Here is a 55,991-nt window from a genome sequence, read left to right as displayed (position 1 = left end):
ACGCGGTGCGGGTCTGGCACGACGAGGCGATCGCCCCGGACTGGCAGCGGATGCGGGCGCTGCTCGACGCCGACGTGGCGTACCGGGCCGCCCAGCTCGCCGAGAGCGGCGCCGGGCAGTTCTTCGAGCAGCTCCACCCGAGCCTGCGCTGGCACAGCGACCGGGTGATCAGCGACGACACGTTCGAGCGGGACTTCGACCTCCGCGGTCGTGGACTGGCGCTGAACCCCACTGTGTTCACCGAGCAGCACGTGCTGTGGAACCTGCTGGAGGATTCGCTGCCGGTCGGCGCGTACCCGGTCCGTGCCGTCGGGACGCTCTGGGAGGCGACCACACCGCCCCCCGGCGACCCACTGGCACGGGTGATCGGGCCGGGCCGGACCGCGCTGCTGCATCTGCTCGAGACTGCGCTGACCACCACCGACCTGGCCCGACTCACCGGGATGTCCGCCGGAAACGTGTCCCAGCACCTGGCCGCGCTGCACGGCGCCGGCCTGGTGTCGCGGTCCCGCGAGGGTCGGCACGTCCGCTACCGCAACACCGATGCGGCGGCGGTCCTCCTCCGGGCCAGCCGGGGCGGGTGACCCCGGCGCTCGATCAGCGCAGCAGCAGCTCGGCGACCGGGCGGCGGTGCCGCAGGCCGGTCTCCCGGGCGTGCAGGTCGGCGGGGAGGGCGAACGGGTCCCCGAGCCGGCCGACGGCGGCGACCACCAACGGGCGGACGCCTCCGGGCAGGTCGAGTTCGGTGGTGAGTCCGGCCCGGTCGAACCGGGTGAGCTGGTGCACGTGCAGGCCGAGCGCTGTGGCCTGCACTGTCAGGTGAGCGATCGCCTGCCCCAGGTCGTACGCGGCCCGCTCGGTGTCGAGGCCGGTGTGGGCGCCGACCACCAGTGTCGCGGCGTGCCGGATCCAGATCTGGTCGTCGACCGGGAGGCTGATCAGGATCCGTTTCCAGGTCTCGTCGTCGCGGTGGCCGAGGGCGAACCGCCAGGGCTGCCCGTTCTCCGCCGACGGGGCCCAGCGCGCGGCCTCGAGCAGCGAGGCGGACTCCTCCGGGGTCAGCTCGGCGCTCGGGTCGAAGGCTCGCGGGCTCCAGCGGTAGGCGAGCAGCGGGGTGAGGTCGGCCATACACCGGATCGTCCTGTATGGGTGATTCGCCCCTCAGGATGGGGTGGCCGAATGTGGGCAAGAGCACCCGTAACGGGACGAAGATCAGGGCGTTCCCGCGCCCGGGCTCTCCGACGGGTCCGGGGTCGGCGGCGCCGCGATGTCGAGCGGCTCCCGGTCGATCACCACCGGACCGGCCAGCTGCACGGTGGCCGGCGCCGGGCCGGGTGCGGCGGCCAGCCGGAGCGTCCCGGCCCCGGTCCGGACGCCGGTCGGCGTGCCGTCCTTGTCGTAGCAGTAGATGCCCACATCCAGCGGGGCGTTGAGCGACGCCGAGGTGGAATCCACCGAGTAGCAGGTGCCGGTGAGGCCCTCGGGCGCGTTGGCCGGAGCGACCGCCAACGGCGCGCGTCGGTCGGTGAGGACGTCCAGCCAGTCGGTGAGCAGGTGCTGGACCCGGGGGTCGGACCGGCGCGGGATCGCGTCGTCGCGATCACCCAGGCGTACGCAACTCGCCGACTCGGTGTGACCGGCCGACGGCAGGGCGCACTGGAACAACCCGTCGGCGGTGCTGGCCATCGAGACATCGGCGGTGCCACCCAGGGCGCCCCCCGGCACGTCCACCCGCCAGCTCCCGTCATTCGCGCTGGTGAACACGATGGTGCGATCCGGTTGGCCCGCCTGGCCGTAGACATATTGGGCCACCAGGTGACGGTCCTGAGCCGCCGCGGCCAGCGCCGCCAGCTCATCCCGTGCGGCGTCCACCTCGACCGGCCCCGGGTCGGCGGGCGGCGGAGTCGGGGGCTGCTCACTGGTGCAGGCGACCAGGAGGGCTGGCAGGGCGAGGACGAGCGGCCCGAGCACACGGCCGGCCGAGCGGATGAGGACGGGCACCGGCCCATTCTGGTGGGTGCGGGCGGTTGGCGGGTGCCGGCGCGTACCGGGCTCGTCCCGGCGTGTCGGGTGGGGTGTCCCGGCGTACCCCGTTCGACCTGGTGGGACCGGTCTCGCCGGTCCCGGCCGGGCCGGATGGTGGGATCACCTGACCCGGCTTCGTTATCCGCCGGATACCCTCATGAGGTCTGACACGCGCCGCCGGCCCCGGTTCCGGCGGCGTCGGCACGCTCAGGGTCGCTGGGAGGGAGTGCACCGTCGTGGCACTCGTGGTGCAGAAGTACGGCGGGTCCTCCGTCGCCAACGCCGAGCGGATCAAGCGGGTGGCCGAGCGCATCGTCGCCGCCCGCAAGGCCGGCGACGACGTGGTGGTGGTGGTCTCCGCGATGGGCGACACCACCGACGAGCTACTCGACCTGGCCAACCAGGTCAGCCCGCTGCCGCCGGGCCGCGAGCTGGACATGCTGCTCACCGCCGGGGAGCGGATCTCCATGGCCCTCCTGGCCATGGCCATCCACAACCTGGGGTACGAAGCCCGCTCGTTCACCGGCTCGCAGGCTGGCGTGATCACCACCTCCGTGCACGGCCGCGCCCGAATCATCGACGTCACCCCCGGGCGGCTCAAGGGCGCGCTCGACGAGGGCTCGGTGGTCATCGTGGCCGGCTTCCAGGGCGTCTCGCAGGACACCAAGGACGTCACCACGCTGGGCCGCGGTGGTTCGGACACCACCGCCGTGGCGCTCGCCGCAGCCCTGCACGCGGACGTCTGCGAGATCTACACCGACGTGGACGGCATCTTCACCGCCGACCCGCGGATCGTGCCCAACGCCCGTCACATCCAGCACATCACCTACGAGGAGATGTTGGAGCTGGCCGCCTGCGGCGCGAAGGTGCTGCACCTGCGTAGCGTGGAGTACGCCCGGCGGGCGGGGTTGCCGATCCACGTCCGTTCGTCATACTCGACCAACACCGGCACGATGGTCACCGGATCGATGGAGGACCTTTCCGTGGAGCAGGCACTGATCACCGGGGTCGCGCACGACCGCAGCGAGGCCAAGATCACGATCGTCGGGGTGCCCGACGAGCCGGGTGCCGCCGCGCGGATCTTCGACACCGTCGCCGGCGCCGAGATCAACATCGACATGATCGTGCAGAACGTCTCCACCGAGGGCACCGGCCGGACGGACATCTCGTTCACCCTGCCCAAGGCCGACGGTCCCACCGCGATGGCGGCGCTCAGCAAGATCCAGGAGCCGGTCAAGTTCAAGGGCCTGCTCTACGACGACCACGTCGGCAAGGTCTCACTGATCGGCGCGGGCATGCGCTCGCACCCCGGGGTGGCTGCCGGCTTCTTCGCCGCGCTCGGCGCCGCCGGGGTCAACATCGAGATGATCTCCACCTCCGAGATCCGGGTCTCCGTGGTCTGCCGGGACACCGACCTCGACGCCGCCGTCCGCGCCATCCACGACGCGTTCGAGCTGGGCGGCGACACCGAAGCCGTGGTCTACGCGGGGACGGGTAGGTAGCGCCGATGACGGCGCTGCCCACCCTCGCCGTGGTAGGAGCGACAGGTGCCGTCGGCACCGTGATGTGTGAGCTGCTCACCGGGCGACGCAACGTCTGGGGTGAGATCCGGCTGCTCGCCTCCGAGCGCTCCGTCGGGCGCCGGGTGCGCTGCCGGGGCGAGGAAGTCGTCGTCCAGGCGCTGACCCCCGAGGCGTTCGACGGGGTCCAGGTGGCCATGTTCGACGTGCCCGACGAGGTCTCCGCCGAGTGGGCGCCGATCGCCGTCGCCCGGGGCGCGATCGCCGTCGACAACTCCGGCGCGTTCCGGATGGACCGCGACGTCCCGCTGGTCGTTCCGGAGATCAACCCCGAGCAGGTGCGCAACCGGCCCCGGGGCATCATCGCCAACGCCAACTGCACCACCCTCGCGATGATCGTCGCCGTCGCGCCGCTGCACCGCGAGTACGGCCTACGAGAGTTGGTGCTCGCCTCCTACCAGGCGGTCTCCGGCGCCGGCCAGGCCGGCGTCGACATCCTGCACGATCAGCTCACCAAGGTCGCCGGCGATCGGGCGCTCGGCTCGCGCACCGGCGACGTACGCCAGGCTGTCGGCGACGACCTGGGGCCGTTCCCGGCACCCATGGCACTCAACGTGGTCCCCTGGGCGGGTTCCCCGGCGGACAGCGGCTGGTCATCGGAAGAGATGAAGATCCGCAACGAGTCGCGGAAGATCCTCGGCCTCCCCGACCTCAAAGTCTCCGCCACCTGCGTCCGGGTGCCGGTGGTCACCGCCCACTCGGTCGCCGTGCACGCGGTCTTCGCCACCGAGGTCGACGCCGAGGGCGCCCGCGAGGCACTGCGCAACGCACCAGGGGTGATCCTGGTCGACGACCCCGCGGCCGGGGAGTTCCCGATGCCGATCGACGCCGTCGGCACCGACCCGTCCTGGGTCGGCCGGATTCGCCGCGCCCTGGACGACCCCCGCGCCCTCGACTTCTTCGTCACCGGCGACAACCTCCGCAAGGGCGCGGCCCTCAACACCGCCCAGATCGCCGAACTCCTAGCCAAAGAACTCCGCACCACCTAACCCCCGCCCCCGGACCCCCCGCCCCCGGCCCCGGCCCCGCCCCCGCCCCCGCCCCCGCCCCCGCCCCCGGCCCCGCCCCCGCCCCCGGCCCCGCCCCCGGGCTGCCGGCGATCTTGCAGTTTCTGTGGCGACATAAGGGACTAGAGCGACAAAACGACAACCGTAAGTGCAAGATCGGCGGGGCGTGGGGCCTGGGGCGCGGGGCGTGTGGCGTGGGGCGTGGGGGCGTGGGGTGCGGGGTGGGGTTACGCGGCGGAGAGCAGGACGCCGTCTCGGCCTTGGCGTTTTACCGCGTACAGGGCCTGGTCAGCTCTCTTGAGGGTGCGGTCGGGGGTTTCGCCGGGGCGCGGTAGCGCCACGCCCACGCTGATCGTGCGGCCGATGCGTCGGGCCGCCTCGGTGAGCCGTTCGGCGATCCGAACCGCCTCCTCCGGGCGGCTCACCTCGATTACGGCGACGAACTCGTCGCCGCCGATCCGGTACAACTCGTCGCCGTGCCGAAGCGCCCCCTCCAGCGCCCGGGCCAACCCGACCAACACCCGGTCGCCGGCCTGGTGGCCGTACGTGTCGTTGACGGTCTTGAAGCCGTCCACGTCGATCGCCAGCAGAGCCGTACGCCCGGGGGTGGCCGCAGCGATCCGCTGCCCGAACGGGCCGGTGTGCCGCAACCCGGTCAGCGGGTCGGAGCTGGCCTGCTCCCGCAGCCGGGCCAGCGTGCGCAGCCGGTCCACGCTCGTCCAGGCCTGCCCGGCGAGCAACTCCATCAGGCTGACAGTGGTCGGGTCGGGGCGCAGCGCGCGTTCGTCGGCGACCAGCAGCACCCCCGCGGCGTCCGTGGGGCCGACGGGCACGGCGACCAGCGTGCGTACCCCAGCCCGGGTCAACGGGCGGTAGTCCTCGGTCGGGGGATGCCCGGCCTCGCCCAGCGTGTACCCGGCGCCGTACCGGTGCGCCCGCTCGACCATCCGGTCCAGGGCGGCCGGACCGGCGGCGGCCAGTTCGGCGCGGATCCGGGTCTCCAAATCGCTCGGTGTCGCAGGGGACGGGCCGAGCTGGCCGCCGATCAGCAGTAGTGCGGTGGAGAGGGTGGAGACCTCCCGGGCGGCGCGGGCGGCTGCCCCCATCACCTCTCCCTCGGTCGGCGCGGAGGAGAGCGCGGCCGCGTGCCGGAGCAGCTTCTCGCTGCGGCTCTCCGCCGGCGGGCCACCGAGGGCGGCGATCCGCGCACCGAGCCCGTCGGCCAGCCGCTGCGCGGTCTCCCGCCACGGCTCCAGGTCGGTCGGCTCACTCCACTGCAGGTCGAGTACGCCGATCGCCCGGCCCGTCGGGTCCAGCACCGGTACGCACAGCTCGGCTGTCACATCCGGGCGCACCGGCAGGTAGTCCGGGTCGACGGTGACGTCCGGGACGACGGCGGGAGCGCCGGTGGCGTACACCCGGCCGACGATGCCGGTCCGCGCCGGCACTGTGGCGAAGACCTGCCAGGCCCCGGTCGCGGCGACGCAGCGCAGGCGGTCGTGGACCGCGAGCAGCACGGAGATGGTCGCCGGGGTGTGGCGGGACAGCGCGGTGACCGTCCACCGACACGCCTCCGGCGTGCTCGACGCCATCGGCAGGCGGACGGTGACGTCACGGATGACTCGCTGATGATCCACTCGCACGTCGTTCCAGGTAGGGGAGGGGCCCGGCCGACGCCGAACCGCTCGATCAAGCGTACTCACGGTGGCTGGGACCGGCCGGGCTTCGTACACACGTGCTATCCACAGGCTGTGGACGCAGCCTGTGGACGGATGTCCCCGGGATGCCGCGACCGGCGATAGCGTGGAGCATCCCCGCGCCGAGGAGGCGAGCCCATGCTCATCGCCCAGCTCAGTGACCCGCACCTGACCACCGGCCTGCTCGCCGCCGAACCGGCCGCCGGGTTGCACCGAGCGCTCGGCCGGGTGCTGGCGTTGCGACCCCGACCCGACTGCGTGGTAATCACCGGCGATCTGGCCGACCACGGCCAGCCCGACGAGTACGCGGCGCTGCGCGAGGTGATCGGCCACTTCCCGCTGCCGGTGCACCTGACCACCGGCAACCACGACGACCGAGAGTCCCTGCTCGACGCGTTCGGCGGCACACCGTGGCTCGGCGGCGGCTTCTCGGCCTACTACCACGTCGACCACGAGGCGGCGTCCGTCGTGGTGCTCGACTCGCTCGTCCCCGGCAGCGACGGCGGCCAACTCGGCGAGGAACAACTCGGCTGGCTCGACGGGGTGCTGGCCGGGCGGCCCGAGGTGCCCGCCGTGATCTTTCTGCACCACCCGCCGGTCGCCGTCGGCATCCCCGTGGCGGACTCCATCCGACTGGCCGACGGCGACGCGCTCGCCGAGGTGATCGGCCGGCACCGGCACGTGGTGCGGGTCGCCGCCGGTCACCTGCACCGCCCGGTCACCACCGCGTACGCGGGCACTGTCCTCACAGTGGCGCCCAGCACGTGGAAGCAGAGCACGCTCACCATGAGCGCCGACGAGCAGATCGGTTGGGTCAACGAGCCCACCGCCTTCCTGCTGCACTCGGTCGAGGCAGGCGGCTGCGTGACCCACACCGTGCAGGTGAGCCACTCCGCCGGGCAGACCTGCGGCTTCTGAGGGGTGGTCATGCTGGCCTGGTACGTCTCGTACGGCTCGAACATGCACGCCGCCCGGCTGGGCTGGTACATCGGTGGTGGCTGCCCACCCGGCGGAAAGCGGACGTACCCGGGCTGCCGTGACCGGCGTCCACCCAGCCGGTCGACGCCCGTGTCGCTGCCCGGCGGCATCTACTTCGCCGGCGAGTCCGGTGCCTGGACCGGCGGCATGGCCTTCTACGACCCGCACCTGCCGGGCGAGGCCGCGGCCCGCGCCTACCTGGTCACCCTGGAGCAGTTCACCGACATCGCGGCCCAGGAGATGTACCGCCCGCCGGGCGACACGACCGAGCTGATCCCGGCGACCGGCGCGGCCATCGACGCCGCCGTCGCCAACGGACGGGCCACGCTCGGCCCCGGGCGGTACGAGACGCTGATCTGCCCGGGCAGCCGCGACGGTGTTCCGATGCTCACCTTCACCGCCCCCGAGGGGGCGTCAGCCGTGCCCTGCCGACCTCCAGCGCCGATCTACCTCGGCATGATCGCCCGAGGGCTGCGCGAGTCGCACGGCTGGCCCGCCGAGCGGATCGCCGCCTACCTGGCGGCCCGGCCCGGCGTGGCGGGCGCCTGGCCACCGGACGCCGTCGCGGACCTGGTCGACAAGGCGCTGACCGACGACTGACCGGCCGGCATGCGCCTCGTCGGCCGCTGGTGCTGTCAACCGAGCAGGAACTCGCGCAGCGCGGGGGCCAGCGTCGCCGGCGGCACGTCGTGGTAACCGCCGTCGAGGCTCACGGACCGGCCGCCCGGAACGGCCTCGGCCGCCGCCCGACTCGCGTCCCGCAACCACTGTGGACTGCCGGTGCTGTCCACCCCGAGGGTGGGCGCGGTGATGGCCGCCAGCCGCTCGGCGGGGAATCGCCCCCCGGCGGTGACGATCGCGTCGTACACCAGGGTGTGCGCGACCGCCGTCAGCCCACCCCACATCGGCTGCGACCGCATCCCGGTGATCTGCTCGGCCGGCAGCCCCACCGACGCGCTGAGGAAGGTCTCCACCGCGCCGTCCCGGTCGTCGGCGGCGATCAGCTCGATGAGCTGCGGGGTGATGTCCTTGCGGACGCCCACGTGCGGGCCGACCTGGAACGGTGGCTCGAACATGACCATCCTGGTCACCGGCAGGCCCTGTGCGGTGGCGAGGGCGGCCAGGACGGCCCCGGAGGAGATGCCGTAGACGGCGGCGGAACCACCCGCCGCCGCGATCAGGGCAGCCAGGTCGTCGATCTCGCGGCCGACCTCGTACGGTGCGGTGTCGCCGCTGTAGCCCCGACCGCGACGGTCATAGCTGAAGGTGGTGAAATCCGGCGCCAGTGCCGCACCCAGGTCGCGGGTCGCGTTGCGATCGCTGAACGCGCCGCCGACGAGGACGACCGCCGGCCCGGCACCGGACCGCTCGAACGCGATGGGCGTGCCGTCGACCGATCGCACCTGCTCCGCCACGGGTGTCGTTCCGCTCACGATGCCGCCCCCATTCCTCGTAGGCTGTCCCGTCCTTTCTAGACCCTGGGTCCGACGTTGTCCGGCAGACCGCGTTAAACGATGATCGATAGCGGCCTCGGCGTACGCGCTGCTCCGACGCGCTGCCCGGGTCGACCGGTGGGCGTTCGGATGAGAGGCTGTCGGGGCGGGGGCCATGCGCAACCACCGTCATCCGCGACCCTTTCGACGGCGTCCGTCGGCGGCCCCGGTCGACCCAGAGGCCGGGCACCGTACGCGCCGATTCTCACGAGGAGATCCATGTTCATACCCGGGATGCGTCGGGCCGCTGTCGGCCTGACCGCGCTCGCGGTGGCCGCTTTCGGCGCGGTCGCCACCAACCCTGAGCAGGCCGACGCCGGGCCGAAGCCGGTCGACGTCACCCTGCTCGCCCTCAACGACTTCCACGGCAACCTCGAACCGCCGAGCGGGTCCAGCGGCACCATCGCCGGGCAGACCGCGGGTGGCGTCGAGTTCCTGGCCACCCACCTTGCCGAGCTGCGCGCCGCAGCCAAGAAGAAGAACACCATCACCGTCGCCGCCGGTGATCTGATCGGTGCGTCCCCGCTGCTCTCGGCCGCGTTCCACGACGAGCCGACAATCGAGGCGCTGAGCATGGCCGGCCTGGACTACGCCAGCGTCGGCAACCACGAGTTCGACGAAGGCGCCGCCGAGCTGCTGCGAATCCAGAACGGCGGCTGCCACCCGGTGGACGGCTGCATCGACGGCACCCCGTACCGGGGGGCCGGCTTCCAGTACCTGTCCGCGAACGCCTTCAAGACCGCCACCGGCAAGCCGCTGATGGCGCCGTACGCGATCCACAAGGTGCAGGGCGTCAAGGTCGGCTTCATCGGCATGACCCTCGAAGGCACCCCGCAGATCGTCAGCCAGCAGGGCGTCGCCGGCCTCACCTTCGCCGACGAGGCGGACACCGCCAACCGGTACGCGCGCGAGCTGCGCCGCAAGGGCGTACAGGCGATCGTCGTGCTGCTGCACGAGGGTGGCACCCAGGCCGCGACCGGCGGGATCAACGACTGCGTCGGCATGACCGGCCCCATCGTGGACATCACCAACCGGATGGACCCGTCGATCGACGTGGTGGTCAGCGGGCACACCCACCAGGCGTACAACTGCGACATCAACGGCAAGCTGGTCACCTCCGCCAGCTCGTTCGGTCGCGTGGTCACCGACATCGACCTGAAGATCGATCGCCGGAGCGGGGACGTCATGTCGGCCGCCGCGAACAACGTCGTCGTCACCCGCGACGTCGCCAAGGACCCGAGGCAGACCGCGCTGATCAACCGGTACAAGACAGTGCTCGGCCCGGTCGCCGGACGCCAGGTCGGCGTGACCAACGAGGCGATCACGCGGAGCCAGGAAACCCTCTTCGGTACGAGTCTGGGCGAATCGCCACTGGGTAACCTGATCGCCGACGCGCAGCTCGCCGCCACCGACGACGAACAGAACGCCGTCGCCGCCTTCATGAACCCCGGCGGGGTCCGGGCCGACCTCGACGCCGGCCCGGTCACCTACGAAGAGGCGTTCACTGTCCAGCCGTTCGCCAACAACCTGGTGACGCTGGACCTGACCGGCGCGCAGCTCTACTGCGTCCTGGAGCAGCAGTTCATCACCAATCGGACCCTGTACCCGTCGGCCACAGTGGGCTACGTGGTCGACCCGAACGGCACCACCGGCACGGTCGCCGACCCGTGCGCCGGCACCCGCGTGGTCCGGGGCAGCCTCACCCTCGGCGGCACCACCGTCGACACCGCCGCCACCTACCGGGTGACTGTGAACAACTTCCTGGCCGGCGGAGGCGACGGCTTCAGTGCCCTCACCGGCGGCACGAACCTGGTCACCGGCCAGATCGACCTGGACGCCTTCGTGGCGTACCTGACCGCCCAGTCGCCGGTCTCCGCGCCGACGCTGGACCGGATCCGCACCACCGCCGAGGTCCCCGCCGCCTGACGGCCGACCTCTGCGACATCGGGCCCCGGAGCGCCAGCTCCGGGGCCCGACCCGTCGCAGACCCCGCCCGCCCGCCTGCCCGTGCCTGTGGCTGCCCGCGCCCGCGCCTGGCCGCCCGTGCCTGCCTGCCCGTGCCGCCCGCGCTCGCGCCACCCGCGCGCCTATCCGGGCAAGATCGCGCTCGAACATGGATGTAGTGGCATTGGTGCGCGGGGATGCCACTACATCCAGGATTGAGCGCGATCTTGGTGCGGGGTGCGGGGTGCGGGGTGCGGGGTGCGGGGTGCGGGGTGCGGGGTGCGGGGTGCGGAGGGGGTGTTCGAGGTCAGGCGGGGGCGGGCGTGGGCGTGGGGGATGCCGGGGTGGTCGTCGTGAGGCCGTCCTGATCCGTGGTGAGCAATCGGCGCAGGGAGAGCGCGACCAGCGACGCGACCAGGCAGCCGCCGACCACCGTCGCCACCCAGACCATGCCGTTGGCGGCGCCGATGAGCGGGCCGGCGGTCACCGGGCCGATCACACCGCTGATTCCGAAGATCATCGAACTCATGGCGTTGTACCGGCCGCGCAGTTCGTCGGTGGCCAGCGCGTTGGTCAGTGCGGGCATCACCGGTGACAGCATCGTCTCGCCGAAACCGAAGATGGCCGAGCAGAGCACCACGCACAGGGCGGCCAGCAGGGCGTTCTCAGCACTGACCAGGCCGGCCGCGCCGAGGACCAGCCAGGCGGCGGCGAATACCGCTCCCACCACTGCCAACGCCCGGGTGCGGCTGCGCCCCTCGATCCGGCGGATCACCAGCAGTTGCGCGAGCACGATCATCACGGTGTTGGCCGCGAGTGCCCAGGCCACGACCCGGGGATTCACCTCGGCCACCCGCACCGCGTACGCGGCGAAGCCCACCTCCACCTGCGCGTAGCCGCAGGTGGTGAGGATCAGCCCGAAGATCACCAGCCGTCGGAACGGGCGGTCGCGGAGCACCGTCAGGTAGCCACCGGCCGACGGCTCGTCGACGCCTCGACGTTTGCCGAGTCGGTGGCCCACCCCCGGCAGGGTGAGCAGGATCAGCGCCGGCATCAGGTAGGTCACCGCGTCCAGCAGGTAGATCGCCTGGAAGGTGCCGGGCCGGGCGGTGTCGACGATCGCGCCGGAGGTCATGCCGCCGATGCCGATGCCGAGGTTGAGCAGGGCGAAGTTCAACCCGAAGACGCGTTGCCGCTCATCGTCGTCGGTCAGCGACGCGAGGATGGTGTTCTGCCCGGACCAGATCGCCGAACTGCCGATGGCGATCACCGTCATCACCAGCAGGGCCGAGCCGGTGGAGTGGACCAGCGCCAACGACCCGGTGCCGATCGCCTCGATCAGCAGACAGGGCACCACCACCCGGCGGGCGCCGATCCGGTCGATCAGAGTCCCGCCCAGCGGCGACAGGGCCAGGGTGACCACGCCGTACCAGCCGATGACGAGCCCGGCACGGGTGTCGGTGAGCCCGCGTACGTCGGTCAGGTAGATGAAGAGGAACGGCAGGGTCAGACCCCGCCCGACCGCCGACAGCAGTGTGCCGAGGAGGATCCGGCGAGCTTCCGAACGGCGGGGCAGGGCACGACGCAGCATGCCGGCATTCTGTTCGGTGGGTCTGACGCCGCGCGAACCGTTTTGACCACGCCTCGCGGTCACCGGGACCGGCGGGTGACCAATCCCACGTTGATCCACTCGCCGTGATCGTGGCCGGTTGGTGTCCGCCGGGTCTGCGATGCTGGCGCGATGACCGGCACCTGGCGACATCTGCCCGCTACCGCCCGCGCCATCGCGTTGACCGCAACGACGGCCGTCGCCGCCGCCCAGGCACGCGACGGTGAGGCGTACGACGAGGCGGTCGGCGGTCTCGCCGCGGACGAGCGTTCCGGCCTGGTGCTCGGCGCGGTGGTCCGATTGCTGCTGGAGGAGAGCCATCCGGACGGGTTGACCGGCGACGACATCCGCCAGGTGTTGACCCGTTGCGTGCAGGAGTCGACGCGGTGGCGAACGGATGTCGACCCGCACGTCGTGCTCGTCCTGCTGGCCGGCGCGTTGGGCGTGTACGACCCCGAGAGCGACGAGTCACCGCCGGACGCGTCGACGCTGGCGCGACACGCTCCGCTGCTGGTGGCAGACCTGTTGGCGGCGACCAGCGTGCCGTTGGACGACTACCTGGCCGCCGCGTTCGCGGAGATCGAGCGCACCGAACGGCAGGACTGAGGTCGCGCGCACGGAGCGGCAGGACTGACCGGTCCGCGCCACCTCGAACGGGGTGGCGCGGACGGGTGTCAGGCCCGGTCGGGGGTCAGCTGCGCCACGACCTCCAGGTACTCCGCCGGGATGCGGACGGTGGCGTCGGTGGCGCGGTTGTGGGTGCGGGCCAGCTCCACCAGATCGGCGTGCAGGCCCGGGCGTCGCTCTTCGGGCAGTGCCTCGAACGCCTTCAACGTCGGCCCGTAGTTGACCCGGAAGAAGTCGGCGAACTCCTCCGGGGTGCCGAAGCGGAAGACGAACTCTCGGCGTACCGCCCGCAGTTCACCCACGGCCGCGCCGAGCAGTTCGCGGACCCGGCCCTCGTCGCCCCACTCGACCGGCGGGCGCAGCCCTGCCGGTGGTGGCACATGCCGCCCCACCGTGCGGAACAGGTCGCCGATGAAGCCCTGCGGCGTCCACGACGCCAGCGCCACAGTGCCGCCGGGCCGGCAGACCCGGACCAGCTCGGCCGCCGCCCGCTCCTGGTCCGGCGCGAACATCACCCCGACGACGGAGAGGACCGCGTCGAAGGACCCGTCGGCGTACGCCAGTCGCTCCGCGTCGCCGGTCACGAACGTGACCGGGAGTCGTTCCGCAGCGGCGCGGGCCTGGCCGCGTTCCAACAGTTCGGGTACGTAGTCGACGCCGGTCACGACGCAGCCGCAGCGGGCGGCGGCGATGGCGGCGTTGCCGGACCCCGTAGCCACGTCGAGTACGCGGGCGCCGGCGGAAAGGTCGGCAGCGGTCACCAGAAGCTCGGAGATCGGGTGGATGAGCGCGGCGACCGCGCCGTAGTCACCGCTGGCCCACGTCACCTGCTGGCGTGCCTTCACGGCGGTGAGATCGGGTGCGATGGTCATCGGTGGTCCCCCTCGGACGGTGTGGTGTGCCACTGACGTTAGGGGCGGTAGCCCCTCGGGGGATCGGTAGAAACACCTATACCCGCAGCTGAAGGCCGTCGGTGCGGTGTCCGATAGGCGTCACCGTGCAGGTGGCCGTCTCACTCCTGGTTCCAGGTGTCGGTCTGGATTGTCCGCTGGGAGCCCTGCTTGGACACCTGACCGCTGGCAATCGTCGCGCCGGACGCGTCCAGCGCCTCCACGACAAGGCCCGCGGTGGGGCGGGGCACCCGCATGGCCGCCCCGGAGCCGCTGACGGCGCTCCGCGCCACCTCCTGCCCGTCGCGCAGGACACGCACCGCGGTGGCGGCTGCCGGCGTCACCACGAGCAGGAGCTGCTGACCCTCGCTACCGCCGGTTTCAACGCCGATGGGCACGGCCAGCACGCCGGCGGGATCGGTGGGGTCGGCCGTCGTGGTGAAGGAGGTGCCGGTGCCAAGCACGCCGTCGGACCGTGGCTGATCGGGGGCGATCGACACCTCACCGATCCAGTCGCCGCCCACAGTGGGAGCAGCCAGGACGGTCACCTGGCCGTCCTCCACGAAGCCCGCGCCAAACTGCGGGAGCAGATCCGCGACTACGAAGACGGGCTAGCCATCACCGAGCACCACTACACCGTCACCGAAGCCGTCACTGACTGGCTGACCTATGGACTCAACGGCCGATCAGACCGCACCAAGACTAAGTGCGAGATCCTGTGTCGTACCCACATCATCCCGGCGTTGGGCGCTCGGAAGCTGCGCGAGCTTCGCGCCCAGGGCGTCGACCGCTGGCCATGGACCGGATCATCCCCGGATCCGACAGAACGTAGGAAAGGTGTCCTGCCCTGCCCCACAGGGCAGGACACCTTGCACCCGTGTCCTACCGCAGGAGCTTGTGGAGGGTTTTCGCTACGGCCAAGCTGGCCATGGTCATAGTTACTAGACCACTGGCGATGCCTAGCAAGACGCATGGTCCCGTGCCCAGTGACGCCTGTGCCTGCACAGCGACGCTAACCCCGGCGGCCACACCGGCCAGGAGTCCGACCACGAAGGCGATCACGAGGATCAACAAGTGGCGTTCGGTCAAGAGGTAGCGGTGCTGGTCGAGCGCTAGTCGGTGTTCACCACCGATCGGATCCTGTGAACTCCGTGGCTGAGGCACCACGGCCGAGCGCTCCTGGCTGGCATTGAGGTCGCGGTTACTTCTGGCGGTGCTGTTGGACACGTGTGTCTCCTTGAGAGTGTGTGATGGCTGACGACTTACTTCGGGCGTGGCGTCCCATGTGCTACCTCGGACATGTCGCCCCACGTCGCGTTTGAGCGTCTGCCGGTTACCGCCAGCGAGACGCGCGACGTGGGGCGCTCTTCTCGGGGAAACGATCGACAGTGGGGCGGCGTCACGGTGTTTGAGAGGTTGTCACGTCGATTGAGTAGGCAAGGGCGTAGCGCCGGATATCGGCCTCATGCGCGGTTCCACGGGTCCCGTCGATGGGACTCATTGCCTAGCGGCAGGAAGGGGGCCTGAGCTGCATAAATGCCGATAATCTATCGACCTACGTGGATCGCTACTTTACTCAATCCATGGTTACTTCCGAGTAACTTGCTTTGCGCTACTCACGAGAGTAGGTCCAGTCTCGTTGACGGGAGCGAGATGTGAGCCATGAGAGTGAGGCGCGCACCTCGGACAGAACGGCCCTCTGTTACCGCAGGGGGCCGTTCGCTGTCGGTGCAAACCGTCGAATGGTCCTAGTCACTCAATTGGTCACCCAGGAAGCACTAGAGGGCACATCCATGAATCGGATGTGCCCTCTTACCTCTGGTCGGGGTGGCCGGATTCGAACCGACGACCTCTTCGTCCCGAACGAAGCGCGCTACCAAGCTGCGCCACACCCCGAGGCGTGCCGACAAATAGTAGCCCACCCGCCCCGATGGTCAAACTCGGTACCCCCGTCGCCCCGGCCAGCGGACGGCGCAGTGGTCAGCGGGGGATGAGGGTCAGGATGCTGGCTTCCGGGGGGCAGGCGAAGCGGATCGGGGCGGTCGGGTGGGTGCCGAGGCCGGCGGAGACGTGCAGCCAGGAGTCCGAGCCCGGCCACCGGTGCAGACCGCGCGCCATTGAGCGGGGCAGGCCGCAGTTGGTCACCAGCGCCCCGAAGCCCGGTACGCAGACCTGACCACCGTGGGTGTGCCCGGCCAGCAGCAGCCCGAAGCCGTCCGCCGCCATCTGGTCGAGCACCCGTGGCTCGGGTGAGTGTGTCAGCGCGATGGACAGGTCCGCCGAGGACGACACCGCGCCGGCCACGGAGGGGTAGTCGTCCCGGTCGATGTGCGGGTCGTCGACGCCGACGAGGTCGAGCTGTCGACCGCCAGCCTTCAGCATCGTCCGGGCGTTGTTGAGGTCCGCCCAGCCGGAGCCGATGAAGACCTGACGCAACTCCTCGTAGGGCAGTTCGACGCCCTCGGTGTACTCCCGGTCGGGCAGGAAGTAGGTGAACGGGTTCTTCAACACCGGCCCGGTGTAGTCGTTGGACCCGAACACGAACGCGCCGGGGTAGTCCAGCAGCGGTTGCAGGGCCCGCAGCACCCCGGGCACCGCGCCCGGGTGCGCCATGTTGTCGCCGGTGACCACCACCAGGTCGGGGTCGAGGGCGGCCAGCGACGCCACCCAGCGCTGCTTGCGCGCCTGGTCGGGCATCATGTGCAGGTCCGACAGGTGCAGCACGCGCAGCGGCTCCGCGTCGGCCGGGAGCACCGGCACGTCGTACCGCCGCAGGGTGAACATGTTGCGCTCGACGAGCGACGCGTACGCGAGGGTGGCCGCGCCGATCGTGGCGGTTCCGGCGGCGAGCCGGAATAGTGTGCGCTTTCGCATGGCGTTCAGGGTAGTTTGACCGTCCATGAGCACGCTGAAGGACCGCCTCACTGCCGACATGCGTTCCGCGCTCAAGGCGCGCGACGAGCTGACCACCTCCACCCTGCGGATGGCCCTGGCCGCCGTCGGCACCGCCGAGGTCGCCGGCAAGGCCAAGCGCGAGCTCACCGATGACGAGGTGCTCGCGGTGCTGACCAAGGAAGCCAAGAAGCGTCGGGAGGCGGCCACCGCCTTCGCCGACGCCGGGCGCGCCGAGCAGGCAGCGAAGGAGAGCGCCGAGGGTGAGGTGTTGGACCGCTACTTGCCCAGGCAGCTCTCGGACGCCGACCTGACCGAGCTGGTGTCGGGGGCGCTCGCCGCGGGCGGCTTCACCGGCAAGGCCCAGATGGGCCCGGCGATGAAGGCGGCCCAGGCCGCAGTGGCGGGCCAGGCCGAGGGTGGCCGGGTGGCCGCTGAGGTACGCCGACAGCTCGGTCTCTGACCCGGCAGGTCAGCGGGGTGGCACGACGGTTGTCGTAGCCGCCCGCCGGTCCGGACAGACGAAACGGGCGGGCACCCAAGGAGGGTGCCCGCCCGTTGTGTCCTACTCGTCGGCTCAGCCGCCGGGGCGACCTCCGGGTCGGCCCCCGGGCTGACCGCCCGGAGTCCCGTTGGTGTTGCCCGGCGTGCCGCCGCCGCTGCTGACCTCGATGGTGACCACGCCACCCTTGATCGTGCGTCCGTCCGGGCTGGTGCCGGCCGCGTCGCCCGCCTTGCAGGAGGACGGCACCTTCGTGCTGGAGACGACCGGCTCGAAGCCGGCACCCTTGAGCCGGGACTTCGCGGTGTCCACCGAGACACACTTCACGTCGGGGATGCTGCGCTGGTCACCAAGGGAGATCTTCTGACCCGGCGCCTCAAAGTCGATCTTCGGCTTGCCCTTCATGGCGTCCCGCAGCGTCTCCCAGACCGGCGGGTTGATGCCGTCCTGCTCCTTGTGCTTCATCTTCACGTTGGTCTGCGGCCAGTCCGGGTCGGCCATGATGCCGGCGACGGAGTACTGCTTGGTCATCGCGACCAGTGCGGCGGTCTTCTCCGAGTCGGTGGTGCCGGACTTGCCGGCCACCGGGTAACCGACGTCGCCACGGACGTTTCCGGCGGTCGCCCCCGTGCACCGGGAGGACGACGACTTGTCACCGACCGGGCACCGGGCCGCGTCCACAGCGGCGCGGGCCACCTCGGTGCTGAACCGCTTCTCGCAGCGCGGGTTGGCGATGTCCAGCTTGTTGCCCTCCGGGTCGCGGATCTCCTGCACCGGGATCGGTTCGCAGTACTTGCCGTCCGCGGCGAGGGTGGCGTAGGCGTTGGCCAGATCCAGCGGAGTGGTCTGCGAGACGCCCAGGGTGAAGGCGCCCCACTGGTGCGCGCCCTTCTCCAGATCCAGGTCTTCCTGGGCCCGGAAGTTGATGCCCAGCCGCTTGGCGGCCTTGACCACGTTCTCGGCGCCGACCTGCTGTTGGAGCGGCACGAAGTAGGTGTTCACCGAGCGGCCGAACGCGCTCCACATGTTGTGTACGCCGGCCATGCTCTCGGTCGAGTTGGTGGGGCAGTAGAGGTTGGTCCCCGGGCAGGCGGCTGGGCCGGGCTGGATGATGTATTCCGACCGGAACTGCTTGGGCGCGTTGATGGTGTGGCCGAGCGGGATGCCCTTTTCCAGCGCCGCGACGATGGTGAACATCTTGAACGTCGACCCGGCCTGGTAGCCGGTGATGCCGTCACCGCCGGTGAGCAGCGGGTTGACCGTCGCCGGGTAGTTGCCCCGAATCTTCTTCTTGCTCTTCGCGGGATCGCTGGAGATCTTGTTCTTCGGGTTCTTCGGGTCGTCGAGCTTGAACTGCCTGTTGACCGCGAGCGCCCGGACCCGGCCGGTGCCCGGCTCGATCACGGCGACCATTGCCGCTTCCTTGCTGTTCACGCTCTTGGCCTTACGGACCGCCTTGTCCGCGGCGCGTTGCGCCTTGATGTCGATAGAGGTGACGACGTTGTAGCCGCCGCTCTTCAGCCGGCGCTCCCGGTCGTACCTGGTCGAGCCGAACGTCTCCTGATCCATCCACCAGCGGTAGAAGTAGTCGCAGAAGAAGCCCCACTCGTTGACGTTGGCGGCGACGCAGCCGTTCGGGGTGCGCTTGTCCTTGACGACCAGCTTGATCGCCTTGGCGGCGTCGGCCTCCTGCTGGGTGATGGCCTTGATGTCGGCCATGTTCTGGATGACGTAGTCGCGACGGTCCTTGGCGAGCGGGTAACCCGCCTCGGTGGTCGGGTCGTTCGTCGTCGGCGCCTTGACCATGCCTGCCAGCAGCGCCGCCTCCTCGATCTTGAGCTTGCTCGGCGGCTTACCGAAGTAGACCTGGCTGGCGGCGTAGATGCCGTACGCGCCGTTGCCGAACGAGGCGAGGTTGAGGTAGCGGGTGAGGATCTCGTCCTTGGAGAATTCCTTGTCGACCTGGAGGGCCAGCCGCATCTCGCGAAGCTTGCGGGCGCTGGTGTCCTCGGTGGCCGCGACGACGTCGGCCGGGTGGGTGGCCGAGTAGGCGATGGCCAGCCGGACGTACTGCATGGTCAGCGTCGACGCGCCCTGGCGGCCGGAGCCCTCGCTCTGGTTGTTGACGAACGCGCGGGCGACACCGTTGATGTCGACGCCGTTGTGCTTGTAGAAGTCGTGGTCCTCGGCCGCGATGATGGCCTTCTGCATGAACGGCGAGATGTCGGCGAGCTTCACGTCTCGTCGGTTCTCGTCGTACATGGTCGCGAGCGGTGTCTTGCCGTCCGACGCCAACAGATAGCTGATCTGTGGCGCGCGGGCCACCGTCAGTTCCGTGGGCAGGGCGCCGAACGTCTCGGCGCCGGCCTTCGCGGCCAGGCCGGACATCGCCACCGCGGGGAAGGCCGCCGCAGCGACCACCACGCCGGCCAGCAGGCCGCACACGAGCAGCGATGCGGCATTGGTCAGCACATTGTGGTCACGTTTCCGCATCCAGGTCACCTCGGCATGGTACGCGAGTAGGGAACGAGGGGCGCCTGGGCGTTGTTGCCCCATTTCCTGCGCGCGCTGCCCTCGTTGTGCTAAACGCACGACCCCCGGTGCTTGGTTGCGTGTGACCCGGCGTGAGTCTCCTCCGATTCGGTGAGGCGGCGCAGCGTTATCGCCGACCTCGGCGGGGTAACCGGCGGTCGAAGGCCCGGGAAGCCGGGAGTGTCCGGAATGATGGATTTCGTCGACAACGTTGCGTAATCAGTCGACTACAGAGCATGATGGGGGCGGCGACAGCGCCACATGTCGTCCGTGCCGCCTTGGGGAAGGCGAGCGGGCGATCGGGGGGAATTGCCGGCTGGCGTGTATCGACGAGGTCGGTAGGTACTGCAAGGGGGGACGTGTACACATGGGCATGATCACTGACTGGCCGTCGCTGGCGGCGTGTCAGAACGGGGACCCGGACGCGTTGTTCGTACAGGGCGCCGAACAGAACGTGGCGAAGCGGATCTGCCGGAGCTGCCCAGTTCGGTACGAGTGCCTGGCCGACGCGCTGGACAACCGGATCGAGTTCGGTGTGTGGGGCGGCATGACCGAACGCGAACGACGGGCGCTCCTGCGTCGACACCCGCAGGTGACGAGCTGGCGCAAGATGTTCGAGGCCGCGATGAAGAAGAACAGCAAGGACAAGGCCGGCAAGGACAAGATTCTCGTCAGCGCGGCCAACTGACGCCGGTCACGGCCGGCTGATCGCCGCGCCGATCGTCCGTAGCCCGTCGACGTCGTGCACGTCGGCGGGCTGCGCCGTGACCGAAACCGCCGGCACGGCAGGGAACGCCTCGGTGAAGCGCGCGGCGACCTGCTGCTCGCGTACCGCCTGGCGAGCCAACGCCGCGTGCGCCCGCAGCACGTCGGCGGTGGCCTCATGCCCACCCAGCTCGGTCAGCCGCTCGGCGGCGACCCGGCTCCGCTCGGCATCCAGCTCCGGAACCGCCGGGCGGTGCACCCGGTTGAGCACCAGGCCGGCCAGCGGCATCCGCTCGTCCCGCAGCCGACCCGCGAAGTAGGCGGCCTCCCGGACCGCGTCCGGCTCCGGCGTCGCGACCAGCAGGAAGGCCGTCTCCCGTGCCTGCAGGATGCGGTACGTCTGCTCGGCGCGCTGCCGGAAACCACCGAACATCGAATCGAGTGCCGCCACGAAGCCGGACAGGTCGGTGAGCAGTTGCGCGCCGAGCACCTTCTGCACCACCTTCGAGAACATCCCGAACGAGGCCGTGACCAGGCTGAACATGCTCCGACCGCCGCTGCGCGCCGGGGCCAGCAGCAGTCGCAGCATCCGGCCGTCGAGGAAGCGGGAGAGCCGAGCCGGCGCATCCAGGAAGTCCAGTGCCGAGCGGGACGGCGGAGTGTCCACCACGATCAGGTCCCACTCGCCCCGGGCGTGCAACTGGCCCAGCTTCTCCATCGCCATGTATTCCTGGGTGCCGGCGAAGGTCGAGCTCATCGCCTGATAGAACGGGTTCGCGAAGATCTCCGCGGCCTTCGTCGGGTCGGTGTGTTGCAACACCACGTCGTCGAAGGTGCGCTTCATGTCGAGCATCATGGCGTGCAACTCGCCGCCGCTGCTCTCGACGTCGATCCCCTTGACCTGGCGAGGGGTGTTGTCCAGCTCGGTCAGGCCCAGCGACTGGGCCAACCGGCGGGCCGGGTCGATGGTGAGCACCACGGTGCGCCGGCCGTGGTGCTCGGCGGCCCGCAGCGCCAGCGCCGCGGCCGTGGTCGTCTTTCCCACTCCGCCGGCACCGCAGCACACGACGATCCGCACGCCGGGGTCGGCGAGGATCTGGTCGACGTCCAGCTGCGGCGCCGCGTCTTCGGAAGGCACCAATCGAGCGTATCGGGCCGGTGGGGCCGCGCGCCCGTGCTGCGCTCAGGTGTGAGTCATTCGGCGCGGACGAGGGCCTGGGCCAGCGTCGCGAGCCCTGCCCGATCAACCCCGTCGGGCAGCAACGGCAGCTCGATCATCGGCAGCCCCAACTCCACCAGGTCGGCGCGGAGCGAATCTTCCAGTTCGCGCCGGATGAGCTGGTCGCGCGCCTCATCGTGCAACCCGGCCACGATGTCCTGATCGGCCGGCAGCCCGGCGGCGACCAGCCCGCGTTTCAACTCGGCGGCGGTGACCGCCGCTCCGGCGGGCAGCGGCGGTCGGACCCCGTTGACGAGCACCTTCCCGACACCGAAGCCGAGAGTGGTCAGGTCGGCGATCGCGTCGACAGTCTCCTGGATCGGCATCTCCTCCAGCAGCGTGACCACGTGCACAGCGGTCATCGGGGACCGCAGCAACGCCGCGACCCCCTCGCTCTGGGTCTTGATCGGGCCCACCTTGGCCAGCCGGGCGGTCTCCGCCGTCACGTTGAGGAACCGGCCGATCCGCCCGGTCGGCGGGGCGTCCAGCACCACCGCGTCGTACGCGCGCCGCTGCCCCGTGGTGCGGGTGGTGGCCTCCTTCACCTTGCCGGTGAGGAGGACGTCCCGCAGGCCGGGCGCGATGGTGGTGGCGAAGTCGATGGCGCCGAGCTTGCGCAGTGCCCGGCCTGCCGCGCCCAATTTGTAGAACATGTCCAGGTACTCGAGCAGCGCCTCCTCGGCGTCCACAGCGAGCGCACGCACCTCACCGCCGTCCGGCGCGTCGGCGAGGTGCCGCTCCTCGTAAGGCAGCGGCTCGATGCCGAACAGTTGGGCGATGCCCTGCCGCCCCTCGACCTCGACCAGCAGGGTGCGCCGGCCGCCGGCGGCGAGCGCGAGGGCCAGCGCCGCCGCCACGCTGGTCTTACCGGTGCCGCCCTTGCCGGTCACCACGTGGAGACGGGCGGGCCATCCGGTACCGGCCGGGTCGATCGGACGCTCAGCTGCACACACCCGTCGAGCCTATCCAGGCTGTGCGGTCAGGCGACCTCGCAGACCCACCAACCCGTCTTCTGCACCACAGTGAAGCGCAATTCCTGGTCGGCCACCTTCTCGTCGGCTGTGGTCATGGTGAGCCGGGTGGAGACGGTGGCCCGTTCCCCGGTCTGGTTGTCCACCTTTGGGGTGGTCCACCGGAAGCGCGGGTTCTGGTAGGTGGAGGCGTACTTCTCCACCTCGGCAACCTTCGCGGCGATCTTGTCGTCGTCACGGGAAGCGGCGCAGACGTGATCCGCCGCCTTCGTCGCGTCGCGATCCTTGTAGACAGCGGTGAGGAACTCGTCGACGGCGACCGCCGGCTCCTTGGCGCCCTCGCCGGTCTCGGCGTCGCGCAGGGTCAGGAAGGCCACCACGCCACCTCCCACGCAGAGCACCATGATCACGACCAGGGCGATCGCCGCGATCAGCAGACCGCGCTTCTTCTTCGGCGCGGCCGTACCCGGGTAGGGCGGATAGGCCGGCGGGGCCGGCGGAATCGACGAGGAGTTCGGGGCACCCGGCTGCGTCGACGCGGCGGCCGAGGTGGGGCCGCCAGGCGCTTCCGGTTGCCCAGCGCCGGCAGGCTGCCCCGGGAAGGCCGGTTGCCCAGCGCCGGCAGGCTGCCCCGGGAAGGCCGGTTGCCCAGCGCCGGCAGGCTGCCCCGGGAAGGCCGGCTGACTGATGCCGCTGGGCTGCCCGGGAAAGGCCGGTGAGGTGGGGGCGGCGGGAAGTGCCGGCTGGGCGGGGGAGGCGGGGAGGGCGAGCTGCCCGGGCGGCGGAGCGGGGGCCGGCTGGCTGGGGATGGTCGGCGCGCCGGGCTGGCCGGCGGGATCCGGGTGGGCCGGCGGGTGAGCGGGTGTGCCGGCCTGGTCGCCGCTGGGCGGGTGGGTCATGTCGTTCCCCCAGGGGTGCGGCGCCCGCCGCCACCCCTGGCGCCGAGCGTGATCGAGCGGGCGGCCGGGCGCTGCGCGACCGTCCGACCGGAAGGGTAGCGGTCGATGACCGGATCGGTGTCGCCCCTGCCCGCCGAGCGGCCCAGCGATCCGGTGAGCGGTACCCGCCTCGGTTTCGGTGTCGGGCCCCCGACCTGCGGTGTGTCGCATATGTGACTGTTGGTGACCTCTTGTGCGCGTCCTGTTGGCGGGACCGCAGCCACAGACCTACCTTCGTCCCGGTGCGGGGGCCGGAACGGACGAATGGGTCCGGGCCGGAAGCATGGTCCGAGAGGTACGACCGGAGGCAGTGCATGCGCGACGCGGACAACATCCCTCGCACCCAGTTCCCGACGAACGACCGGCCCCGCCGGCTCGGGTCCGTGGTCGAGGCCGGCGGGCAGGTCACCAACCAGCCGATCAACGAACGGTCGTACCGCCGGATGCCGGAGCAGGCGGAGCCGGCCCAGGTGCCCAGCCAGCTCGCCGAGCGGACCCGCGAGGACGACGAGCCGGGCTTCGTCATCCACCTGCCGATCCGGGTGCCGAATCTGGCCGCGGCGACCGTGCTGGCCGGCCGGGTCGCTGTGTCCCTGGGCTTCCTGCCCGAGCTGGACGCCGGCGAGACCACAGTCTCCAACGCCGACGATCAGAACAACCGGCACCGGGTCTTCTGCGACCTGCTGCTGCCCGACCGGTCCCGCTGCCCCCAGGGGTACGAGCACGAAGGGCGCTGCGGGGAGCTGCCGGCCGCGCCGGAGCAGCGTCCCGTACCTCGTCCGGCCAGCGGACCGTAGGCTGTCCCTCGAACAATTCCGCACCGAGAGGGAGCCCTTCAGCGATGCAGAAGTGGGAATACTCCACGGTCCCGCTGCTGGTCCACGCGACCAAGCAGATCCTCGACAACTGGGGCGAGGACGGGTGGGAGCTCGTCGCCGTGGTCCCCGGCCCGAATCCGGACCAGCTGGTCGCCTACCTGAAGCGGCCCAAGGCGTGAGCAACGGTCCGCACGCGAAGCTCGCCGAGCTGGGTCTCGACCTGCCCGAGGTCGTGCCGCCGGTGGCCAGTTACGTCCCGGCCGTGCAGTCCGGGCAGCACGTGTACGTTTCCGGCCAGTTGCCGATGGCCGAGGGCAAGTTGCTGGCGACCGGCAAGGTCGGCGCCGGGATCTCCGCCGAGCAGGCGAAGGATCTGGCCCAGCGGTGCGCGCTCAACGCGCTGGCCGCTGTCGACTCGCTGGTCGGCCTGGAGAACGTGGTGAAGGTGGTCAAGGTGACCGGGTTCGTGGCCTCCGCGCCCGGCTTCACCGGTCAGCCCGCCGTGATCAACGGTGCCTCGGATCTCTTCGGCACCGTCTTCGGGGAGGCCGGCCGCCACGCGCGCAGTGCCGTAGGTGTGGCCGAGTTGCCGCTGGACGCCCCGGTGGAGATCGAGCTGATCGTCGAGGTCGCCTGACCCGTCACCATTGCCCCGCGATCTTGCACTTTCTGCTTGGACGAAAGCCCCCAATCGGGATGAACCAGGGGCCGCGAGTGCAAGATCGTGGGGTGTGGCGGGCGGGGTCGTACGATCGCAGCCATGAGCGGGCACGTGACGGGGGCGGTAGCGGCGCTTGCCGACGAGTTGCCCCGCTGGGTTTCACTGCTGCGTGCGCCGAACCCGGGGCCGATGACCCTCGACGGCACCAACACCTGGGTGCTGCGCGCCCCGGCGGCCGAGTCCGGCATCGTGGTCGACCCGGGGCCGGCGGACGAGGGGCACCTGACAGGGATCGCCGAGCACGGCCCGGTCGGGCTGATCCTGATCACCCACGGCCACCCCGACCACACGGAGGGCGCGGCCCGGCTGAGTGAGCTGCTCGGCGGCGTGCACGTGCTCGCCGCCGACCCGGCGCACACCATCGGTGGTGAGCCGCTGACCGAGCCGGGCGAGCACTTCGGCGGCTTCGGTCTGCGCATCAGTCTTCTGCAGACGCCAGGGCACACCGCCGACTCGGTCTGCTTCCTGGTCGAGCACGGCGACGAGCGGGTGGTGCTCACCGGTGACACCATCCTCGGCCGGGGCACCACCGTGGTCGCCCATCCCGACGGTCACCTCGGTGACTACCTGAGCAGCCTGGAGCTGCTGTCCACGTACCGGGGGATCCCGGCGCTGCCTGGACACGGCCCGGCACTGGCCGACTGCGCCGCCGCCGCCGACTTCTACCTCGCCCATCGCCGGGCCCGGCTCGACCAGGTCCGGGCGGCGGTCGCCGCCGGCGCCCACACCCCCGCCGACGTGGTGGCGACGGTCTACGCGGACGTGGACCGCTCACTCTGGTGGGCGGCCGAATGGTCGGTCCGGGCCCAACTGGAGTATCTGGGCGTCGACACCGGGGAATCCGCGCCCGGGGTCAGTGGGTTGGAGCACATGTGACCTGCCCCGTGTGTGGAACCGTTGCCGTTCCCGGCGCGCGGTTCTGCCACAACTGTGGCGCCGCGCTGCCGGCCGCCGCCACGTTGCCGGCGGCCGAGCGCCGGGTGGTCACCGTGCTCTTCGGTGACCTCTCCGAGTTCACCTCCTGGTCGGAGGATCTCGACCCGGAACGCGTCGGCGCGGTCACCGACCGGGTGCTCGCCGCCCTCGCCGGCGCGGTGAAGACGTTCGGCGGGCACGTCGACAAGCTGACCGGTGACGGCATCATGGCGGTCTTCGGCGCCCCGGTGGCGCACGAGGACGACGCCGAACGCGCCGTCCGAGCCGCACTGTCCATGCAACGGGCCGTCCGCCGGGTGCTCGACGACGAGCGGGGAGGCGGCGCGCCGCTCGGGCTGCGGGTCGGGCTGAACACCGGCGACGTCATCGCGGGCATCCAGGCCGCCATCGAATACACGGTCATCGGCGACACTGTGAACACCGCGGCCCGGCTCGCCGACGCCGCCGCCGTCGGAGCCGTCTACGCCGGTGGTCGTACCGCCGCCGCGACCAGGCACGTCTCCTCCTGGCGGGCGCTGCGCCCGCTGCGGCTCAAGGGCAAGCGTGAGCCGGTCGAGGCGTACGAGCTGCTGGGTCTGCTGGACGCGCCGGGCACCCGCTCGGGGCTCGGCGACGAGGCGCCGTACGTCGGCCGGGAGACGGAGATCGGTCGGGTCGCCGGCCGACTCGCCGAGGTGATCGACCAGGGCGATCCTCGGGTGCTGCTGATGACCGCCGAGGCGGGCATCGGGAAGTCCCGTTTCGCCGCCGAGGTGGAGCGCCTCGCCGCCGGGTACGACGTCGGTGCTGGCCGCTACGCGGCGCACACCGGTGCCCGGGTGCTCTCGGTGCGCTGTGCCGCGTTCGGGGAGCGGCGACGCCTTGCGCCCCTGGCCGATCTGGTGCGGGCCGCCGTCGGTCTGCCCAGCGACGCGTCCACAGCGCTGACCCGCCCGGCGGTCGAGGAGCGGCTGCGCCGACTCGGGCAGCGGCTCGCCCGCTCCGGTGCGGAGACACCGCCGATCGCCACGGAGCAACTGCTGGCCCTGCTCGGCTACGCCGAACTTCCGGCACACGGTGGCAACGACAGCGGCGAGTGGGGTGGGTCGGGCACTCCGGCGGCGGACGCCGAGGTGGTGCCGAACGCTGTCGCCGACCTGCTCAGTGGGCTCGCCTCGGAGGCGCCGCTGGTGATCGTGGTGGACGACCTGCACGACGCCACCGCCGAGACGATCAGTGCCCTCGGATTGACCCTGTCCAGGCTCACCGGCCCGGTGCTGGTGCTGCTGCTCGGCCGCCCCGAGCTGGTGCGCACCGCCGGCGCGCTGACCCGGGTCGCGGACGCCGAGGTGCACTCGCTGCCGCCGCTGCGCGGTGCCGACGCGGCCCGGCTGCTCACCACTTACCTTGGCGGCGGCAAGCTGCCGCAGGCCGACACCGACCGTCTGCTCGCCACCGCGCAGGGCAATCCGTTCTACCTGGCTGAGCTTGTCACCCTGCTTATCGAACGAGGGGCGCTCACCACCGAATCAGTGCGCGGCACCGCCTCGACGCGGGGTGCCGCGGTGGATCGGGTCGGCTCCGGCGAGCGGGAGCAGGGCGGGTCGACCGGCTGGCGGCTGGTACCGGGCTCGCTGGGCAGCCGGCTGCTCTCCCGGGACCTCGCCGCCGTGCTCGCGGCCCGGATCGACGCGTTGCCGCCGGACGCCCGTTCGGTGCTGCGCGACGCGGCGGTCACCGGTGACACGGTGCCGACCGGCGCGCTGGAGGCGATGCGGGAGCAGCGCGGCGGTCGAGACGGTCGGCCGTCGGCAGTGGTCGCGGTCGAGCTCGACCGGGCGGTCGAGGAGTTGCTGCAACGCCGCATGCTGCACCGCTCGCGTGCCGGCTACTCGTTCGCCACACCGCTCATGCGGGAGGCCGCGTACGCAGGCGTGAGCAAGGCCGAGCTGGCCGAGCGGCACGCGGCGCTGGCCCGCTGGGCGGCGCCAGCGGACGAGACCACTGCCAGCAGTGTGGGCGGGTTCACCGACGAGGCCCGGGACGACTTCGTGGCGACGCACGTCGAGCGGGCCGCCACGCTCGCCGACGCGGTGAAGCTCCGCCCGGACGCGCCGGCCCGAGCTGTGGTCCCGCTCGGCGTCGCCGCGCTGGGCCGGGCCGCCCGCCGGTCGCTCTCCGCCGGTGAGCCGGCAATGGCCGTCGAGTACGCCGAGCGCGCCACCGAGCTGGCCCGCGACGGGGTGCCGGCAGCCGATCGGGTGGTGCACGCCCGAGCGTTGCTCCAGGTCGGCCGGGTTACCGACGCGTTGGCGTACGCCGAGAAGATCGCCGCGAACGCGGGGGACGAGGTCACCCGGGTCAGCGCCCTGCTGTTGGCGGGGCAGGCGCAGGAGACCCTCGGCGATCAGGGTCGGGCGGTGACCGCCTGGCAGGAGGCGTTGCAGGTGGCCACCGAGGGTCGGCTGCCCACGCAGCGTGCCACGGCGATGCGCCGGCTCGGCATGGCCGACTTCGTGGCGGGGCGGCTGAGTCAGGCGAGTAGCCGGTTGGCGGCCGCGTACCAGGTCAGCCTCGGTGCGCAGGACCGACGCGGGCAGGCGTGGTCCCTACAGAACCTGGCCTGGGTGACCACCACCCGGGGTGACTTCGCCGGGACCGACGCGGTGCTCGGCCGGGCCGCCCGGCTCTTCGCCGAGCTGAAGGACCCGTACGGGCGGGCCTGGCTGCGCGGCACCACTGCGTTCGCCCGGCTGCTCGCCGGTCGACTGCGCGAGGCGTGTCGGATGGCGCAGGTGTTCCTGCCGTTCGGCGAGCGGGTCGGCGAGGCGTGGGCGGTGGGCACGTTGCGGGCGGTGGCGGCGTTCGCCACTGCCGAACTGGGTGACCTGGCTGAGGCCGACCGGGAGGCCCGGCGGGCGTACCGGGAGTTCGCCGCCGCGTCCGACGACTGGGGGCGGGGGTTCGCCCTGGTGGTCCGGGCGGTGGTGGCGCGCGGGTTGGGCGAGCCGGAGCACGCGGCGGACCTGCTCACCGACGCCCTGGCGTACGCGGAGCGCACCTCGCATCCGCTGCTCACCGGGATGGCCGGCACACTGCGCGGCTTCGTCGCGTTGGACATGGGCGACTGCGAGACGGCCGAGCGGGTGGCCCGCTCGGTGCTGACCGCAGTGGAGCCGCACAACCCGCAGGCGCCGGCGCAGGTGGCGCCCCGGGTGCTGCTGGCGACTGCCCGTCTCGCGGCCGGCGACTCGGCGACAGCGGTCGGGCTGCTCGCCCCGGTGGCCACGGCCGCCGCGAACGCACCGTCGCTGCTCTTCTCCCGCCGTCAGACGATGGCCCAGTACGCTGCGGCGTTGCTCGCTCACGGTCAGCGGGAGCAGGCGTTGGACTGGGCCCGCCGAGCGGTCACCGCACCGGCCGAGGACGTGCGCAGCCAGGTGATCGCGGCGAGTGTGCTGGCCGAGGCGCTGGCCGCCTGTGGTCGTCCGGCGGAGGCGCTGTCCTGTGCGCAGGAGGCGGTCCGCCTGGCGTACGCCACCGAGCAGCGCAGCGAACGAGCCGCAGCCGACGCCCTCCACACCCGCCTGGCCGCCCTGGTCTAACCCCACCCCCTCCACCTCGCCGTTGATCATGAAGTTATTGCGCCGACACGCCGGTGCGCAGGGCAATAACTTCATGATCAACGCGACCCGGAGGGTGGGTGCAGGGTTTTGCCGGTTCTGGGGATGTGGTGGTCGGGGGGAGCGGCTAGCGTGTCACCACCGCGTACGGGTCCACAGTGGTGACCGTCGCCGTGCCTGGGGAGGCCGTTCATGAAGCTGCCGCGATCCATCGCGGGCTGGACCATCGCGGTCTTCGGCGTGTTGGCGCTGGTGATGGGCGCGGTCGGGCTGCTCTGGCCGGAGGCGCAGCTGCGCATGCTCGGGTTCGAGGTGCCGGCGACGCGGGCCGTCGGTGATCACACCGGGACGTTCCTGCTGGCGTCCTCGATGGCGGCCTTCAACATGGGCGTCTACTACCTGCTCGCCACGGTGACCGAGTGGCGGGCGTTCTACCGGTTCACAGTGGTCTTCCGGCTGGTCACGTTCACCGTGTTCACGATCGCGGTGCTGGCCGACATCGCTCCCGACCGGTTTTTCGGGGTGGCGGCGTGGGAGGGGCTGGGTGCCGTGGCCACCGCCATCGGTCTGCGCCTGGACGCCCGGCGGGGCATCCCGGCTGGCGGGATCGGATCGTCCGAGGGTGCCGGGACGACTGCGGTCGCCGAGGAGGGTACCGGTCCCGCCGGTGCGGCTCCGGCGGACGCGGTGCGCTGAGCCATCGGTCGGGTTGGGTATTTTCGAGCGGTGACCGACACCCCGACCGGCGGCCTGCCAGTGCCGATCGTGCCCGGCCTGACTGATTTGCGGGTCTTTGCCCGGGGCGGGTACGCGACCGTCTACCAGGCCACCCAGATCTCAGTGGGTCGCGAGGTCGCCGTCAAAGTGGAGAACCGAACGCTGGACAGCGAGCGCGATCAGGCCCGCTTCCTGCGTGAGGCGCGGGCGGCCGGCCGGATGTCGTCCCACCCGCACGTGGTGGACCTCTTCGACGTGGGGGTCACAGTCGATCAGCACCCCTACCTGATCATGGAGCTCTGCGACGGCTCGTACGCCGAACGGATGCGCACCTCGCCACTCGCGCCGGTGGAGGCCCGCGACCTCGGCATCAAGATCGCGGACGCGCTGGCCCACTCGCACGCCGCCGGGGTGCTGCACCGGGACGTGAAGCCGGCGAACATCCTCTACTCGCACTTCAACTCGGCGGTGCTCGCCGACTTCGGGCTTGCCGTTCTCGCCGAGCACCGGGACGCCTCGGTCACCCTGGAGGTGCTCACCCCGGCGTACGCGCCGCCGGAGATGTTCAGCCACAGCCCGCCGTCGCCGGCCGTCGACGTGTACGCGCTCTGCGCCACCCTCTACGCGGTGATGCACGGCAGGCCGCCGCGCTGGCAGTCCGAGCGCAACCCGAGCCTTGTCACAGTGCTGGAGATGTTCAACCAGCCGCTCCCCGCCCTGCCCGGGGTGCCGGACGAGCTGATCGACGTGCTGCGCGTCGGCATGGCCAACGATCCGGGCGAGCGTCCCTCCGCCCTGGAGTTGCACGACCTGCTCAGCAACCTGCCACTCGGCTCACCGGCGGCACCGGTCAGCGGCGCTCCGGTCAGCGGTGCCGCGACGCTCTCCGGCCCGTACGCGGCCAGCCAGCCGGTGCCCCGATCGCCCATCGAGGACACTCAGCGAGCCGACCCCGCCGGTCGACGATGGCGGCGCTGGATCTTCGGCGGCGCCGGTGTGCTCGCGCTCGCCGCCTCCGCGACCGCCGGGGCCTGGGTCGCCGACCGGGCGCCACCACCCGTCCCGTACCCGTCGGCCACCCAGATCGCCGCACCGGCGACCGGCCCGTTGCCCGGCTGCGCGACCGGCACCGGTGCGCCCACCGCCCTGCCCGAGGGTGCCCGGTGCCTGCCCGAGTTGGAGTGCTTCGGCCCGATGCGGATACGCGGCAGCCGCGCCGAGGCGGCTCGGCTGTCCTGCGCCGGCCGACACACCTGGGAGACGTACGCCGAGGGCATCCTGCCGGTGTCGCTGGTCGGCGCCGACTACGACGAGGTGGCCGCCGCTGAGCCGGTGCGGCAGGTGTGCAGCGCAACGACGTTCCGGTTGACCACCGGGATCGCCGAGGCGACCGGCTGGCACCTGGAGGTGCTACCGCCGGTCGACGGCAGCATCGACCGGACCTACCGGTGTCTGGCGGGGCGCGGCGTGGACGGGCTCTCCGCGCCCACGCTCACCGGCCGCTGAGCCCGTTCGACCCGCGCCGACGGTCACGCACCGCACGCAATGCGTCACGGGGGTCCAGGGCGTCGAGGGTGTCCGCGTCGATCCCGTACGGCATCAGTTCGGGCGGCCCGACGACTGCCGACCGGTCCGCCGGCTCCGGATCGTCGACCTGACGGGCGGCGGAGACCGCGACCCCGGTGACCATGGTCATCAGCACGCAGAGCAGCGCGAGAACCACGCCGAGGAGGTCCTGTCGGCGCCATACGACCAGCATGACCAGCGGCGCTAGGGCTCCCAGCGCCGCGAGCACCGCCACCGTGCGCGCATCGGGTCTGGACAATCGGCTCACCCGTCCAGCATGTCGCGACTAGGCCGGCTGTCAACCGCAGAGCCGACCGCCGCGCCGATCGGCATCGATCCGAGGCGCCGACTCGACAGGGTCCACGGCACCCACACGGATTGGACAAGAACGGCTACTCTCGGTATTCCGCAGGCCCTTCCGGTAGCGAGGTCGCCCATGAACTCAGGCAGTTCGCAGTCCCGGCTCCGCTCGATCGCGTCGACGCTGGCGGTCGCTCTCACCCTCGTGCTCGCCGCCGCGGCCGGTTGCGACAGTCGGAAGGAACCGGAGCTGCCCTCGGTGCAGGAGAAGATGCGCGAGACGCACATCTTCGGTCAGTCGAAGCTGCGGATCGGTGTCGCCACCAACGAGCCGCTGATGGGTGAGTTGCGAAACGGCCAGCACGTCGGGTTCGACGTCGAGATCGCCCGGTACGTCGCGGCCTCCCTCGGCTACGAGGGGGAACAGCGGCTGGAGTTCGTGTCGGTCGCCACCGAGGATCGCATCCCGTCGCTGCAGGGCGGCACCGTCGACCTGGTGGTCTCCAGCTTCTCCATGACGGAAGACCGTAAGCAGCTGGTCAGCTTCGCCGGGCCGTACTTCGTCACCACGCAGGAGGTGATGGTGCCGGTTCGACTCAAGGACGAGATCCGCACCATTGAGGATCTGCGCGACCCGGCGTACAAGGTCTGCACCAGCGGCGGCTCCACCACCGAGGCCGAGTTGGAGAAGCACCAGGTCAAGACGTTCGTGGTCAAGGACGTCGGCGACTGCGTCGATGGCATCCGGAAGGGCCGGTACGACGCGGTCAGCTCCGACGAGTCGATCCTCGCCGGCTTCCTGGCCAGCTTTCCCAAGGAGTTCGAGATCGTGGACATGCCGTTCGGCACCAGCGAGTTGCTGGGCATCGGCGTGCCGATCGGTGATCCCGCGTTGCGCGATCTGGTCGCGTTCTTCCTGCAGAAGAGCTACGTGCAGGGCCGCGACGGAGATGCCAGCCCCTGGCAGACCGCGTACAACCGGACCCTGGGCCCCTGGCTGAAGGCCGAGAAGCGCCAGCCGCAGCCCTTGGAGGTGCCGAAGCTCGTCGACTTCGACGACAAGGCGCCCGCGAAGTGAGCGCGGCGCCGACCGCCACCAGCGGCGACGGGCCGGTCCCGCCGCCCCGCACGTCAGTGCCCCACGGCGTCGCCGCGCCGGCAATCGACGGTACGGCCGCAGTACCGGCGGCGGTCGATCGTCCAGCGGCTGGCGCAGGAGGTGACGTTGCCTGGCCGGCCGGAGTGCCGGTCGCCGAACCGGCCGAGCCGATCGTCGCCGACGTTGAGCCGGGACGGGTCCGCTGGGATCCGGCGGAGCGGCGCGCCCGCGCCAGCCAGTCTTTCTGGACGGCAGTGGTGGGCGTACCGGCGATCTTCTCGGTGCTCCGCCTCGGCGTGGAGGCCGGCGGGGAGCTCCAGACCACGCTGCTGCTGGTGGCCAACGTCGGGCCGGTCAACCTGCTCGCCGGGTTTCTGACCACGGCGGCCCGGCTGCTCTCCACCGGGCTGGTGGCCGTCTTCGCGCTCGGCGCCGTGCTGGCCGTCAGCGCGGATCGACTTCCGCCGGGCACCCGTCGCCGCCCGCTCTTCGCCCGCTGGGCCGACATCACCCCGGCCTGGGTGGTGCTGGCCAGCTTCCTGCTCGCCGTGATCACCTGGCCGTTGCTCTATCTGCCGTTGCTGTTGCCGGCGTTCGTGGCCGCGTTCCAACTCCGCCCGGGGCGGCTGCACGAGCGGGTGGTGCCTCGGCTGCTGCTGATCGGCGCGCTGCTCGCCGGGTACGGCTGGCTGATGCTGCCCACGATGCGCGACGCGATGCGGCAGGGCGACGAGTGGCTGGTGCTGGCGCTCATCGTGGTGCCCCCGCTGCTGGCGCTCTTCGTCGCGGGGCCGCTGCCGGGCATGGTGATCCGGCCGCTGGCGTCGGTGACCGAGGTGGCGGTGCTCGCCACCCTGATCTGGGCAGCCGTGCCGGTGATCACCACGCCGGTATTGCCGCTGACCGTCACCACTGTGGGCCCGGAGAGTGGGCCCACCGAGGACGTCCGCGGGCACGTGGTCACCACCGACGACGTCAACATGGTGATCCTTCAGGAACGGGGTGGCGTCCGGTACGTCCCGGTCGGCCTGGTCCGCGCCCAGGTGCTGTGCCCGAGCGAGGAAGAACTGCCCCGCCACCAACTGCGCATTCACGACTTCCACGTCGAGGATTCGCTGTTGGAGGGCATGGGCCGTCGGGTCCGCCCGGTCCACCGCATCGACGCCGCCTGCCGTACCCCGGCCTGACGCCCAACTGACAAGAGCAGCGCCTACCGTGCCCGACGGTTGGCCCGCACGAGTGCGACGGTGGCCAGTGGCACGCTGACCGCGCCGAAGGCCGCGACGCCGGCGAGCAGATAGGCGATGCGGTGGTTGTGGGGGGCGCGGCGGTCGGCCACCTCCGCCTCCGGGTCCTGCGGGTCGTAGACGATCCGGATCTCGTCGCCCACCGCCGGAGCGGCACCGGGTGGCTCGTCGCCCTGACCGACAAGCGTCTGCGCCCGCCGCCCGTCCGCGGTCTCGAACTCGACGTGGATGCGGCCTTTGTTGACCTTGACGACCTGGGCGGTGGCCTCCACCCCGCGCTCCTGCAGCGCCTGGTCGTTGCTCCACACCGTCCAGGCGACGATGGCGAAGCCGACGACGACAACGAGGCCGAGCCCGGCGAACAGTGGCGCCGGCGGGCGACGGGTCCGCAGCAGATCCATGCCGCTCTCCATCTCCGGCGGGGCGGGCCGGTAAACACGACGCGAATCGCGGCGGCATCTGCTGCCGTATATACAGTCGGACGGTATATGCTGCGGCGATGGCGAAGGCTTCCATGCGCGAGTCCACCTACCTGATCCTCACCGCGCTCGTCGAGGCCCCACGGCACGGGTACGCGCTCCTCGACGAGGTCCGCCGAATCTCCGACGGGCGCGTCGACCTGCGCGCCGGCACCCTCTACGCAGCCCTGGACCGGCTGCGGACCGACGGTCTCGTCGACATCGAGCGTGAGGAGCAGGTGCAGTCCAGGTTGCGCAGGTACTACCGACTCACCGCGCCGGGGGCGCGTCGCCTGGCTGAGGAATCCGCGCGTCTGCGCAGCAACGCCGACGCGGCGAGCGTGCGACTGCGCCGTGCCGGTCTCATCTTCGACGGCGGTGCGGCATGACGTTGGACCGCACTTACCGACTGCTGATGGCCTGTTATCCCCGCGCCTACCGCCGGCAGTACGAGGACGAGATGATCGGCGTGCTGCTGGACGACGCGTCACCGGGCCAGCGCAGGCCGGCGGCGCGGGACGTGCTCGCCCTGCTCGGCGGGGCGTTGCACGCGCATGTCCGCCAGGCTGGTGCGCGATTCTCGGGCGATGCGTGGCGGGAGGCGGCGCAGGCGCTCGGCCTGATCGCCGCGTTGATGTTGTTCGTGCGGGATGCGCGCGTTCCGGTGCTGCACCTCGCCATGTTCGCGGACGGCTATCCCGAGGGGTTGGGAGAACCGTTCGTCCTCTGGCCGGTCGGTTTCGTGGCGCTGCTGTGGCTCACCGTGGCGGTGTCGGCCGTGTTCGGGTGGGGCCGGGCAGCAGCCGCGATCGCCGTCTGTTGCGCGGCGTTCGAGGTGGTGCGGGTCGCCGAGGATTACGGGCAATATTCCACGGTGCGCAATCTCTGGCCCGCCGTGCTCGCCGCGATGGTTCCGCTGGTGCTCGCCGTCCGTGCTCCCCGTTCCGCCACGGCTTCCCTCGCGCGCTGGCGACTCGGCACGCTGGCGGCGGCGACGCTAATCAGCGTCGCTGCTCCGAGCATCGCCCAGGTGACTGGTGCTGATGACGCGACGGCTCCCATCTACGGCACGTGGATCTTCACCGTCGGTGTCGGCCGGATCGAGGCAATTCTGCTGACTGCGGGATACCTGCTCTTCGCCCTTGTCATCCTGTCGACGCTGGCGGTGTTGCGGCGACGCCTGCTCGCGCTTGTGGTTCCGGTGGGCGTCACGTTGGTGCTCACCCGCGTGGGGCTCGGCACCACGGGGACGTTCCTGGAGCGTTCCACCCACGACGGTGTCCTCGATGCGCTCACCCTGGCGCAGTGGCTGACCCTGGTGCTGGCGCCCGCGCTGCTCTTCGCGGTGGCCGTGGCGATCCTGCACCAGCGGGAGCGCTCGGGCACACAGGGCGCGTGAGGAGGCCGCGCGTCACGCGGCCGAGCGGCTGATCGACTCGGCTTCCTGAAAATCGGGGTGTCACTGGCTCTCGGACACCCCGGAATCCAGGAAGCCGAGTCGATCAACGGACGGGCGGGGTGGCTCGGCCCGCCCGTCGGCGGGCGTCAGTACGACTTGTCCTGGCCGAGGACGTGTTGGGCAACGAAGTTGAGGATCATCTCGCGGCTGACCGGGGCGATCCGGCCGGCCCGGACGGCGCCGAGCAGGGTCGCCACCCCGTACTCGGTGGTCATGCCGGCCCCGCCGAGCACCTGCACAGCGGTGTCCACGGCGAGCGCGGCGGCCTCCCCGGCCGCGTACTTGGCCATGTTGCCGGCGACCCCGGCCTCCAGGTCGCGGCCGGCGTCGTACAGGGTGGCAGCCTTCTGAATCATGAGGCGGGCCAGCTCCACCTGCACCGCCGCGTGTGCCAGCGGATGAGACACCCCCTGGTGGGAGCCGATGCTCCGACCACCCCAGACCTTGCGGGTGGCGGTGTACTCACTGGCCCGCTCGATGGCGTACCGGCCGGTGCCGGCACCCATCGCGGCCACCGTGATCCGCTCCGGGTTGAGCCCGGCGAAGAGCGCCGGCAGCCCGGCGTCCAGCGACTCACCGAGCAGCGCGTCGGCGGGCACCCGCACGTCGTCCAGGTAGAGCAGGAACTGGTTCTCCGGGGACACGATCTCCATGTCCAGCTTGGACCGGGTCAGCCCGGCCGCGTCGGTAGGCACCAGGAACAGCGCCGGCTTGAGCTTCTGCGGAGACGCATCCGCTGAACCGGCTGGGCCGTCATCGACGGCGACACGGGCCACCACCAGCACGTGACCGGCCTCGTCGACGCCGGAGATGTAGCACTTGCGGCCGTTGAGCAGCCAGCCGTCGCCGTCGCGGCGAGCCACAGTGCCGAGCCGGTGGAAGTTGGAACCGGCCTCCGGCTCGGTGATCGCGAAAACGATCTTCTGGGAGCCATCGGCGAGGCCCGGCAGGTGCCGCTTACGCTGCTCCTCGTTGCCGTGCCGACTGAGCACCGTAGCCGCGATGGCGGGGGAGACCACCAGCAGCAGCAGTGGGCAACCCGCCGCCGCCAACTCCTCGCAGACGATGGCCAGCTCGGTGATGCCGCCGCCTCCGCCGCCGTACTCGGTGGGGATGTTGACCCCCAGGTAGCCGAGCCGTCCGGCCTCCGCCCACAGTTCCGTGGTGTGTTCGCCGGCCCTCGCCTTCTCGACGAAGTAGGAGTGACCGTAGCGGCGGCCCAACGCCCGAACGGCGTCGCGCAACTGGTCCTGCTCGGGGGTGAGGTCGAAGGTCATCGGGGGTCCTTTTCGTCGACAACGGCCAACACGGCGCCCGTCTGCACCTGACCGCCGGTCGGCACCGGCAGTTCGGCGACCACGCCGTCGATCGGGGCGAGCACGGGATGTTCCAGCTTCATCGCTTCCAGCGTGAGCAGCGGATCGCCGGCCGCGACCCGCTGGCCGACCTGAACGTGTACCCGGGTCACCACGCCGGGCAGCGGCGCGAGCAGCGACCCGGCCGCCACCGCCGCTGTGGGCAGCGGGAGACGCGGCAACTCGGCCAGGCTCGCCGCCCCGTCCGGGCCGTCCACGAAGACAGCGGACCCCACCCGGTGTACGCGGTACGCGCGCCGAACCCCGTCGACGTCGAGCACCACCCGATCCGGGGTGGCCTCGACCAGCACCACTGTGGGTGCCGTCGACCGCTCGGCGGACTCCTCGGCCGCCGACGTGCTGGACCAGTCGGCGAGCCGGCCGGCCCGGTCCAACCGGTAGCGGATCTCGATCTCGTCGCCGTCCGGCCCGACGAAGGCTGTGGTCTGGGGAACGGCGGGCACGTTGCGCCAGCCGGAGGGAAGCCCGGGAAGCACCGGTGCGGTCGCCCGCCGGTGCGCGGCGCCCGCCAGCGCGGCGGCGAGGGCGGTGATCGGCAGCCGGTCGGCGGCGAGGATCGGGGCGAAGACCTCCGGGTGCCGGTCCAGGAAACCTGTGTCGATCTCCACGGCGGCGAACGCGGGGCTGCGCAGCACCCGGACCAGCAGATCCCGGTTGGTGGTCACCCCGTGCACCTCGGCCCGGGCCAGCGCGCCGGCCAACAGCCGGGTCGCCTCCGCGCGGGTACGACCCCAGGCGATCAGCTTCGCGAGCATCGAGTCGTAGTGCACCCCGACCACCGAGCCCGCCACCACACCCGAGTCGAGCCGCAGACCCGGCCCGGCCAGCCCACCGAACTCGGCCGCCACCGTGCCGACGCCGAATCGGTGCAGGGTCCCGATGGCCGGCCGCCAACCCGCAGCCACGTCCTCGGCGCAGAGGCGTACCTCGACCGCGTGCCCGGTGCTCGCCGGCAGAACCGCCGGCAGCGGCTCACCCTCGGCGACGAGCAGTTGCAACCCCACCAGGTCCAGCCCGGTGCACAACTCGGTGACCGGATGCTCCACCTGGAGTCGGGTGTTCATCTCCAGGAAGAAGAACTCACCACCCGGGGCGAGCAGAAACTCCACAGTGCCCGCGCCCAGGTAGTCGACAGCACGTCCGGCGGCCACCGCGGCCTCGTGCAACGCCGCCCGCACCCGGTCCGGAACGACCGCCGGCGCCTCCTCGACGATCTTCTGGTGCCGGCGCTGGATCGAGCACTCCCGGTCACCCAGGGCCACCACTCGACCATGGGCGTCACCGAAGATCTGCACCTCGACGTGCCGGCCGCGTTCGACGTACCGCTCGATGAAGACAGTGCCGTCGCCGAACGCGGCAGCCGCCTCGCGGCGCGCGGAGGCGACGGCCTCGGCCAGTTCGTCGACGGTCCGGACGATCCGCATGCCCCGGCCACCACCGCCGGCGGACGCCTTCACCAGCACCGGGAAACCCACGATCTCGTCGGTGTCGGTCCAACTCGGCAGCATCGGCACGCCCGCCTCGGCGAGCAACGCCTTCGCCGCCAACTTGTCGCCCATGGCGGCGATCACCTTGGCCGGTGGCCCGACCCAGGTCAGACCGGCGTCGGTCACCGCCGCCGCGAACTCGGCGTTCTCGGCGAGGAACCCGTAGCCGGGATGGACGGCATCCGCGCCGCTGCGGCGGGCCGCGTCCAGGATCAGGTCGACCCGCAGGTACGTCTCGGCCGGCGAACTCCCCGGCAGGCGTACGGCCTGGTCGGCCTCGGCCACGAACGGCGCGTCGGCGTCCGCGTCCGAGTGCACGGCGACCGTCTCCACGCCCATCGCCCGGCAGGTGGCGAAGACCCGACGGGCGATCTCGCCCCGGTTCGCCACGAGCAGTCTGTTGATCATGGTTCCCTGAGCCTGCCTTTCGTTCGCGACTGCGGGACTCCGCTTCGCTGCGTTCCTCGCGCTCACGGTGCCTGCCTTTTGTTCGCGACTGCGGGACTCCGCTTCGCTGCGTTCCTCGCGCTCACGGTGCCTGCCTTTTGTTCGCGACTGCGGGACTCCGCTTCGCTGCGTTCCTCGCGCTCACGGTCTACATCCGGAAGACGCCGAAACCGTCGGCGCCCTTCACCGGTCCGCTGTGGATCGCCGAGAGGCAGAGCCCGAGGACGGTCCGAGTGTCCCGGGGGTCGATCACCCCGTCGTCGTAGAGCCGCCCGGAGAGGAAGAGCGCGCCGGACTGCGACTCGATCTGCTGCTCGACCATCAAACGCATCGCCGCGTCGGAATCCTCGTCGTAGTCGCGCCCCCGTGCGGCAGCCGCCTGCCGGGCCACGATCGACAGCACCCCGGCGAGCTGCGCCGGGCCCATCACCGCCGACTTCGCGTTCGGCCAGGTGAACAGGAACCTCGGCTCGTACGCCCGGCCGCACATGCCGTAGTTGCCCGCCCCGTAGGAGGCGCCCAGGTTCACCGTCAGGTGCGGCACCGTCGAGTTCGACACCGCGTTGATCATCAGGGCGCCGTGCTTGATGATGCCGCGCTGCTCGTACTCGGTGCCCACCATGTAGCCGGTGGTGTTCTGCAAGAAGATCAACGGGGTGTTCGAGGCGTTGGCGAGCTGGATGAACTGGGCCGCCTTCTGCGCCTCAGCGCTGAACAGCACCCCTCGGGCGTTCGCCAGCACCCCCACCGGGTAACCGTGCAGCTCACCCCAACCGGTGACCAGCGCGTCCCCGTACGCCGGCTTGAACTCGTCGAAGTCGCTGCCGTCCAGGATCCGGGCCAGCACCTCCCGCGGGTCGAACGGCACCTTCAGGTCGGCGCTGGTGATGCCGAGCAACTCCTCCGGGTCGTACTTCGGTGGCTGCGGCGCCGCCGTCCGCGGCGACGGGCCCTGCTTGCGCCAGTTCAGTCGGCGGACGCACTGCCGGGCCAGCCGGATGCCGTCCCGCTCGTCGGCGGCCAGGTAGTCGGCGAGCCCGGACGTGCCGGCGTGCATCGCCGCGCCACCCAGCGACTCGTCGTCGGTGACCTCGCCGGTCGCCATCTTCACCAGCGGCGGACCGGCCAGGTAGACCTGTGACCGGTCCCGAATCATGATCACGTGGTCGGACATCCCCGGCACGTACGCGCCACCGGCCGTGGCGTTGCCGAAGACCACGCTGACAGTGGGGATGCCGGCCGCCGAGAGCCGGGTGAGGTCACGGAACACCCGACCACCGGGGATGAAGATCTCCGCCTGGGTGGGCAGGTCCGCCCCGGCCGACTCCACCAGATTGACCATGGGCAGCCGGTTGGCCAGGGCGATCTCGCCAGCCCGCCGGGTCTTGGCGAGGGACCACGGGTTGACAGCGCCGCCGCGTACCGTCGGGTCGTTGGCGACGATCAGGCACTCCACGCCCTCGACCACCCCGATGCCGGTGACCACGCTGGCCCCGACCGGGAAGTCCGAGCCGTACGCGGCGACCGGCGACAACTCCAGGAAGGGGCTGTCGGCGTCCACCAGCAGCTCGATCCGCTCCCGGGGGAGCAGCTTGCCGCGCGCGTGGTGTCGGGTCACGTACTTGTCGCCACCACCCGCCCGCGCCTGGTCCAGCGCGGCGTCCAACTCGGTCAACCGCTCCAGCAACGCCGCTCGGTTCGCCAGGTACGAGGGCGCGGACGGGTCGACTGCGCTGTCCAGTGTGGTCACCGTGCCTCCTTCGTTCGCGACTGCGGGGCTCGCAGACCCGGCTCACTCCTCGCGCTCACAGGCCCATGCCTTTCGCGATGATCTCGTTCATGATCTCGGTGGTGCCGCCACCGATGCCGAGGATCCGCGCGTCGCGGTAGTGCCGCTCCACCTCGGCGTCGCGCAGGTAGCCGAACCCGCCGTGCAACTGCAACGCCTGGTCGACGACGTGGTCGCAGGCGGCCACCGCCACGTTCTTCGCCATCGCCACCTCGGTCACCACCGGCTCGCCAGCCGCCACCCGACCCGCGACCCCGTGCACGTACGACCGGGCCGCCTCGGCCCGGGTGTGCATCTCGGCCAACCGGTGCCGGATGAGCTGCCGGCTGGCCAGCGGACGCCCGAACGTCTCCCGGTCCCGGCACCAGCGCACCGCCAACTCGACGCAGCGCTGCGCTGTCGCGTACGCCTGGGTAGCCAGCGACAGCCGTTCCGCCGCGAAGTGCTGCATGATCGCCAGGAAGCCGGTGTTCTCCGCGCCGATCCGGTTGGCGACCGGCACCCGCACGTCCGCGAAGGACAGCTCGGCGGTGTCCGAGCAGTGCCAGCCCAGCTTCTCCAACCGGCGTCCCACCGTGAACCCGGGCGACCCCTTGTCGATGACCAGCAGGGTGAGTTCACCGCTGCCGGGGAAGTCGGTGCACACCGCGGTGGTCACGAAGTCGGCCCGGTGCCCGCTGGTGATGTACGTCTTCGACCCGTTCACCACGTAGTGGTCGCCGTCACGGCGGGCGGTCGTGCGGATGCCGGCCACGTCCGAACCGCCGTCCGGCTCGGTGATGGCCAGCGCGCCGATCATCGTGCCGGCCAGCGTGGGCCGCACGTACCGCTCGATCAGGCTGTCGTCGGCCGGGGACGAGACGCCACCGAGCCGGCCGCCCAGCGAGCCACCGGTGCGGGCACCGGCCGCCGCGACCATGTGCGGCAACGCGATCCCGTGCGTGAACAGGGCCGCCACCAGCCCGGACGAGCCACCGGAGCGGATCAGCTCCTCGGTCACGATGATCGAGTCGAGCAGGTCACCGCCGCTGCCACCGACGGACTCCGGGAAGCCGATGCCGAGCAGACCGAGCTTCGCGGCGGTCGCGTGCAGCGCCCGAGGCACTTCGCCGGCCCGCTCCCAGTCGTTCAGGTGCGGCAACACCTCCCGGGTCACGAACGCCCGGGTCAGCTCGCGTAGTTGCCGGCGCTCCGGAGTGTCCACGATGCTCATCGGGATACCCCCGTCGCAAGGTCGGCCGGCAGGTCGACGATCCGGGCGCGCAGCAGCTCGCCGAGTGCCTTGGCCTGCGGGTCGAACCGGGTGGACGCGGCCACCCCGGCGCCGAGTAGGCCCTCGATCACGAAGTTGACGGCGCGCAGGTTGGACAACTCGTAGCGCCGCACCGACAGCGGAGCGGTCTCGGGCACCAGCTCGGCCAGCCGTTCGACTGTCAACCAGGTCCGCAGCCACGCGTACCCGGCGTCGGAACGCGCCCAGACACCGAGGTTGGCGTCCCCGCCCTTGTCCCCGGATCGTGCGCCGACCACCTCGCCGAGCGCCCCGCGCCGGGTAGGGCCGTCGACCGCCGGGTCACCACTTGGGGCCGACTCGTCCGGCGAGGTGGGGGCGGTGCGGATCGGCGGGGCGATCGGCACCCGCTCGCCACCGGGTAGCACCGCCACGTGCGCCACCGCGCCCTGCGGCACCGCGTCGGCGGTGAAGACGCCGTACGGTGTCGCGTCACCGGGCACTGTGGTCAGCGTGCAGCCCGGGTACGAGGCCAGGGCCAACTCCACAGCGGCGGCCGAGAACGCCCGCCCGGCCCGCGCCTTGTCGCCGTCGCGCAGGTGTACGTGCAGCAGGGCGCTGGCCGCCTCGGTGTCGGCGGCGTCCGGGTGGTCCGTCCGGGCCAGCGTGAACTCCAGCCCGTCCTTGCCCACCGCCTCCTCGACCTGCCCCCGGACCAGTGCCGCCTTCGCCTCGATGTCCAGCCCGCAGAGAACGAACGTCATCGAGTTGCGGAAGCCACCGAGGTTGTTGACGCCCACCTTGAGCGTGGGCGGTGGCGGTGTGCCCCGTACGCCTGCGACCCGGACCCGGTCCGCCCCGTCGGGGTGCAGCGTCACAGTGTCCAGTCGGGTGACCACGTCCGGCCCGAGGTACGCGGGCCCGCCGATCTCGTAGAGCAGTTGGGCGGTGACAGTCTCCACCGTGACCGCGCCGCCGGTGCCCGGATGCTTGGTGACCACCGAGGAGCCGTCGGGGTGCACCTCGACGATCGGGAACCCGGGCCGATGACCGCCGTCGGGCAGCTCGGTGAAGAAGCTGAAGTTGCCGCCGGTGACCTGCGCGCCGCACTCGACGAGGTGCCCCGCGACGGTGGCCCCGGCCAGCTCGTCGAGGTCATCGCGGCCCCACCCGTACCGGGAGATGGCCGGGCCGACCACCAGCGACGCGTCGGTGACCCGGCCGGTGACCACCACGTCCGCGCCGGCGTCGAGGCAGGCGGCGATCCCGAACGCGCCGAGGTAGGCGTTGGCGCTCAACGCGTCCGGTCGCTGGATCGTGTCGCCCTCGACGTACCCGACCTGGGTCGGCAGGCCGAGCCGGTTGGCGAGCTTCTCGATCGAGGCGGCCAGGCCGGCCGGGTTGAGCCCGCCGGCGTTCGTCACGATCCGCACCCCTCGGTCGAGGGCGGTGCCGAGGCAGGTCTCCAGTTGCCGCAGGAACGTCTTCGCGTAGCCCAGGTCGGGGTCGCGCAGGCGATCCCGTGCGAGGATCAGCATGGTCAACTCGGCGAGGTAGTCGCCGGTCAGTACGTCCAGCTCACCGCCGTCGAGCATCTCCCGCCAGGCGGTGAACCGGTCGCCGTAGAAGCCGGAGGCGTTGCCGATGCGGATCATGCCCGTACCCCGATCCCGCCGGCCGGCTGCCGGCCGTCACCCGGCGGCCCGGCGAAGGCCTGCGCCACGTCGAGCCACTCGTCGGCTACCGGTCCGGTGGCGACCAGAGCGAGGTCCGCGCGGTGTCGGCGCTGGGTGACCAGCAGGCAGAAGTCCCGAGCCGGGCCACTGACCCGGTCGGCGGCGTCCGCCGGACCCCAGCTCCAGGCCTCCCCGTCGGGCCCGACCAGCTCGACCCGCACCGGCGCCGTCGGTGCCTCCCGGCCGTGCGCGGCGAAGCCGTGCCCGAGGGTACGCACGCCCAGGTGCGCCACGTGCTGGAGTCGGTCGCTGTCGGGGCGGACCACGTCGAGGGCGTCGGCCACGTCCGCGCCGTGCGCCCAGGTCTCCATGATCCGGGCGGTGGCCATCGAGGTGGCCGACATCCGGGTGCCGTACCACGGCAGTTTGCCACCGGCCGGAACGGCGGCCAGTGCGTCGACGAGCGCGGTGCGCCCGGCCCGCCAACGGGCAAGCAGCTCGGCCGGCGGGGCGAGGAACTCCTCGGCGCCGACGTCGACGAGCCGGGTCACGTCTGGCGCGGCGGTGACAGTCGCGTAGAACGCCTCGGGGTCGGTCGCGGCCAACAGCGCTACGTGGTCGGTCCAGGCGAGGTGGGCGATCTGATGCCCGACGCTCCAGCCCGGCGCGGGGGTCGGCCTCGCCCAGTCGGCCACCGGCAGGGGCGCTACCAGGGCGTCCAATTGGGCGGACTCGTCGGCCAGGTCCGTGAGCAGGTCGCTGAGGTCGACCATGGTGCCTCCGGTCGGTGGTGGCCGGTGCGGCCGGCGGTCAGGGCGTGAGCAGGGTGGCGAGCTGGCGCTTCCAGGTGGTCAACAGGGCGGCCCGGCGGGCGGAGTCGTCGCTGAGCAGGTTGGCCACCCCGAGCCCACGGAGCAGATCGAGCGTGGCCTGCACCGCTTCGCGGACACCGGGTCGACGCTCGTCGACACCGAGCAGGGCGACGGTGAGCCGGTGCATCTCCCGCCCGACAGTCGCCTCCAGCGGCACCAGGGCGTCCCGCAGCTCCCGATCGGTGCGGGCGGCGACCCAGAGCTCCAGCGCTGCCACGAACAGCGGCCCGGTGAACGCCACGGCGAGCAGGTCGACGACCCGGTCCAACCGCTGCGGGCCGGCCGGCAACGCCTCGGCCTCGGTGCGCAACTCGTCGGCCCGGCGCTCGGCCAGATGGGCCACGGCGGCCGTCACCAGCGCTGCCTTCGTCGGGTAGTGATGCAGCTGTGCCCCGCGCGAAACACCGGCCCGCGCCGCGACGACTGTGGTCGTGGTGCCGGACCAACCGTGCTCGATCAGGCAGTCGACTGTCGCCTCCAGCAGCCGGGCCTGGGTGGCGCGGCTGCGTTCCTGCTGAGGGACACGCGTCGATGAGGTGGGCACGGAGACAGCCTGCTGCCTACGAAACAAACAGTCAAGACTGACTTTTTCCGAGCTGGTGACGCTCCGGTGGGCTCGCGGTGGGGCGGGGCGGGAGGTCGGCATGGGTGGCTGGTCGCGCTATGGAGCTGATGTCACAAACGAATCGCCCGTCGATCGTGCCCGTCGACCTCGTTCGAGCATCGGCCTGCCGATCACCTACGGCTGATGCCGCAAACGATTCAGCTCCAAAGGCTCTCAGAGTGGCATTCCGCCGCCCGTCCGTCGCCCGTCCGTCGGCCGCCCGCCCGTCCGTCCGCCGCCCGGCTCAGTGCCTGCTCAGCGGCCGTCGCGGGGGCCGAACGCGGTCAGCGCGTCGACGTCGCTGTGCTGGGAGCGCAGGTACTCGTCGGCCCAGGCGGCGGCGTCGGGGAAGGTCGACTCGGCCGCCACCCGGGCGCAGGCCGCGTCCACGTCGAAGGCGGTGCGGCGCAGTTGGACGCCTGGCCCGAGCAGCGCCCACCACGCGCCCGCGCCCCCGTACGGCATGCCGATGCTGCCCGGGTTGACCACCAGACGCCGGTCGACCAGCCGGGTGAACGGCATGTGCGTGTGGCCGCAGACCACCGTGGAGACCTCGGCGGGGAGACCGTCGAACACCTCCACCCAGCGCGCCGTCCGGGAGTCGACGAGCACCACCTCCTCGTCGTCGCGGGGCGTGGCGTGACAGAACAGCGTCGGCCCGAGGCCGTCGATCTCCAGCGTCGCCGTCGCCGGCAGCCCGGCGAGCCGGGCCACCTGGTCGTCGCGCAACTGCCCGGCGGCCCAGTTCGACACCTCGATCGACGCAGGGCGGCCGGACCGGGCCTCGACCAGCTCGCGGTCGGCATTGCCGCCGACCCAGCACACCCGGTCGCCCAGGCCGGCGAGCACGTCCAGCACCTCGACCGGTTGCGGGCCCGCGGCGATGTCACCGGTGAGCACGATCAGATCGGCGGTGGCGACGTCCGGCTCGGCCAGTACGGCCTCCAGCGCCGGCAGGACACCATGGATGTCGGAGAGCACCGCTACTCGGTTCACCATGCGCCCCACCCTCACCGGGGGCCCCGCCTCCAGGCCAGCGATTCTGCGTCAGGCAGACGGCAAACGTCCCCGCCCACCGTCGGTGACGGCGGGCGGGGACGTCGGGTGCTGCTCAGACGCGGGCGCGACGGGCCAGGCGCTCCGGGTCCAGAATGATGATGCTCTTGCCGTCCAACCGCAGCCAGCCACGCGAGGCGAAGTCGGCCAGCGCCTTGTTGACGGTCTCCCGAGACGCGCCGACGAGCTGGGCGATCTCCTCCTGGGTGAGGTCGTGGGTCACCCGCAGTACGCCGCCGTCGCGGGTGCCGAAGCGGCCCGCCATCTGGAGCAGGTTCTTGGCGACCCGGCCCGGCACGTCCGTGAAGATCAGGTCGGCGAGCGAGTCGTTGGTCCGACGCAGCCGCCGAGCGAGCACCCGGAGCAACTGCTCGGCGATCTCCGGGCGGTTGTTGAGCCACGGCCGCAGCGCCTGCTTGCGCAGCCGCACCAGCCGGGTGTCGGTCACCGCGGTGGCGGTCGCCGTACGCGGACCCGGGTCGAAGAGCGACAGCTCACCGACCATGTCCGACGGCCCCATCACCGCGATCAGGTTCTGTCGGCCGTCCGCTGCGCGGCGACCAACCTTGATCTTCCCGGACAGCAGGATGTAGAGGCTGTCACCGGGCTCGCCCTCATTGAAAACGATCTCGCCCTTGCGGACCTCGATCGTCTCCATCTCCTTGGCAAGCGCCTCGGCAGCTTCCGGGTCAACACCCTGGAAGATCCCGCTGCGGGCCAGTACCTCGTCCATTGCGCACCTCCGGTTGCGCGTGCCGTCCGTCGGCCGGGGCCGCCGTCCGCTGATCCCCTCGCGCGCCGCCAAGTCTAGGCGCACGTGAGCATGAATCAGAGGTCGCCCCTGGAATCTTGATCGGTGGGCGTAACCTGCCCGACGTGCTGAGCGAGCCGACTCTGACCAGCCGCGCCGAGGACGGGCTACACGTCCCGCTGCTCGTCTGGCGCGCGGACGTGCCTCTGCGGGCGATCAGCAGTGCTCCGCTGGGCGGTGGCATCGGGCTCCGGCGGTGGGTGTTGAACGCGACCGTACCGATGTCGTACGACCGGGAGGACCCCGCGGCCCACCTGGCCTCGCTCGCCGCCGAGATGGCCCTCGACGGGCCCGGGGTCGGTCTGCTGACCGGCGTCGATGTGACAGAGGTGGTGGCGCGAACCGACGCCGGGGTGCGGGCCTGGGCGACGGTCGGGCTCGGCACGCCGGTGCCCGCGGCCGCTCCGACGCCGGCCGTGCTCACCGAACGCGTCGGCACCGTCAACATCGTGGTGTACGTGCCGGCCCGGCTCGCCGACTCGGCACTGGTCAACGCGGTGGCCACCGCGACCGAGGCGAAGACCCAGGCGATCACCGAGCTGGGGGTTCCGGGGACCGGCACGCCCACCGACGCGGTCACAGTGCTCTGCCCGGTGGACGGGCCGGAGGCCGCGTACGGCGGGCCGCGCTCCACCTGGGGCGCCCCGCTCGCCCGAGCGGTGCACGCGGCGGTGCTCGCCGGTGGTTCGCGGCCGGTCGTGCCGTGGTCCGACCAGCCCAGGGGCGCAAAGTCCAACCGATCGGCTGTCGTCGGCGCGTTTAACGACCGGTAGGGTCGCGGGCGATGTACGCTCCCGCCCCCCTCGCGTCCCGCCCGCGTCGCCGCGTCGCCCTCGGCCTCGCCGCGCTGCTGGCCGCCCTCCTCGTGGCCGGCTGTGCCGACTCCGGTGGTGAGGCACCCGTGTGGCAGCCCGGCGCGGGAGGTGGTGGCACCGGCGCGCCGGTCTCCACGGCCGGCCCGAAGGCCACCGGGCCCGCATCGTCCGGTCAGGGTGGCGCGATCTCGCTCTCCGCCACCGGCGACATCATCATGGGAAACGCGCCCAGTCGGCTGCCCGCAGCCGGCGGTAAGGGCTTCTTCAACTCGGTCACCGAGGCGCTCAAGGCCGACCTGGTGATGGGCAACCTGGAAGAGCCGCTGACCGTCGACACCGGCACCGGCAAGTGCGGGGCGAACTCCACCCGCTGCTTCCAGTTCCGCGCCCCGCCGGAGTACGCAGCCCACCTGCGCGACGCCGGCTTCGACCTGCTCAACCAGGCCAACAACCATGGCTACGACTATGGGCCCAAGGGCTACGAGAACACCCAGAAGGCCCTGAAGAAGTACGACCTGGAGCACACCGGCGCACCGAACGAGATCACAGTGGTCGACGTCAAGGGCGTCAAGGTCGCCGTCGCCGGTTTCTCGTCGTACGTCTGGTCCAACAGCCTCGTCGACATCGACAAGGCCAAGGCGGTGGTCGCCAAGGCCGCCACCATGGCCGACCTGGTAGTGGTGCAGGTGCACATGGGTGGCGAGGGCGTCGACAAGACCCGGGTGAAGCCGGGCACCGAGATGTTCCTGGGCGAGAACCGGGGCGACCCGGTGAAGTTCTCGCACGCGATGATCGACGCTGGCGCCGACCTGATCGTCGGGCACGGCCCGCACGTGTTGCGTGGGATGGAGTTCTACAAGGGGCGCCTGATCGCGTACAGCCTGGGCAACTTCGCCGGCGGCGGCAACTCGCTGAGCAACGACGGCCGGCTCGGCTGGGGCGGGGTCCTGAAGGTGTCGCTCAAGCCGGACGGCAGCTGGGCCGCCGGCTCGTTCACCTCCACGTACATGAACTCCGCCGGCAAGCCGACCATGGACCCGGACGACCGGGGCCTGGGCCTGGTCACCGAGTTGAGCCGCGCCGACTTCCTGAAGGGCGGCGCTCGCCTCGACGGGCAGGGGAAGATCTCGGCGCCGACCGCCGGCTGACCCGACGAGGAGCGTCCGGGGTGCGACGTAGGCTGACCGTCGTGACCAGTAGCCCTCCCGGTGCCAGCGAGACCGATCTCGGGCGCAAACGCCGTGCCCGCAAGATCGGCCGGGTGCTGGCCGAGACGCATCCCGACGCGCATTGTGAGCTGGACCACTCCAACGCTCTGGAGTTGGCCGTCGCCACGATCCTGTCCGCGCAGTGCACGGACAAGAAGGTCAACGAGGTCACCCCGAAGCTCTTCGCCCGCTACCCGAGCGCTGCCGCGTACGCCGGCGCCGACCGCGGCGAGATGGAGGAGCTGATCCGGCCCACCGGCTTCTACCGCAACAAGACCGACTCACTGCTCAAGCTCGGTCAGGCCCTCCTCGACCGGTACGACGGCACGGTCCCGGGCCGGCTCGTCGACCTGGTGACGCTCCCCGGCATCGGCCGCAAGACCGCCAACGTGATCCTGGGTAACGCCTTCGACGTCCCGGGCATCACAGTCGACACGCACTTCCAGCGACTGGTCCACCGGTGGCGGCTGACCACCGAGACCGACCCGGTCAAGATCGAGCACGCGATCGGCGCGCTGTACGACAAGCGCGACTGGACCATGCTGTCGCACCGGATCATCTTCCACGGGCGACGGGTCTGCCACGCCCGCAAGCCGGCCTGCGGCGCCTGCACGCTCGCCAAGCTCTGCCCTTCGTACGGCACCGGCCCGACCGAGCCGGCGGCCGCAGCCAAGCTGCTCAAGGGCCCTCGGGCGCGCGACCTCGCGGTGGCTGCCGGAGTCGACCCGGAGTTGGTGCCGGCGCAGGCGATCACGGCGGAGGTGCCATGAACCGCCACCGCCACCGCCACCGCCTCGCCCTCGCCGTCCTGCCGCTGCTGCTGGCGGTCACCGGTTGCACCAGCGGCACCGCCGACGACGAGCCGGCCCCCCGCCCGGCCGCCGCCGAGCGACCATCCCCGTTCCGGGACTGCGCCACGCTGAGCACGGCGCCCACGGCAACGTCGCCCGGCGCCGGCACGGCGACCCCCGCAACGGCGACTCCGGCGTCGCCCGGCTCGGGCCCGACGGCCTCCGGAACGTCCGGCTCGACGGCTCGCGCCGCCGGTGGGTCGGCGCTGCCGGAGCTGACGCTCTCCTGCTTCACCGGCGGTGCCCCGGTCGTGCTGCGGGAGGTGGCCGGGCCGGCGGTGATCAACGTGTGGGCTTCCTGGTGCCCGCCGTGCCGCAAGGAGCTGCCCGCCTTCCAGCGCCTCAGCGAGCGGGCCGCCGGTCAGCTCCAGGTGGTGGGGGTCAACAGTCGGGACAGCCGGGGCGGCGCGCAGTCCATCGGTGAGGACTTCGGCGTCCGGTTCCCGATCCTGGTGGACCAGGGCGAGGCGCTACAGCGCGAGCTGAAGCGCAACGCCATTCCGCTGACCCTCTTCGTCGACGCCGACGGTCAGGTCCGGCACGTCGACGCCAGCGGCGCTCTCGACGACACCAAGCTCGCCACGCTGGTCCGTCAGCACCTGGGCCTGGCGGTGCCGGCGTGACCCGTCGGCCCCCCGACTGGACCCAGCCGTTGCTGACCCGGCTGGGCACCGCCCGCGCCGAGGACTTCACCCGGCTGACCACGCCGGCCGAGGGCGGTCGGGAGAGCGCCGTTCTGGTGCTGCTCGGCGAGCAGCCCGGCGCGGGTCCCGACGTGCTGGTCCTGCAACGCGCCGCCACCCTGCGCAACCACGCCGGCCAGCCCGCCTTTCCCGGGGGTGCGGCCGACCCGGAGGACGCCGACGTCCGCGCCACCGCCCTCCGCGAGGCGAACGAGGAGGTGGGCCTCGACCCGGCCAGCGTGACAGTGCTGGCCGAGCTGCCGAAACTGTGGATCCCGGTCAGCGACTTCGTGGTCACGCCGGTGCTCGCCTGGTGGCACGACCCGCACCCGGTGCACCCACGGGAGCCGGCCGAGGTGGCGCACGTCGCCCGCCTGCCGGTCAGCGAGTTGGTCGATCCGGCCAACCGACTGCGCGTCCGGCACCCGAGCGGCTGGATCGGGCCGGCGTTCTCGGCGCGCGGGATGCTCGTCTGGGGCTTCACCGCCGGGGTGCTCGCCACACTGCTCGAGATGGGCGGCTGGGCCCGTCCATGGCCGCGCGGCCGGGTGGTGGAGCTTCCGCCGACCGGGGCGACACCGGCACCGTCCGCCGGCACCGACGAGGCAGACGAGAACGCCCTGCGCTGACCGCACGGTCACCATCCGCAAGCGATGGTCATCCAGTGGGCACACTGCCCGTACGCTTGACCCGTGTCCGTCGTGGATCTCGTCCTGCTGCTGCTCATGCTCGTGTTCGCGATCAGCGGATACCGCCAGGGTTTCGTCATCGGCGTCACGTCGTTGTCCGGCTTCTTCCTGGGCCTGCTGCTGGGTCTCCAGCTCGGGCCGCTGTTCGCCAGACAGTTCGTGGACGCCGGCACCCGTGTGCTGATCTCGCTGGTGGCCATCTTCGGGCTGGCGGTGGTCGGGCAGGCACTCGCCGGTTGGCTCGGCTCGCACCTGCGTAAGACCATCACCAGCGACGTGGGCAAACGGGCCGACGACGTCGGTGGGGCGCTCGTCTCGCTGTTCGCGGTGCTCCTGCTCGCCTGGCTGGTCGCCGTGCCGCTTGGCTCGTCCTCGGTGCCCTGGCTCGCCGCCTCGGTCCGCAACAGCGCGTTGATCACGGTGGTCAACCAGGTTCTGCCGGAGCAGGCCCACCAGCTGTCCACGGCACTGGAGGACACCGTCGACACCGACGGGTTCCCGGACGTCTTCGGTGACCTCGCGCCCACCCGGGCCCGGCAGGTCGACCCGCCGGACCCGGCGTTGGCCGGCTCGCAGATCGTGGTCAGCGGTCAGCAGTCGGTCGTGAAGGTGCTCGGCTCCGCGCCCAGCTGCTCACGCCGGATCGAGGGTTCCGGCTTCGTGTACGCGGACGACCGGGTGATGACCAACGCGCACGTGGTGGCCGGCACCCGCTCGGTCGCCGTGGAGCTGGGCGGTGAGCGGTACGACGGCAAGGTGGTGGTCTACGACCCGAACCGGGATCTCGCGGTGCTGCTCGTGCCCGGGCTGCCCGGGCCGTCCCTGCGGTTCGCCGCCGGCAACGCGGGCAGCGGCTCCGACGCCATCGTGCTGGGCTTCCCGCTCGACGGCCCGTACAACGCGCAGTCGGCGCGGGTCCGCGACGTCGACCGGATCAAGGGACCGGACATCTACTCGTCCACCGAGGTGACCCGGGAGATCTACACGATCCGGGCGCTGGTGCGCAGCGGGAACTCGGGCGGTCCGCTGCTCTCCGCCAACGGTCTGGTGCTCGGCGTGATCTTCGCGGCGGCGTCCGACGACCCGAACACCGGCTTCGCCGTGACGGCGGCCGAGGCCCGCCCGGTGGCGTTGGCCGGTGCCGAACGCAACCGGCAGGTCGCCACCGGTGAGTGCACCTGAGCGGCGCTGCGGGGCCGGCTCAGCCCTGAGCCGGCAGGGCGCGACGCCCGACGGTCGGTAGCTTCGCCCGCCCCCACCGCAGCCCCCGGTCCAGCACCGCGCGGGCCATGATGGCGACGCACGTGCCGCCGTTGAGGAAGGACGCCACCACGTCGCTCGGGTGGTGCATTCCCCGGTACATCCGGGTCAGCGCCACGCCCAGCGGCACCGTCAGCAGCAGCGTCCACCAGGCGACCTTCGCGCCGGTGCTCCGGGCCCGCAGCGCCAGCAGCACGGCGATGCCGACGTAGAGCGCCACCGAAGCCGAGGTGTGCCCGGACGGAAAGCTCGACGTGGGTGGTGAGACGTCCATGTGCTCCACCGCTGGCCGCTGTCGGTCGATCGCCAGTGTGGTCAGCAGGAACACCAGCGCCTGGGCGGTCACCGCCGCGCACAGGAACAGCGGCTCACGCCAGCGCTTCAGCCAGAGCCGCAGCGCCAACGCCACCAGCACGGTGACCACGACGATCATCTGGGTGCTGGCCAGCGTGCTGAACACCAGCGAGACGTTGTTCCAGTCGCCGGTGCGGTCAGCGGCCAGCTCGCGGTTCACCGCGTCCTCCACGGTGAACGGCCAGGTGCTGGCGAACACCCGGGTGACCAGCACCCCGAGCAGCACCATGAGCCCGAGCAGGAGGGACACCGGCAGCAGCACCCGCCGGACGATCTGGACCACGGTCTCGGACATGGGTCGGCCAGTACCCGGCCGACCTCTTCGTCACTCCTCAGGCCGCTCCCGGGTGCCGCTCGACCTCGGGAGCGACGCCGTCGCGGGTCGGCCGGACCGGCCGCAGACCGGTGTGTGCCCGCCAACTGGTGAACGCGGCGGTGGTAGCCGCGACCACTGCCACACCCAGCAACCATCCACCCACCACGTCGCTGGTGAAGTGCACGCCCAGCGTCACCCTGCTCAGCCCGGTCACCACTGTGAGCAGGACCGCCGCCACCCACAGCGCGGCCCGCGCCGCCCCCCGCCCGACGTACGGCAGGAGCACCAGCAGCAGCACCCCGGCGGCCAGGGTGGCGTTCAGCGCGTGCCCGGAGGGGAACGAGTAGCCGGCGGCCCGGGCCACCGGGTCCAACAACTCCGGCCGGTCCCGGCCGACCAGCAACTTGAGCAGCGGACCGACCAAGCCGCCGACGACCATGGTGGTGGCCGCCCAGAGGGCCAGCCGGCGGGCTCCCCGGCGCAGCAGCCAGATCACCAGGAGCAGGGCGACGGCGCGCAGTGGCATCGGTGCGAACACCTCGGTCCAGACCCGCATCAGCAAGACCCAGGCCGGATGATCCTGGGCGTAGCCGTGCAACGCGTCGGTGACCGCCGTGTCCAGCCGGTGCAGCGGTGCCCAGACGCCGAGCACCAGCAGTGTGAGCAGCGCGAACGGCACCAGCACCAGGAACGCCGCAGTGGCGGCGAGAGTGAGCCGCAGACCCAGCGCGTGGTCCCTGTCGAATCGGCGGTGGCGCCAGGACGGCCGGGCGGTAGGGGCGAGGGTGGGCGGCCGGTGCGTACTCATGGGTCCGTTTCTACCCGGCCGGGCAGCCGGTCAGGCCTGCCGGTCGGCCTCGATCAACGAGTCCGCTGACGCAGCCGGCGCACCACCAGTGCCGCACCGCCGACCAGAGCGACGAGGAACACGACAGTGGTCCACAGTTGCCGTGGGGCGGAGGTGTCCTGACCGCCCGCCGCCCGAGCCGTCCAGCGGCTCTGCTGACCGGACGCGGCGAGACCGAGTGGATCGGCACCGGCCCCGGCCACCGGATCGTCGTCGACCGAGCCGGGCGCCGGACCGAAACCGGTCACGCCCGGCGACGTCTGGTCGTCCAACGGGTTGGCGGTAACCGGCGGCACCTGAGCGGTCAACGCGGCTACCGGGTCGACCACCCCGTACCCGAAGCGGTCGTCCCGCCCGGTCGGGCCCAGGTCCCGGGCGGTGGCCAACAACCGGTTGACCACCTCACCCGCGGGCATCTGCGGATAGCGGGACCGGACCAGCGCGGCGGTCGCCGCCACCAGTGGCGCGGCGAAGCTGGTGCCCTGCACCCGCCAGTACCCGCCGGGAGGCTTGGCGCCGACCAGCCCGCTGGCGGGAGCGGTGATCACCGTCGCCCGGCCGGTGATCGAGCCGGACCACATGTTGTCGCTGCTGCGTTCGAGACCGGACACCGCGACCACACCCGGCTCCCGAGCCGGGTACCAGACCTTGGTGCTGGTCGAGGTGGCCAGGTTGCCGGTGCAGGCGATCACGACCACGTCCCGGACGAACGCGTAGTCCAGGGCGGCGGCCAGGGCCGGGCTGTCGCCGCTGCCGCCCAGCGACAGGTTGATCACGCGGGCCCCGTTGTCCACCGCCCAGCGGACCCCCTGGGCGACGATCAGCGCGTCGTCGTAACGGTTCTCCTCGTCCAGCACGCGGACCGGCAGGATCCTGGCGTCCGGTGCGAGGCCGACCACGCCCCGCTTGTCGTCGTTGCGCCCGGCGATCAGGCCGGCGACGGTGGTGCCGTGACCCACCGGATCCGGGCCCGGCGCACCACCGGGGCCGACCAGATCCTTGCCGGGCAGCACCTGGCCAACCAGGTCGGGGTGGTTGCCGTCCACTCCGGAGTCGACCACCGCCACTGTCACGCCCCGGCCGGTCG

Annotated in this window: 53 protein-coding genes, 1 tRNA gene and 1 pseudogene (2 of these 55 cut by a window edge); 27 read left to right on the top strand and 28 right to left on the bottom strand. The window is 71.6% G+C overall.

Annotated elements, in window-relative coordinates; all coding sequences use genetic code 11:
* Positions 1-584: the 3' portion of an ArsR/SmtB family transcription factor gene (locus tag OHB44_RS32770; RefSeq protein ID WP_266304222.1), read on the top strand. It extends 403 nt beyond the left edge of the window; only the last 584 of its 987 coding nucleotides appear in the window; its start codon lies off the left edge, out of view; its stop codon occupies positions 582-584.
* Positions 585-597: 13 nt separating this feature from the next.
* On the opposite strand, the gene OHB44_RS32765 is transcribed toward OHB44_RS32770, so the two are convergent.
* Together OHB44_RS32765 and OHB44_RS32760 are read right to left on the bottom strand one after the other, a co-directional pair.
* A complete protein-coding gene (locus OHB44_RS32765) occupies positions 598-1,128 on the bottom strand; it encodes a nitroreductase family protein (RefSeq protein WP_238684831.1) in 531 nt (176 codons plus the stop codon).
* 84 nt (positions 1,129-1,212) lie between these two features.
* On the bottom strand, positions 1,213-2,001 hold the full coding sequence (locus tag OHB44_RS32760; protein ID WP_238684830.1) for a hypothetical protein: 789 nt from the start codon (positions 1,999-2,001) through the stop codon (positions 1,213-1,215).
* A 260-nt stretch (positions 2,002-2,261) separates the two neighbouring features.
* Between OHB44_RS32760 and OHB44_RS32755 the strand changes: the two genes are divergently transcribed.
* The gene (locus tag OHB44_RS32755; RefSeq protein ID WP_030489892.1) at positions 2,262-3,527 is read left to right on the top strand and encodes an aspartate kinase; all 1,266 of its coding nucleotides are present in this window, start codon (positions 2,262-2,264) and stop codon (positions 3,525-3,527) included.
* A 5-nt stretch (positions 3,528-3,532) separates the two neighbouring features.
* Complete coding sequence (locus OHB44_RS32750) at positions 3,533-4,594, top strand: aspartate-semialdehyde dehydrogenase (RefSeq protein ID WP_238684829.1); 1,062 nt, start codon at positions 3,533-3,535, stop codon at positions 4,592-4,594.
* Positions 4,595-4,839: 245 nt separating this feature from the next.
* On the opposite strand, the gene OHB44_RS32745 is transcribed toward OHB44_RS32750, so the two are convergent.
* Positions 4,840-6,204 carry a diguanylate cyclase gene (locus OHB44_RS32745; RefSeq protein WP_442932719.1) on the bottom strand — a complete coding sequence of 455 codons (1,365 nt, stop codon included), beginning with the start codon at positions 6,202-6,204 and terminating at the stop codon, positions 4,840-4,842.
* Positions 6,205-6,447: 243 nt separating this feature from the next.
* On the opposite strand from OHB44_RS32745, the gene OHB44_RS32740 reads away from it, so the two are divergent.
* Together OHB44_RS32740 and OHB44_RS32735 are read left to right on the top strand one after the other, a co-directional pair.
* Positions 6,448-7,227: a phosphodiesterase gene (locus OHB44_RS32740; protein WP_238684827.1), complete on the top strand. Its 780-nt coding sequence runs from the start codon at positions 6,448-6,450 to the stop codon at positions 7,225-7,227.
* 9 nt (positions 7,228-7,236) lie between these two features.
* The gene (locus OHB44_RS32735) at positions 7,237-7,887 is read left to right on the top strand and encodes a histone deacetylase (RefSeq protein ID WP_238684826.1); all 651 of its coding nucleotides are present in this window, start codon (positions 7,237-7,239) and stop codon (positions 7,885-7,887) included.
* Between the two features lie 35 nt (positions 7,888-7,922).
* Here the strand turns inward: OHB44_RS32735 and OHB44_RS32730 are convergent, their stop codons facing one another.
* Entirely contained in the window at positions 7,923-8,720 is a 798-nt protein-coding gene (locus tag OHB44_RS32730) for an alpha/beta fold hydrolase (protein ID WP_330439235.1), read from the bottom strand.
* Positions 8,721-8,999: 279 nt separating this feature from the next.
* Between OHB44_RS32730 and OHB44_RS32725 the strand changes: the two genes are divergently transcribed.
* Positions 9,000-10,706: a bifunctional metallophosphatase/5'-nucleotidase gene (locus tag OHB44_RS32725; RefSeq protein ID WP_330439234.1), complete on the top strand. Its 1,707-nt coding sequence runs from the start codon at positions 9,000-9,002 to the stop codon at positions 10,704-10,706.
* Between the two features lie 325 nt (positions 10,707-11,031).
* Here OHB44_RS32725 and OHB44_RS32720 read toward each other — a convergent pair whose 3' ends face one another.
* On the bottom strand, positions 11,032-12,315 hold the full coding sequence (locus OHB44_RS32720; RefSeq protein WP_330439233.1) for an MFS transporter: 1,284 nt from the start codon (positions 12,313-12,315) through the stop codon (positions 11,032-11,034).
* A gap of 150 nt (positions 12,316-12,465) precedes the next feature.
* Between OHB44_RS32720 and OHB44_RS32715 the strand changes: the two genes are divergently transcribed.
* Positions 12,466-12,939 (top strand): hypothetical protein, encoded by a 474-nt coding sequence (locus OHB44_RS32715; RefSeq protein WP_238686615.1) that lies wholly within the window; start codon positions 12,466-12,468, stop codon positions 12,937-12,939.
* Between the two features lie 68 nt (positions 12,940-13,007).
* On the opposite strand, the gene OHB44_RS32710 is transcribed toward OHB44_RS32715, so the two are convergent.
* Entirely contained in the window at positions 13,008-13,832 is an 825-nt protein-coding gene (locus OHB44_RS32710) for a class I SAM-dependent methyltransferase (protein ID WP_238686616.1), read from the bottom strand.
* Positions 13,833-13,972: 140 nt separating this feature from the next.
* A complete protein-coding gene (locus OHB44_RS32705; RefSeq protein WP_266305317.1) occupies positions 13,973-14,398 on the bottom strand; it encodes a hypothetical protein in 426 nt (141 codons plus the stop codon).
* Between OHB44_RS32705 and OHB44_RS32700 the strand changes: the two are divergent.
* Positions 14,399-14,644, top strand: a pseudogene (locus tag OHB44_RS32700) (site-specific integrase); the annotation flags it as partial.
* A gap of 88 nt (positions 14,645-14,732) precedes the next feature.
* Here the strand turns inward: OHB44_RS32700 and OHB44_RS32695 are convergent.
* The 3 genes from OHB44_RS32695 to OHB44_RS32685 all read right to left on the bottom strand — a co-directional run bounded on the left by OHB44_RS32695 (position 14,733) and on the right by OHB44_RS32685 (position 16,724).
* A complete protein-coding gene (locus OHB44_RS32695) occupies positions 14,733-15,077 on the bottom strand; it encodes a hypothetical protein (RefSeq protein WP_238686638.1) in 345 nt (114 codons plus the stop codon).
* Positions 15,078-15,669: 592 nt separating this feature from the next.
* Positions 15,670-15,746: transfer RNA gene (locus tag OHB44_RS32690), tRNA-Pro, on the bottom strand.
* An 84-nt stretch (positions 15,747-15,830) separates the two neighbouring features.
* Positions 15,831-16,724, bottom strand: a complete 894-nt coding sequence (locus OHB44_RS32685) for a metallophosphoesterase (protein ID WP_238686617.1) — start codon at positions 16,722-16,724, stop codon at positions 15,831-15,833.
* Between the two features lie 25 nt (positions 16,725-16,749).
* Between OHB44_RS32685 and OHB44_RS32680 the strand changes: the two genes are divergently transcribed.
* Complete coding sequence (locus tag OHB44_RS32680) at positions 16,750-17,205, top strand: GatB/YqeY domain-containing protein (RefSeq protein ID WP_196929129.1); 456 nt, start codon at positions 16,750-16,752, stop codon at positions 17,203-17,205.
* 114 nt (positions 17,206-17,319) lie between these two features.
* On the opposite strand, the gene OHB44_RS32675 is transcribed toward OHB44_RS32680, so the two are convergent.
* Positions 17,320-19,737 carry a penicillin-binding protein gene (locus OHB44_RS32675; RefSeq protein WP_238686618.1) on the bottom strand — a complete coding sequence of 806 codons (2,418 nt, stop codon included), beginning with the start codon at positions 19,735-19,737 and terminating at the stop codon, positions 17,320-17,322.
* Positions 19,738-20,143: 406 nt separating this feature from the next.
* On the opposite strand from OHB44_RS32675, the gene OHB44_RS32670 reads away from it, so the two are divergent.
* A complete protein-coding gene (locus OHB44_RS32670) occupies positions 20,144-20,464 on the top strand; it encodes a WhiB family transcriptional regulator (protein ID WP_030328078.1) in 321 nt (106 codons plus the stop codon).
* 6 nt (positions 20,465-20,470) lie between these two features.
* Here OHB44_RS32670 and OHB44_RS32665 read toward each other — a convergent pair whose 3' ends face one another.
* Genes OHB44_RS32665 through OHB44_RS33575 form a run of 3 tightly spaced genes read right to left on the bottom strand, consistent with a single transcriptional unit; the run spans position 20,471 to position 23,480 of the window.
* Positions 20,471-21,622, bottom strand: a complete 1,152-nt coding sequence (locus OHB44_RS32665; protein ID WP_238686619.1) for an ArsA family ATPase — start codon at positions 21,620-21,622, stop codon at positions 20,471-20,473.
* Between the two features lie 53 nt (positions 21,623-21,675).
* A complete protein-coding gene (locus OHB44_RS32660) occupies positions 21,676-22,653 on the bottom strand; it encodes an ArsA-related P-loop ATPase (protein ID WP_238686620.1) in 978 nt (325 codons plus the stop codon).
* A gap of 26 nt (positions 22,654-22,679) precedes the next feature.
* Complete coding sequence (locus OHB44_RS33575; protein ID WP_442932718.1) at positions 22,680-23,480, bottom strand: Rv0361 family membrane protein; 801 nt, start codon at positions 23,478-23,480, stop codon at positions 22,680-22,682.
* 443 nt (positions 23,481-23,923) lie between these two features.
* Between OHB44_RS33575 and OHB44_RS32650 the strand changes: the two genes are divergently transcribed.
* The 7 genes from OHB44_RS32650 (at position 23,924) to OHB44_RS32620 (ending at position 31,909) form a co-directional block, all read left to right on the top strand.
* A complete protein-coding gene (locus OHB44_RS32650) occupies positions 23,924-24,406 on the top strand; it encodes a hypothetical protein (protein WP_330439230.1) in 483 nt (160 codons plus the stop codon).
* Positions 24,407-24,450: 44 nt separating this feature from the next.
* Positions 24,451-24,606 carry a DUF4177 domain-containing protein gene (locus OHB44_RS32645; RefSeq protein ID WP_007466198.1) on the top strand — a complete coding sequence of 52 codons (156 nt, stop codon included), beginning with the start codon at positions 24,451-24,453 and terminating at the stop codon, positions 24,604-24,606.
* Complete coding sequence (locus tag OHB44_RS32640) at positions 24,603-25,064, top strand: RidA family protein (RefSeq protein WP_091403351.1); 462 nt, start codon at positions 24,603-24,605, stop codon at positions 25,062-25,064. The genes OHB44_RS32645 and OHB44_RS32640 overlap by 4 nt, the downstream gene beginning before the upstream one ends.
* Positions 25,065-25,187: 123 nt before the next feature.
* Positions 25,188-26,024, top strand: a complete 837-nt coding sequence (locus OHB44_RS32635; protein ID WP_266304228.1) for an MBL fold metallo-hydrolase — start codon at positions 25,188-25,190, stop codon at positions 26,022-26,024.
* Positions 26,021-29,668, top strand: a complete 3,648-nt coding sequence (locus tag OHB44_RS32630) for an adenylate/guanylate cyclase domain-containing protein (RefSeq protein ID WP_330439228.1) — start codon at positions 26,021-26,023, stop codon at positions 29,666-29,668. Before OHB44_RS32635 ends, OHB44_RS32630 begins: the two co-directional genes overlap by 4 nt.
* Before the next feature lie 210 nt (positions 29,669-29,878).
* On the top strand, positions 29,879-30,382 hold the full coding sequence (locus OHB44_RS32625; RefSeq protein WP_238686624.1) for a hypothetical protein: 504 nt from the start codon (positions 29,879-29,881) through the stop codon (positions 30,380-30,382).
* Between the two features lie 30 nt (positions 30,383-30,412).
* Positions 30,413-31,909, top strand: a complete 1,497-nt coding sequence (locus OHB44_RS32620; RefSeq protein ID WP_266304230.1) for a serine/threonine-protein kinase — start codon at positions 30,413-30,415, stop codon at positions 31,907-31,909.
* Here the strand turns inward: OHB44_RS32620 and OHB44_RS32615 are convergent.
* On the bottom strand, positions 31,896-32,237 hold the full coding sequence (locus OHB44_RS32615) for a hypothetical protein (RefSeq protein WP_238686626.1): 342 nt from the start codon (positions 32,235-32,237) through the stop codon (positions 31,896-31,898). The two genes, OHB44_RS32620 and OHB44_RS32615, sit on opposite strands and share 14 nt — an antisense overlap.
* A gap of 168 nt (positions 32,238-32,405) precedes the next feature.
* Here OHB44_RS32615 and OHB44_RS32610 point away from each other — a divergent pair, with 168 nt between their 5' ends.
* Together OHB44_RS32610 and OHB44_RS32605 are read left to right on the top strand one after the other, a co-directional pair.
* The gene (locus tag OHB44_RS32610; RefSeq protein ID WP_238686627.1) at positions 32,406-33,347 is read left to right on the top strand and encodes a transporter substrate-binding domain-containing protein; all 942 of its coding nucleotides are present in this window, start codon (positions 32,406-32,408) and stop codon (positions 33,345-33,347) included.
* Positions 33,344-34,555 carry a hypothetical protein gene (locus OHB44_RS32605; protein WP_330439227.1) on the top strand — a complete coding sequence of 404 codons (1,212 nt, stop codon included), beginning with the start codon at positions 33,344-33,346 and terminating at the stop codon, positions 34,553-34,555. The genes OHB44_RS32610 and OHB44_RS32605 overlap by 4 nt, the downstream gene beginning before the upstream one ends.
* A 23-nt stretch (positions 34,556-34,578) precedes the next feature.
* Here OHB44_RS32605 and OHB44_RS32600 read toward each other — a convergent pair whose 3' ends face one another.
* Positions 34,579-35,016 carry a DUF3592 domain-containing protein gene (locus tag OHB44_RS32600; RefSeq protein ID WP_330439226.1) on the bottom strand — a complete coding sequence of 146 codons (438 nt, stop codon included), beginning with the start codon at positions 35,014-35,016 and terminating at the stop codon, positions 34,579-34,581.
* 98 nt (positions 35,017-35,114) lie between these two features.
* Between OHB44_RS32600 and OHB44_RS32595 the strand changes: the two genes are divergently transcribed.
* Together OHB44_RS32595 and OHB44_RS32590 are read left to right on the top strand one after the other, a co-directional pair.
* Complete coding sequence (locus OHB44_RS32595) at positions 35,115-35,462, top strand: PadR family transcriptional regulator (protein ID WP_330439225.1); 348 nt, start codon at positions 35,115-35,117, stop codon at positions 35,460-35,462.
* A complete protein-coding gene (locus tag OHB44_RS32590; protein ID WP_330439224.1) occupies positions 35,459-36,472 on the top strand; it encodes a hypothetical protein in 1,014 nt (337 codons plus the stop codon). Before OHB44_RS32595 ends, OHB44_RS32590 begins: the two co-directional genes overlap by 4 nt.
* Positions 36,473-36,618: 146 nt before the next feature.
* Here OHB44_RS32590 and OHB44_RS32585 read toward each other — a convergent pair whose 3' ends face one another.
* The 9 genes from OHB44_RS32585 to OHB44_RS32545 all read right to left on the bottom strand — a co-directional run bounded on the left by OHB44_RS32585 (position 36,619) and on the right by OHB44_RS32545 (position 47,803).
* Positions 36,619-37,809, bottom strand: coding sequence for an acyl-CoA dehydrogenase family protein (locus OHB44_RS32585; RefSeq protein WP_330439223.1), 1,191 nt, complete (start codon positions 37,807-37,809; stop codon positions 36,619-36,621).
* Positions 37,806-39,803 carry an acetyl/propionyl/methylcrotonyl-CoA carboxylase subunit alpha gene (locus tag OHB44_RS32580; RefSeq protein WP_330439222.1) on the bottom strand — a complete coding sequence of 666 codons (1,998 nt, stop codon included), beginning with the start codon at positions 39,801-39,803 and terminating at the stop codon, positions 37,806-37,808. Before OHB44_RS32580 ends, OHB44_RS32585 begins: the two co-directional genes overlap by 4 nt.
* A gap of 187 nt (positions 39,804-39,990) precedes the next feature.
* On the bottom strand, positions 39,991-41,592 hold the full coding sequence (locus OHB44_RS32575; RefSeq protein WP_330439221.1) for an acyl-CoA carboxylase subunit beta: 1,602 nt from the start codon (positions 41,590-41,592) through the stop codon (positions 39,991-39,993).
* Positions 41,593-41,647: 55 nt separating this feature from the next.
* Positions 41,648-42,844 (bottom strand): acyl-CoA dehydrogenase family protein, encoded by a 1,197-nt coding sequence (locus OHB44_RS32570; protein ID WP_330439220.1) that lies wholly within the window; start codon positions 42,842-42,844, stop codon positions 41,648-41,650.
* A complete protein-coding gene (locus OHB44_RS32565; RefSeq protein WP_330439219.1) occupies positions 42,841-44,517 on the bottom strand; it encodes an acyclic terpene utilization AtuA family protein in 1,677 nt (558 codons plus the stop codon). Before OHB44_RS32565 ends, OHB44_RS32570 begins: the two co-directional genes overlap by 4 nt.
* Positions 44,514-45,311, bottom strand: coding sequence for a TIGR03084 family metal-binding protein (locus OHB44_RS32560; protein WP_330439218.1), 798 nt, complete (start codon positions 45,309-45,311; stop codon positions 44,514-44,516). The genes OHB44_RS32565 and OHB44_RS32560 overlap by 4 nt, the downstream gene beginning before the upstream one ends.
* 37 nt (positions 45,312-45,348) lie before the next feature.
* Complete coding sequence (locus OHB44_RS32555; RefSeq protein ID WP_210780790.1) at positions 45,349-45,954, bottom strand: TetR/AcrR family transcriptional regulator; 606 nt, start codon at positions 45,952-45,954, stop codon at positions 45,349-45,351.
* A 315-nt stretch (positions 45,955-46,269) separates the two neighbouring features.
* Entirely contained in the window at positions 46,270-47,013 is a 744-nt protein-coding gene (locus tag OHB44_RS32550) for a metallophosphoesterase family protein (protein WP_330439217.1), read from the bottom strand.
* 112 nt (positions 47,014-47,125) lie between these two features.
* Complete coding sequence (locus OHB44_RS32545; RefSeq protein ID WP_007466162.1) at positions 47,126-47,803, bottom strand: Crp/Fnr family transcriptional regulator; 678 nt, start codon at positions 47,801-47,803, stop codon at positions 47,126-47,128.
* Between the two features lie 143 nt (positions 47,804-47,946).
* Between OHB44_RS32545 and OHB44_RS32540 the strand changes: the two genes are divergently transcribed.
* The 6 genes from OHB44_RS32540 to OHB44_RS32515 all read left to right on the top strand — a co-directional run bounded on the left by OHB44_RS32540 (position 47,947) and on the right by OHB44_RS32515 (position 53,309).
* Positions 47,947-48,654 (top strand): adenosylcobinamide amidohydrolase, encoded by a 708-nt coding sequence (locus OHB44_RS32540; protein ID WP_330439216.1) that lies wholly within the window; start codon positions 47,947-47,949, stop codon positions 48,652-48,654.
* An 11-nt stretch (positions 48,655-48,665) separates the two neighbouring features.
* Complete coding sequence (locus tag OHB44_RS32535) at positions 48,666-49,844, top strand: CapA family protein (protein ID WP_330439215.1); 1,179 nt, start codon at positions 48,666-48,668, stop codon at positions 49,842-49,844.
* 41 nt (positions 49,845-49,885) lie between these two features.
* Positions 49,886-50,674 carry an endonuclease III gene (gene nth, locus OHB44_RS32530; RefSeq protein WP_091403305.1) on the top strand — a complete coding sequence of 263 codons (789 nt, stop codon included), beginning with the start codon at positions 49,886-49,888 and terminating at the stop codon, positions 50,672-50,674.
* Complete coding sequence (locus tag OHB44_RS32525; RefSeq protein ID WP_330439214.1) at positions 50,671-51,378, top strand: TlpA family protein disulfide reductase; 708 nt, start codon at positions 50,671-50,673, stop codon at positions 51,376-51,378. The genes nth and OHB44_RS32525 overlap by 4 nt, the downstream gene beginning before the upstream one ends.
* Positions 51,375-52,067 carry an NUDIX hydrolase gene (locus OHB44_RS32520; protein WP_238687053.1) on the top strand — a complete coding sequence of 231 codons (693 nt, stop codon included), beginning with the start codon at positions 51,375-51,377 and terminating at the stop codon, positions 52,065-52,067. Before OHB44_RS32525 ends, OHB44_RS32520 begins: the two co-directional genes overlap by 4 nt.
* 63 nt (positions 52,068-52,130) lie before the next feature.
* A complete protein-coding gene (locus OHB44_RS32515) occupies positions 52,131-53,309 on the top strand; it encodes a MarP family serine protease (RefSeq protein ID WP_238687052.1) in 1,179 nt (392 codons plus the stop codon).
* 19 nt (positions 53,310-53,328) lie between these two features.
* Here OHB44_RS32515 and OHB44_RS32510 read toward each other — a convergent pair whose 3' ends face one another.
* The 3 genes in view from OHB44_RS32510 to mycP are tightly spaced (at most 53 nt apart) and all read right to left on the bottom strand, a layout consistent with a single transcriptional unit that may run on beyond the window.
* Positions 53,329-54,036 carry a phosphatase PAP2 family protein gene (locus tag OHB44_RS32510; protein ID WP_238687051.1) on the bottom strand — a complete coding sequence of 236 codons (708 nt, stop codon included), beginning with the start codon at positions 54,034-54,036 and terminating at the stop codon, positions 53,329-53,331.
* Between the two features lie 37 nt (positions 54,037-54,073).
* Positions 54,074-54,865 (bottom strand): phosphatase PAP2 family protein, encoded by a 792-nt coding sequence (locus OHB44_RS32505; RefSeq protein ID WP_238687050.1) that lies wholly within the window; start codon positions 54,863-54,865, stop codon positions 54,074-54,076.
* A gap of 53 nt (positions 54,866-54,918) precedes the next feature.
* On the bottom strand, positions 54,919-55,991 hold the 3' portion of the coding sequence (gene mycP / locus OHB44_RS32500) for a type VII secretion-associated serine protease mycosin (protein ID WP_274531698.1). Its footprint extends 268 nt past the window's final position; the window shows 1,073 of its 1,341 coding nt (coding positions 269-1,341); the start codon falls outside the window, past its right edge; it ends in the stop codon at positions 54,919-54,921.

Origin of the sequence: Micromonospora sp. NBC_00821, assembly GCF_036347035.1 — a bacterium.
GTDB lineage: Bacteria > Actinomycetota > Actinomycetes > Mycobacteriales > Micromonosporaceae > Micromonospora > Micromonospora hortensis.
This window is presented reverse-complemented; position numbering and strand designations above follow the sequence as displayed.

What these genes read in the sequence shown, in the direction of transcription:
- OHB44_RS32740 (WP_238684827.1), top strand. Translation starts at nt 6,448, where the DNA reads ATGCTCATCGCCCAGCTCAGTGACCCGCACCTGACCACCGGCCTGCTC.
- OHB44_RS32600 (WP_330439226.1), bottom strand. Translation starts at nt 35,016, where the DNA reads ATGGATCTGCTGCGGACCCGTCGCCCGCCGGCGCCACTGTTCGCCGGG.
- OHB44_RS32580 (WP_330439222.1), bottom strand. Translation starts at nt 39,803, where the DNA reads ATGATCAACAGACTGCTCGTGGCGAACCGGGGCGAGATCGCCCGTCGG.
- OHB44_RS32765 (WP_238684831.1), bottom strand. Translation starts at nt 1,128, where the DNA reads ATGGCCGACCTCACCCCGCTGCTCGCCTACCGCTGGAGCCCGCGAGCC.
- OHB44_RS32560 (WP_330439218.1), bottom strand. Translation starts at nt 45,311, where the DNA reads ATGGTCGACCTCAGCGACCTGCTCACGGACCTGGCCGACGAGTCCGCC.
- OHB44_RS32715 (WP_238686615.1), top strand. Translation starts at nt 12,466, where the DNA reads ATGACCGGCACCTGGCGACATCTGCCCGCTACCGCCCGCGCCATCGCG.
- OHB44_RS32545 (WP_007466162.1), bottom strand. Translation starts at nt 47,803, where the DNA reads ATGGACGAGGTACTGGCCCGCAGCGGGATCTTCCAGGGTGTTGACCCG.
- OHB44_RS32550 (WP_330439217.1), bottom strand. Translation starts at nt 47,013, where the DNA reads ATGGTGAACCGAGTAGCGGTGCTCTCCGACATCCATGGTGTCCTGCCG.
- OHB44_RS32625 (WP_238686624.1), top strand. Translation starts at nt 29,879, where the DNA reads ATGAAGCTGCCGCGATCCATCGCGGGCTGGACCATCGCGGTCTTCGGC.
- OHB44_RS32565 (WP_330439219.1), bottom strand. Translation starts at nt 44,517, where the DNA reads ATGATCCGCATCGGCAACGCCTCCGGCTTCTACGGCGACCGGTTCACC.
- OHB44_RS32590 (WP_330439224.1), top strand. Translation starts at nt 35,459, where the DNA reads ATGACGTTGGACCGCACTTACCGACTGCTGATGGCCTGTTATCCCCGC.
- OHB44_RS32645 (WP_007466198.1), top strand. Translation starts at nt 24,451, where the DNA reads ATGCAGAAGTGGGAATACTCCACGGTCCCGCTGCTGGTCCACGCGACC.
- OHB44_RS32650 (WP_330439230.1), top strand. Translation starts at nt 23,924, where the DNA reads ATGCGCGACGCGGACAACATCCCTCGCACCCAGTTCCCGACGAACGAC.
- OHB44_RS32610 (WP_238686627.1), top strand. Translation starts at nt 32,406, where the DNA reads ATGAACTCAGGCAGTTCGCAGTCCCGGCTCCGCTCGATCGCGTCGACG.
- OHB44_RS32710 (WP_238686616.1), bottom strand. Translation starts at nt 13,832, where the DNA reads ATGACCATCGCACCCGATCTCACCGCCGTGAAGGCACGCCAGCAGGTG.
- OHB44_RS32505 (WP_238687050.1), bottom strand. Translation starts at nt 54,865, where the DNA reads ATGAGTACGCACCGGCCGCCCACCCTCGCCCCTACCGCCCGGCCGTCC.
- OHB44_RS32735 (WP_238684826.1), top strand. Translation starts at nt 7,237, where the DNA reads ATGCTGGCCTGGTACGTCTCGTACGGCTCGAACATGCACGCCGCCCGG.
- OHB44_RS32525 (WP_330439214.1), top strand. Translation starts at nt 50,671, where the DNA reads ATGAACCGCCACCGCCACCGCCACCGCCTCGCCCTCGCCGTCCTGCCG.
- OHB44_RS32595 (WP_330439225.1), top strand. Translation starts at nt 35,115, where the DNA reads ATGGCGAAGGCTTCCATGCGCGAGTCCACCTACCTGATCCTCACCGCG.
- OHB44_RS32670 (WP_030328078.1), top strand. Translation starts at nt 20,144, where the DNA reads ATGGGCATGATCACTGACTGGCCGTCGCTGGCGGCGTGTCAGAACGGG.
- OHB44_RS32510 (WP_238687051.1), bottom strand. Translation starts at nt 54,036, where the DNA reads ATGTCCGAGACCGTGGTCCAGATCGTCCGGCGGGTGCTGCTGCCGGTG.
- OHB44_RS32635 (WP_266304228.1), top strand. Translation starts at nt 25,188, where the DNA reads ATGAGCGGGCACGTGACGGGGGCGGTAGCGGCGCTTGCCGACGAGTTG.
- OHB44_RS32585 (WP_330439223.1), bottom strand. Translation starts at nt 37,809, where the DNA reads ATGACCTTCGACCTCACCCCCGAGCAGGACCAGTTGCGCGACGCCGTT.
- OHB44_RS32720 (WP_330439233.1), bottom strand. Translation starts at nt 12,315, where the DNA reads ATGCTGCGTCGTGCCCTGCCCCGCCGTTCGGAAGCTCGCCGGATCCTC.
- OHB44_RS32685 (WP_238686617.1), bottom strand. Translation starts at nt 16,724, where the DNA reads ATGCGAAAGCGCACACTATTCCGGCTCGCCGCCGGAACCGCCACGATC.
- OHB44_RS32570 (WP_330439220.1), bottom strand. Translation starts at nt 42,844, where the DNA reads ATGAGCATCGTGGACACTCCGGAGCGCCGGCAACTACGCGAGCTGACC.
- OHB44_RS32750 (WP_238684829.1), top strand. Translation starts at nt 3,533, where the DNA reads ATGACGGCGCTGCCCACCCTCGCCGTGGTAGGAGCGACAGGTGCCGTC.
- OHB44_RS32675 (WP_238686618.1), bottom strand. Translation starts at nt 19,737, where the DNA reads ATGCGGAAACGTGACCACAATGTGCTGACCAATGCCGCATCGCTGCTC.
- OHB44_RS32745 (WP_442932719.1), bottom strand. Translation starts at nt 6,204, where the DNA reads ATGGCGTCGAGCACGCCGGAGGCGTGTCGGTGGACGGTCACCGCGCTG.
- OHB44_RS32680 (WP_196929129.1), top strand. Translation starts at nt 16,750, where the DNA reads ATGAGCACGCTGAAGGACCGCCTCACTGCCGACATGCGTTCCGCGCTC.
- OHB44_RS32725 (WP_330439234.1), top strand. Translation starts at nt 9,000, where the DNA reads ATGTTCATACCCGGGATGCGTCGGGCCGCTGTCGGCCTGACCGCGCTC.
- OHB44_RS32535 (WP_330439215.1), top strand. Translation starts at nt 48,666, where the DNA reads ATGTACGCTCCCGCCCCCCTCGCGTCCCGCCCGCGTCGCCGCGTCGCC.